Below are 57,671 nucleotides of genomic sequence, written 5' to 3'. Positions count from 1 at the left end.
CGTTAATTTTCAAGTGATGTAAGGAGCTAAGGGGGCGCGAGCGTCCCCCTTACATTCCTTATACTTTTAAAGACTATAACTTTATATAACCTTGTTATAGGTTTTATAAGTATAAGAAAAACGAAGGCGCTCGCTTAGGAACTTGGCGATAAGCCAAGTTTTTCTGTTAAATCCAAAGTGAAGGAGTAAAGAAGATGACGACGTATATTATTCGACGACTAATAATGATGATTCCGATCCTGTTTGGAATTTCAGTTATCTCCTTTGCCATTATGTATGCGGCACCGGGAAAACCAACAGTAATGGATTTAGATCCAGATATTTCGGTAGAAGCACGTGAAGCACAAATGGAGAGATTAGGTTTAAATGACCCGCCTCATATTCAATATATTAATTGGATGAGCAATGTTGTAAAAGGTGATTTCGGTACATCATTTACGAAAAAACAACCAGTTCGAGACATGATTGCCGATCGTTTACCCAATACACTAATATTAATGATCTTTTCAACAATATTAGCAGTGATTATTGCGATACCGTTTGGGGTGCTATCAGCGACTAAACAGTATTCAAAATTAGATTACGGGGTTACAATTACGTCATTTTTAGGACTAGCTACCCCTAACTTTTGGTTAGGATTAATGTTAATTATGCTGTTTTCCGTCCAGTTAGGCTGGACACCAGTAGGTGGAGTTTCTACATTAGGTGGAGAATTTAATTTGTTAGACCGACTTCACCATTTAATATTGCCAGCCATTGTTTTAGCAACGGCGGATATGGCAGGTCTGACTCGTTATACACGATCTAGTATGTTAGAAGTTATTAATCAAGATTACATCCGAACAGCAAGAGCAAAAGGCTTCCGAGAGAAAACGGTTATTTATAAGCATGGATTACGCAACGCACTAATTCCGATTATTACGATCTTCGGGTTAATGTTACCTACATTTATCGGTGGTTCAGTAATTGTTGAACAATTATTTAGTTGGCCAGGTATTGGGCATTTATTCATTAGTGCTACTTTTGAGAGGGATTACCCTGTCATTATGGCGATTACGATGTTCGGTGCTGTACTAACCGTTATTGGTAACTTAATCGCAGACATTCTTTATGCTGTATTAGATCCAAGGATCGAGTATTAGGAGGTAGTGAAATGGGAAAACCTGAATTAAATCTACCGAACGAGAAAGGTGAAAAGCGGATTGAACAAACGTTAGGGAAAAGACGTTCGCTTTTATCGATTATCGTTGCGAAGTTTTTACAAAATAAATTAGCCGTCTTTGGCTTAATCATGTTAACTATAATAGTAGGTACTGCACTCTTAGCACCTTGGATCGCACCACATGATCCAGATTTTCAAAACTTACGAAACCGCTTAGCGGCACCTAGTGGAGAGTTTTTACTCGGTACGGATCACTTAGGACGTGACATTTTAAGTCGTCTTTTATATGGTGGACGAGTATCATTATTCGTAGGGTTTGTAGCGATGGTTGGTGCGGTAACGATTGGAACAACTGTTGGTGCAGTTGCAGGATATTTCGGTGGATTAGTCGATGCATTTTTAATGCGTTTAGTAGATATCATCATTTCGTTCCCGAATATCTTCTTATTAATTACTCTTGTTGCGGTACTAGAACCGAGTCTTGATAAATTAATTATGGTATTTGCCTTCTTGAGTTGGACTGGTACAGCACGTTTAGTACGTGGAGAGTTTTTAACATTGAAGAAGCGGGAGTTTGTATTAGCGGCTCGCACGATCGGCATGTCGAATACAAAGATTATTTTTGGTCAAATATTACCGAGTGCGATGGGACCAGTTATTGTAGCTGCGACACTTGCTGTCGGTGGATTTATTTTAGCTGAGTCAGCGTTGAGTTTCTTAGGTTTAGGTGTTCAACCACCAACATCAACGTGGGGGAACATGTTGACGTACTCGCAAAGTGTAACGATTTTTAGAACCGCTTGGTGGTATCCAACCTTCCCAGGGGTAATGATTTTACTTACAGTATTATCATTTAACTTTGTTGGTGACGGTTTACGTGATGCTCTAGACCCACGTGTTATTGAAAAATAAAAATTATATTAACAAAAATAGCTTACCGTTTTTATACGGCAAGCTATTTTTTTTATTGTTCAAAATGACCAAAACATTGGTGGCCCTATTGAATAGTGATATAAGTGATAAAAACAGACATTTTTGTTATATAGTAAATTGAGCGCGCGCTCAGTAAGTGTGTGTGCAGCTTAATGAGTGCAAAGAGAAAAGTGTATTCTGAGAAGAACAATCTTTTATTGTTGGAATGATTGATAGTACAGGATTCGACACAATGTGGCAAACATTACATAGTAGAAATATCACTACAGAAGTAGTGTTTAAAGATAAATTGTGATAATATTATATTAGAATAATAAATATATTTGATCGAAAAATTAAAATTAAGAAAAAATTAAAATTTTTCAGTTAAATTATTTGTTATATTAAAATAATAACACTAAAGCGCTTTCAAGTGTCAAAGTGTTTTAAAGAGCGTCAAGATAATGATTTTTCAGCAAATTCAACCAAGTGAAAAAATGACAAATTATTATTATTGACATTTTTGTTACATTAATATAACATTTTAGACGTTCCTATTAAATTTAAAATTCTATCAACTTGTAGCACAGTAGTTATGACAAATGATTTTATAATATAATTGACGTCTTAACTTTAAAGTAAGACTAATAGTTAAATAGGCTATAAGCTTAAATTTTATAAAGGTGGTGACAGCTTAAGATGTCTACATTATTACAAGTTAAAAACTTAAAGACCCACTTTTTCTCTAAAAATAAAGTCTTACCAGTAGTTGACGGAGTAGACTTTGAAGTGAAAAAAGGTGAAACTTTAGCCATTGTTGGTGAGTCGGGATCAGGTAAAAGTATAACGTCACTTTCAATTATGGGCCTTGTGCCAAAACCAGGCGGTAAAACGGTTGATGGGGAAATTATTTTTGATGGGACCGATTTACTGCAATTAAGTGAAAATGAAATGTTTAAAGTCCGTGGGAATGAAATCGCTATGATTTTCCAGGAACCGATGACATCTTTAAACCCTGTACTAACAATTGGTGAGCAAATCACGGAAGTCCTTATTTACCATAAAAAAATGTCGAAAAAAGAAGCAAGACAAAAAGCGGTTGAATTATTGAAAATCGTTGGTTTTGCACGAGCTGAAGAAATCTTAGATGACTATCCGCATCGACTTTCTGGTGGTATGAGACAAAGGGTAATGATTGCGATGGCAATGAGCTGTGACCCAAAACTATTGATTGCTGATGAGCCAACAACAGCTTTAGATGTAACGGTTCAAGCACAAATTTTAGAGTTAATGAAAGAGCTTTCCGAAAAGTTCGACTCTTCGATCATATTGATCACTCATGATTTAGGTGTAGTTGCTGAATTAGCTGATCGTGTAATCGTTATGTATGGAGGCCAAGTAGTTGAGGAAACAGGTATTGTTGAGTTATTTGACAATCCACTACACCCTTATTCTAAAGGTTTACTAGGTTCGGTTCCGAAACTTGATGAGGAAAAAGAACGTTTGTCATCTATTGGAGGTAATGTTCCTTCTCCTGACAACTTTCCAAAAGGGTGTCGTTTCGTCACACGGTGCGAACATGCGATGGAAAAATGCTTAACAGAGCAACCGGAATTAAAAGAAATTTACCCAGGGCGAAAGTCACGTTGCTTTTTGCATGATGAAGGGGGTAATGAATAATGACAGTTGAAACGTTAGCAAAAAATCAACCTAGCGTAAAAAATGATAAATCTGATATTTTATTAGAAGTTAATGGGTTAAAAAAATATTTCCCGGTGAAAGCTGGGATCCTTCAAAAAACAGTTGGGCACGTTAAGGCGGTTGATGACGTTAGTTTCTTTATTAAAAAAGGTGAAACTTTCGGCCTTGTTGGGGAGTCTGGTTGTGGAAAATCTACAACAGGTAGAACGATTATTCGTCTATACGAACCAACAGAAGGAGAAATTATTTTTGATGGACAAGATTTATCTGGTTTAAAAGAAAAGCAGCTCAAGCCTTATCGTAAAGATATTCAAATGGTATTCCAAGATCCTTTTTCATCGTTAAACCCAAGAAAAACGGTAGGAACAATATTGGAAGAGCCGTTCCGAGTACACAATTTATATTCGAAGGCCGAAAGAAAAGAGCGTGTTGAGCATCTTCTAGACCGTGTTGGCTTAATGCCACAATTACGCGATCGTTATCCTCATGAGTTCTCAGGTGGACAACGTCAAAGAATTGGTATTGCCCGTGCTTTAACACTAAATCCGAAGCTTATTATTGGTGACGAACCAGTTTCAGCGCTAGACGTATCGATTCAATCACAAGTATTAAATATTATGAATGATTTACAGAAAGAGTTTGGATTAACGTATTTATTTATTGCTCATGACTTAGCTGTAGTAAAACACATATCTGACCGTATCGGTGTTATGTATTTAGGTCGAATGATGGAAGTAACTGATAAGAGGACGTTATATAGTAACCCGTTACACCCTTATACTCAAGCGTTACTTTCTGCGATTCCGAAATCGCATCCAAGTGAAGTGAAGCGTGAGAGAATTATTTTAAAAGGGGACGTACCGAGTCCTTCAAATCCGCCAAAAGGCTGTGTTTTCCATACGCGTTGTCCACAAGCGATGGATCACTGTAAGGAAGTAGTTCCAGAATTAAAAGAGTTAGAACCTGGGCACTTTGTTGCCTGTCACTTATATAATTAATCACTTAGTGACATTCTAAGCAAGACAAACTATTTTATCTTTAGGAGGAAACACCATTGAAAAAGACAATTTTTGCTTCAATTAGTATGATTTTCATGCTGTCTCTATTTTTAGTTGCTTGTGGTGGCGGTACAGACGCTCCAGATCAAACAGGTGGCGATCAAGATACAGCTGAACAACAACCGGTAGGTGACCCACAATACGGTGGTAATATGATTTTAGGTACTTCAGGTGAGCCTGTAATTTTAAATCCGCTTTACCATACAGATTCAGCGAGTGCAGATATTACTGATTTAGTATTTGCTGGACTTATGCAAACAAACGAAAACTTAGAGATGGAACCTTTAGTTGCAAAAACTCAACCAGAAATTTCTGAAGATGGTTTAGAGTGGACGTATGAATTAAACGAAGGTATTTTATTCCACGATGGCGCTGAGTTAACAGCTGAGGATGTTGTTTTCACTTACAACGTTTTCATTCATGAAGACACAACAAGCCCACGTGCAGGAGACTTTAGATCATTAGTAAATGTAGAAGCTTTAGATGAATATACAGTGAAATTCACTTTAGCTGAGCCAGATGCTGCATTTGCTACACGAGTAACTTACGGAATTCTTCCTAAGCATTTATTAGAAGATATCCCTGTTGCTGACTTAGAAGATTACAGAGAGTTCAATATGCAAAATCCAATTGGTACAGGTCCTTTTAAATTTGTTAGCTGGACTAGTGGACAAAACTTAGTATTAGAAGCTAATGAAGAATATTTTGAAGGTCGTCCATACCTTGACAATGTAACATTTAGATTTGCTTCTGATTCAAATGCATTAGTATTATTACTTGAAACTGGTGACATTCACCATATGATAGCACCAACATCTGAAATTGGTACAATTGAACTTTATGACCATGTAAATCTTCACTCAACATTAGCTTTACGTTATGACTATCTTGGTTGGAACTTAGACCGCCCATTATTTGAAGATAAACGAGTTCGTCAAGCGATTACACACGCGATTGACCGTCAAGAACTTGTAGAAACAATTATGGAAGGTAATGCTGAAGTTGCCCATGCACCAGTATCTCCATTAAGCTGGGCATACAATGATGATGTTCCTAAGTTTGAGTATGATGTAGAAAAAGCTAAACAATTATTAGCTGATGCGGGTTGGGAGCCAGGTTCAGACGGAATCCTTGAAAAAGATGGTGAAAGACTTTCATTTACTATCCTTTCAAACAGTGGTAACGTTACTCGCCGTGATATCGGTATTATTACACAACAATACCTTCGTGAAGTAGGAATTGAAGTTAAGCCTGAACAAATGGAGTGGGGTGCGTTCTTGGATCAAATTAACCCACCAAACTTTGATTTTGATGGCGTAGTTATGGCGTGGGGATTAGCAACAGACCCTAACCCAAGAGCAATTTGGCATTCTGACCAAATTGAAAATGGTTTAAACAGAAGTGCGTATCGAAACGACGAGGTAGACAGAATTGCTGATGAAAATACATTAGTTATGGATCAAGCTGAACGTGCAGCGATGCTTGGTGATGCATTTGCGATCATTGCTGAAGAGCAACCATACACATTCTTATACTACCCTTATCAATTCGTAGCTTTATCAAAAGAAGTTCAAGGTTTTACACATCACCCACGTATTGACATGTACAAAGTTCACGAATGGTGGTTAAACCAGTAATAGAAAATTTGCAAAAGGTTAGGGGGAATAATTAATTCCCTCTAACTCCTTGCAACTAATGAAAGTAAAGGAGGAAGAAGATGACGACTTATATTATTCGCCGACTAATTATGATGATTCCAATTCTTTTTGGAATATCAGTTATCTCCTTTGCAATTATGTATGCAGCCCCAGGTAAACCGACGGTTATGGATTTAGATCCAGACATTTCGGTTGAGGCGCGTGAAGCACAAATGGAGAGATTAGGTTTAAATGACCCTCCGCATATTCAATATATTAATTGGATGAGTAATGTGGTTAAAGGGGATTTTGGAACTTCATTTACAAAGAAACAACCTGTAAGAGATATGATTGCAGATCGTTTACCTAATACTTTAATTCTTATGATTTTCTCAACTATATTAGCAATAATTGTCGCGATACCATTTGGGGTACTTTCAGCTACCAAACAGTATTCAAAGTTAGACTACGGTGTGACGATGACCTCGTTTTTAGGACTAGCAACGCCTAACTTCTGGTTGGGATTAATGCTAATTATGTTGTTCTCAGTTCAATTAGGTTGGACACCAGTTGGTGGTGTTTCTACACTTGGTGCAGATTTTAGTTTACTAGATAGGCTTCATCATTTAATTTTACCGGCAATTGTTTTAGCAACAGCTGATATGGCGGGACTCACTCGTTATACGCGTTCAAGTATGTTAGAAGTTGTTAAACAAGATTATATTAGAACGGCTCGTGCTAAAGGTTTCCGTGAAAGTACAGTTATTTATAAACACGGTTTACGTAACGGATTAATTCCAATCATTACAATTTTCGGTTTGATGTTACCGACATTCATTGGTGGATCGGTAATTGTTGAACAATTATTTAGTTGGCCAGGGATTGGTAAATTATTTATCGATGCAACATTTGAAAGGGATTATCCAGTAATCATGGCGATTACAATGTTTGGAGCAGTATTAACGGTAATTGGTAACTTAATAGCAGATATTTTATATGCAGTACTAGATCCAAGGATCGAATATTAGGAGGTGGCGAACAGTGGGGAAATCAGAAGCACAACTTCAAAATAACCAAAATCCGAAGCTTAATGATGTTCAATCGTTAGGTGAGAAGCGTTCGCTCTTATCTATTATCGTTGCTAAGTTTCTACAAAATAAGTTAGCGGTATTTGGTTTAATTATGCTTGCGATTATTGTAGGAAGCGCACTTTTAGCACCCTGGATTGCGCCGCATGATCCTGATTTTCAAAACCTACGAAATCGCTTAGCAGCACCGAGTGCTGAGTTCCTACTTGGAACAGATCACTTAGGTCGTGATATTTTTAGTCGTCTATTATTTGGTGGACGAGTATCATTATTCGTAGGATTTGTAGCAATGGTTGGTGCAGTAACAATCGGTACAACGGTTGGAGCGCTTGCAGGTTATTTTGGTGGATTAGTAGATGCATTTTTAATGCGTTTAGTAGATATCATTATTTCATTCCCAAATATTTTCTTATTAATTACTCTTGTTGCAGTATTAGAGCCGAGTCTTGATAAATTAATTATGGTATTTGCCTTTTTAAGTTGGACAGGGACGGCGCGTCTAGTACGTGGTGAGTTTTTAACATTAAAGAAACGGGAATTTGTATTGGCAGCCAGAACGATTGGTATGTCTAATATGAAAATTATTTTCGGACAAATTTTACCGAGTGCGATGGGACCTGTTATCGTAGCAGCAACACTTGCTGTTGGTGGTTTTATTTTAGCAGAGTCAGCTTTAAGTTTCTTAGGGTTAGGTGTTCAGCCGCCTACATCTACTTGGGGTAACATGTTGACATATTCTCAAAGTGTTACGATCTTTAGAACCGCTTGGTGGTATCCAACCTTCCCTGGAGTAATGATTTTACTAACCGTATTATCATTTAACTTTGTTGGTGATGGATTACGTGATGCCTTAGATCCAAGGGTAATAGAAAAATAAAATAGTTAGTTTTATAGATAGAGAGAGGTACAAATTGTATCTCTCTTTTTTTTCTGTTTAGAAAATTATAAAGACAAACCATTTGTGGATAATATCCGAACACGGAAGGTGTCTAGCTCCAAGACGCTTCACTGAATATGCTGCAGTGGAGTTTTGCGACGAGTAATCGCAGGAGCAGGAGCCATCAGCTCGACCGCTTCAGACTTTCCCTTGCGGTCTAAAATCTGACCGCTACGGGAAGGTCTTCCACCGATTTTCGCCGATAGGCGGGCGCCTTGCGCTTTTCTTGTGAAATTACTGAACTAACTTTTACATAATTAACTTGTATTGAGTAAAATAAACAACACTTAACATAACTTTTTCACATTTATGTTGAATAACTATAAAAAAACGTCAGGATAGTCCCATAGTAAAGAAGGGAATATCCTATATTTTTATAAAAATCTACTGATTTTAAGTTCAATTTACTGTTTTTTTATCAAACTATTGACGATTATTGTGATGAAGTTCACTTTTTTGTCACAACTTTAGTGATGTTTTTCACAGCCTTGATTTATAAAGGAGGTTCATTTGATTGTGTAAAAAGTTATGTCGAAATATGTAAAAAACATAATCTAAGGTGAAAATTAATTTTTATCATGCTTATAAATTGATTTGGTAAGCTTTTTGGAGGTCATATGATGGTAATACTTTGGTGTAGATCATTATTAATATTATTGTGTTATTGCAATTTTATAGTGTGACAAAGTTCATAGTTTGTTCACTGTCTATAGTGACATTTCTCACAGTGGGGAATTCTAATAAAAAGTAATCTTAAATTAGAAATTACAAAACTTTATGTGAAACCATGAGTTTCGTTGTTGAACTAAGCTTTAGTCAAAAATATTTTGGGATTTCACAAGTTTTATGTAATCCGCATTACATATATCCTAGTTTTCCCATATGCTTAGTTTAATATATAGAAATCAACTCTCATTATGAGGGGAGGGGGGAGAAGATGAAAGGTTTACTTCAGAAGCTAGATAAGAAGTTGATGTTATTTACATTAATTGGGGTGTTTGTAGGAATAGCATTTTTTGCTACTACTGATGGAGCGATCAATGCGACTGATACACCGGAGTTTTGTGCTAGTTGTCATATGTACGAAAGTACCATTGAAAATTTTAATGCTTCCAATCATGCAACACTTAACTGTAATGATTGTCATGCACCGACAGATAGTAAAATCGCCAGATATACATTTAAGGCTAAAAATGCTATTAGTCACGGGTATATGGCTACATTTGGTGCCAGTAAATTACCAGATGTTATCCATGCGACAGAAAAATCTATGGAAGTAATTGAAAAAAATTGTATCAGTTGTCATGAACCTGGTTTACAAAATATTTCACACGATGCAAAAGATAGTTGTATGGACTGTCACCGTCAAGTTCCTCATAATAAAGGTGACTTTAGACCAGCTGAGTGGTTTGAGCCAGGAAACTTTGAGTTTAATAGGTAATTTTAAATGAGAAAGGGATGAAAAAAATGGGGAGATTAAATAAGAAGTCTATTCTTTTGGCTGTTTTTTCTCTATTGTTAATGTTAGTTTTAGCGGCTTGCAATAGTTCTCAAGCAGAAGAAAGTCAACCAATGGATACTGGACTTGATCCGAATGAATGGAATAACTATGCATTTAAAGATATATTCCCAGAGCATTGGGAAAGTTACATGAAAAATATGGTGAATGAAAAAGAGGTTATTCAAAAAAATGACCCTTCCATTGAGCCGATGTTACCGATCGTTTGGAACGGTTTTGGCTTCGCGGTTGAGTATAACTTAACTCGTGGACATACGTATGCGTTAGAAGATCAACTTGAAGTAAGACGTATTACCGAAAACCCAGATGCGATTGCTTCTTGTGTAACTTGTAAATCTACACTTGTACCACAAATGATTGAAGAGTTTGGTGATGATTTCTGGGCGATGAATGTACACACAGAAATTATGCCATACCTTGAAGAACATGCTGGACCTTCTCGCGATGACGAGCTTGGTAAGTGGGGGCATGCTTCGATCGGTTGTTCTGATTGTCACGATCCAGTAACAATGGATTTACGTATTACTCGTCCTTCATTAACAGATGGCTTAGAAAGATTAGGTTTTGATTATGAAAATGCAACACAACATGATATGCGCTCATTAGTTTGTGCACAATGCCACGTTGAGTATTACTTTGACCCACTTAACGACCAAAAAGTTACATTCCCGTGGGGGTATGGTTTAACGTTTGAAGATCAGTGGGAGTACTCTGAGTATCAAGCATCTAGAGATGGTGGTTTCCCAGGTGAGTACGTATCAACGATTTCTGATACACCAATCTTAAAGGCTCAGCATCCTGAATTTGAAATGTGGAGTTATGGACCGCACCAAACTGTATCTTGTGCAGATTGTCATATGCCTTACCAACGAGTTGATGGCAAGAAGAAAATTTCATCTCACCGTTGGGGTTCTCCAATGAACACTCTTGAAGAATCGTGTCGTTCGTGTCATGGTGATAAATCACCTACTTATTTAGAAGAGCGTGTTAATGACATTCAAGACCGTCACAAAGAGCAATTGTTAAGAGCTCAAGATATTAGTGCATCAGCACACTATTATGCTAACCGTATGATCGTTCGTCAAAGTGAAGGCTTAGATATTTCTGACGAAGATATTAAAAAAGTTCAAGATTTAATTCGTGAAGGACAATGGTTCTGGGATATGCCAGCCGCAGAAAATTCTTATGGCTTCCATAACCCTGATGGATCAATGGCATCATTCGCTAGATCAATTGATAGATCCCAAGAAGCTATTCTTGTAGCTACGAGAACATTAATGGCGGTTGGTGAAGATATTAATGAGTTAGAGCGCCAAATTGAAATTACGAAAGAAAATGTTATTAATGAAGAAGTTCACCATGAAAAGCATACGCATGCGATAAATGAGTGGTTCCCGAACGTTCGTGATAACTAACTAACACCTTTGCAAACGATTGAGATGAACGTTTGCTAGTTAAAAAACTAATTGTGACAAACACCGTACAAAATTTGTACGGTGTTTTTTGTGGATAATTATGTAATACTATGGGTTATTAAAAATACTGTTTATTCTGAAAAATAACTGTAAATACTAACATATTAACGGTTTTTTTATTATGTTGAATATTACTTACAATAAATTATGGTCGTTGTGAAAAAAATCACACATTATCACACAAATCATTCACAGTTATTTCACCCGAAGGTGTGACTTTTATCACAGTTCTAAAATGAGCAAAATATTAAAGTCAAATTAAGAAGAAATCTTTGTAGAGATAGATTAATTAAAAGGGGAGAAATAAATATGAAAAAATTGTTTAGGGGTTTCGTTTTACTCGTAGCGGTTCTCGTAATACAATTAACGTTTTTACCGGCTAACGAAGCCTATGCAAATGAAAATCCACTTACCTTTTCCAAGTTAAATGTCCAAATTATGCCAGAGTTTATTAATCCAGAAGAATGGGATTATACAATTCCTTCACTATTAGTAGGATATCACGGTAGTATCGTAAATGAAACTGAAGAGCCTTATGACGGAGAAATTATTTTTAAACTTCCAACCAATCTACCTCAGTTCCAAATAGGGTATCTTGCCCAGGAAGTTGATGAACAACAACATCTACCAATAGATTTTACTATTAATGAAGAAGAGCAGTACATTTCTTTAACCCCACAAGAGCCAATTGCTCCAAATGCAACTTTTGATTTTATCATTGAACACTTTAGTGCCTCTATTGAAGGAGGGGTAGAAAGAGATTTCACATTTAAATATGTGACGGATGCTGGTGTAACTGATTTTAATGTTGCTATTTACGCACCGTTCCGAGCAGAAAACTTCCAAGTTGAACAAGAGGCTACTCTCGTATCTGACTCTTTTGGTGGAGAAGTTTATGTTTACGAAATGGGCGAAGTTAACCAAGGTGAAACGATAGCTTTTGATGTCTCTTACACAAAGGATAGTAATGTTACAACCCTTGAAGCTTTCAATGATATGCAAGGTGGAATGCCTGATGACGATATTCATGCTGGACTTAATGAAGGAGGTCAAGCGCAGGGAGGTAATAATTCGTTCATCAGTACCGAAGATGCAGTCTTAATTAGTTTAACAATCATTATAGTTGGGGCATTCATTTTTGTGATCGTTCGTAAAAAGAAAAATGGAGACGTCGTTTCCAAAGAAGCAAGTGCTAAGCCGAAAAAAATTATAAATAAAGAAGAAGAAATAAAGAAACTAAGAAAAATGCTAGCTGAAGGAAAAATTGATGAAAAAACGTACAAAGAAAAACGATCTAAATTAGGTTAAAGAAGGAGGAGTTTAGGTGACAAAAAACACAAAAGTTATACTAGCTGGTAGTTCGATTATTGTAGCTATATTAATACTACTAATTGCTGCTACCCCTGGAGCTAGCGGTACAGAAATCCCATTAGCGCAGGCCGTAGCTAACCCAGGACAATATGAAGATCGGTATATTAATACAGAAGGTTTTTTAGTTGAAGAGTCCATTGATTGGCGTGCAGATGAAATTGAATTACGTTTTGATATCGAAGATGAAGATGGAAACGTCCTATCTGTCCTTCATGAACGAGTAAGACCAGATAATTTCAGTGACGGAGTAATTGTGCTATTAGGAGGCTATATTCAGCCGGACGGAATTTTTTATGCTGAAACGGTTCAGACAAGATGTCCATCAGTATATGAAGGTGAAAAACCTGATGAGGATTATGACCCTTCAGTACACCAAGATGTAGGTAATGATGACTAATAGAAACTAATTTAAGTAAAGTAGGATCTATATAACATCTATCATGCATAATATTTGAAAAAACAATGCCATTCAAACAAGAAAGTGTTATAAAGTAACATTTAAAATGGAGTTGTCTCAAAGGGAAGTGTCTGACACCGTTAGTTACAAATATAGACTGATAATTAATTCATACGTCTATACTTAGTAAGGTCTGCTCGGTGTCAGACAACTATGGTACAGCTTCAATTCAAACGTAAAGAAGGTGGAACTAAAGTGTACATCATAGGTAATTTAACAATCTATTTAGCATTTGCTTTAGCATTGTATGCATTTATCATATTTATATTAGGTATTTTCAAACAAGATCAAAGATTAGTAGATAGTGGGAAATCAGCAACGTTAGCAGTATTTATTTTAGCTTCAATTTCAATGTTAATACTGTTAATTCTCTTAGGGACAAGTCAATTTCAATTTGAATATGTCTATTCTTACACAAGTACAGACTTACCTTTAGTTTATAAGTTAGCCGCACTATTTGCCGGTAATTCTGGTTCATTACTAATGTGGACGTTTTTCTTAGCAATGTACACAGTGATGGTTGCTTATTCAAAGAAAATGAAAAACAACCCGATGGTTCCATACATTTCTGCTATATTATTAGGTAATATAATTTTCTTTTATATTATTCTTGGTTTCGTAACAAATCCATTTGGTATGCTAGATTTTGTTCCACAAGAAGGTCGTGGATTAAACCCGATGCTTCAAGACCCGGGGATGCTCCTTCACCCTGTAACACTTTATTTAGGTTATGTAGGGTTTGCAGTTCCATTCGCCTTTGCGATTACTGCATTAATTTTAAAAACTACCGATGCCTTTTGGTTACGAATGACTCGTCGTTGGACAATTATTGCATGGTGTTTCTTAACGCTAGGTAATGTCATCGGTGGTTGGTGGGCTTACCTTGAGTTAGGTTGGGGTGGCTATTGGGCATGGGACCCAGTTGAAAATGCTTCATTTATGCCATGGCTTACAGCAACTGCATATTTACACTCCGTCATGATTCAAGAGCGAAAAGGAATGCTTAAAGTTTGGAACATTAGTTTGATCATTCTTACGTACGCTTTAACGATATTCGGTACATTCCTTGTAAGAAGTGGAGTTTTAACTTCAGTTCACGCATTCGGTGATACAAATATAGGATCATATTTCTTGATATTCTTAGCTTTAGTGGTTATCTTCTCACTTTATGTTTTAATGAGTCGTTACCAATTATTAAAGCAAGATAATGGTCAATTTGATTCACTATTATCAAAAGAAAGTAGTTTCTTAGTTAATAACTTAATTTTAGTCGGTGGAACATTTGCAGTATTTTGGGGAACAATCTTCCCGCTTGTATCTGAAGCTGTAAGAGGGTATAGAGTTACAGTAGGTATTCCATTCTTTAATGCCGTGATGTCACCAATATTATTAGCTTTAATTTTTGTTATGGCGGTTTGTCCATTAATTGCATGGCAACGTTCTACAGTGAAAAATTTAAAAGATAACTTCTTAATACCAGCCATCTTAAGTATCGTTGTTGCTGCGGTTTTAGCTGGATTTGGTATGAGAGCAGCATACCCAATCATTGCTTATGCAGTTATCTCGTTTATGTTATTAACTCACTTATTAGAGTTTTATAGAGGTGTAAAAGCTCGCCGAAAAGTTACAAAAGAAAATTATTTAGTCGCCCTTTACTACTTAATGGTAAAAAATCGTCGCCGTTACGGTGGATATATTATTCACTTCGGTATCGGCATTATGGCGATTGGAATTGTTGGATCAGCATTTGATGATGAGACGATGCAAACCGTTCCTAAGGGTAGCACGATTGAAATTCAGGATTACGTACTAACGTATGAATATTTAGCACAACGTAGAGAAGGTGTTAATGATGTTGTTTTTGCTAACATTCATATACAAAAAGGCGGAAAAGACATTGGTTATATTCAACCAGAGCGTTTATTCTTTTCTACTTGGGATGAACCTCATACACAAGTAGCGGTGCATTCAACTTTACGGGAAGATCTATATGTCGTTTTAAGTGGTTGGGAATCTGACGAAAGAGCAACATTTGTCGTTAAGGTAAATCCGCTTGTTGAATGGGTTTGGATCGGAAGCTTCGTATTAACCATCGGTTCGATCTTTGCGGTTTGGCCTGGAAAATACGGAAATATTACACCGAGATATAGAGGACCGAAGAGGAAGGTGTCTTAAATGAAAAAGTTAATTTTAGTAATGACACTTTTGTTCGCGTTTATTGCCGCCCCAGTACATGTTGTACATGGGGACGGCCATCCGATTGATGATTTTGATTACAAATCTCAAGAATTTAGAGAAATAGCTAGTCAGTTTATGTGTTTATGCGGGTGTGGTCAAGATCACTTTGAGTGTAATATGCAAGGTTGTGGCTTAAATGATGCATTTAAAGTTGAAATTAGAGAAATGATGGAAGACGGACTCGGTAAAGATGAAATTAAAGATTACTATTTAAATATGTATGGTGAAGAGATTTTAACAGCTCCAGAAAGAAGAGGGTTTAGTCTAGTTGCTTGGGTATTACCATTCGTTGCCCTCGGTGGTGCAACAACAGGAGTATTCTTTGTCGTTCGCAAGTGGATTGCACAAGGAAAAGGTCAAGAAGAAACGAAAGAGGTTTCAGCTGACAAAGATGAGACGGAAGATGAAATTGTTAAATCAATAATTGATGAGGAACGTAAAAAGTATTACTAGGATGTGAAAATGATGGGGTATATAGTTAGTTTTTTAATTTTAGCTTTTTGTTTATATTTAGTCATAACTCCTTTATTAAGACCAAAACAAGCTACAAGATCGATGGAATCAATGGAAGATGAATTTGATCATATTTCAATTGAAAGTGTATATGCAACGCTAAATGAATTAGAAATGGATTACAATATGCAGAAGCTCTCTGATGAAGACTATCAAAGGTTAAAAAAGGATTATGAAGAATTAGCAGCTGAAATAATTGCTAAAGAAAAGAAAAAAGAGAAAAAAGCAGATAAAAATGAAGAAAGTCTTGTGAAAGATATCGAATCTGAAATTGAAGAGGAGCTTGCGCAACTTCGAAAAGAAAGAGAGGAGAAATAATAATGACAAAGCTGATAATAGCATCTGTTGTTGGTGGTTCTTCTCCTTTTCATAACCCTGGTCATTTACGAATGTGGTATAGCTCACCGTTAAGTAACTTCGATGCGCATCTTGTTACAGCGATTTTAGTTATTATTATCGTAGCTGGTATCGGTTGGTTCACTTACTTCCAATTAAAAAATAAAGCTTTAGCAGATGAAGTAGGGGCAACTGCCGACGAAAAAGAATTTCATGATTTGGTCGTTAAACAAAAAGTAATCTTAAATAAATTAGTAGAGTTAGAAGAACAGCATAAAGCTGGAGAACTTTCAGATGAAGATTATGAGAAAAAAACTAGCGCTTATCGAGATCATCTCGTAAAAGTGAAGGTACAATTACAGCGGTTTATGGATTAACCCCCCTGAGCCGCTTAAAGGGGATCAAGCCATGATCGAAACAAAAGGACTCGTTAAAACAATCGGAGACAAGATGATTCTTCGTGGTATTAATCTTTCAATTAAAAAAGGTGAAACCGTCGCCATACTTGGACCTAATGGAGCTGGGAAAAGTACCGTATTAAAAATATTAGGTGGTTTAATAAAGGCGTCATCAGGAGAAGTCAAAGTGAACGGATTAGATTTAAAGAAAGACTCCTATGACGTAAAAAGAAAAATAGGTTTCCTAGCCCACAATAGCTTTTTATACGATCATTTAACACCGTTAGAAAACTTAAAGTTTTTCGGGAAACTATACGGAGTTGAAAATGTAGAAGAGCGTGCGAAACAATTAATTGACGAAGTTGGGTTGAGCTTTTTTACACATGACCCAGTTCGCTCTTTCTCAAGAGGAATGATGCAAAGAATCGCCATAGCGCGAGCGATTATTCATCAACCTGAAATATTGTTGTTTGATGAACCTCATACGGGTTTAGATCAGCAGGCGATTAAACTATTAAATGACGTTATATTAAGAATGAGAGACGAAGGGTCAACGATTTTAATGGTGACTCACGACTTTCAGCAAGCCATCGAGACATGCGATCGCTTTATTATCATTAAAAATGGGAAAATAGTTGATGACCTGCAAAATGTTGAGAGAAATATAGATACAATTACTGAAAAATATATGGAGCAGGTGTCAGGCCTATGAACAACTTATTCAAAGCAGCTTTCATTATAGCTGGAAAGGATCTATATTCAGAATGGAAAACAAAGCAAGTCGTCACAACGATGTTAATTTTTGCTGGTCTTGTGATCGTAACGTTTTCTTTCGCCTTTGATCCGTCCAATAATGCGGTTCGGGCAATTATTCCTGGTCTCATATGGGTTATTACCATTTTTTCTGCTATTTTAGGTTTAAACCGTTCGTTTTTGTCAGAGACGAAAAATGATAACCTTTACGGTATGATCGTCTCACCTACGGATCCTTCGAGTATTTATTTAGGTAAAGTAATCGCTAACTTCATTTTTGTACTGATCGTTCAATTAGTTTCTATTCCGGCTTTATTTATTTTATTTGATTTCCGCTTTATGGGTAATTTCCCGTTATTTTTAGCGGTTGTCGTATTAGGAACGTTCGGTTTCATTAGTGTCGGAACATTTTTAGCTGGACTTTCGAGTAACTCAAGAAGTAGTGAAATGCTCTTACCGATACTACTCTTTCCGATCGTTAGTCCAATTATTATAGCGGCCGTACAAGCAACTAGAATTCTCCTAATTGATATTGAACAAATTGCTAGTGCGATTTCATGGATACAATTAATGGGAGTTTATAATTTAGTCTTTTTTGTTTTATGTTTAGTATTATTTGAATATGTGTTGGAGGTGTAAAAGATGAATAAACCTAATGATTTAATAGATATACCTGAAGAAAGCCGTTTATATAAGACATTATTTTTCATTTCTATTCCTATGGTGATAATCGCATTGTATTTGTCGTTTATATATGCACCAGTTGAGAGAACAATGGGAGTTGTTCAGAAAATCTTTTATTTCCATGTAGCTTCTGCTTGGGTGGCATTTTTCGCATTTTTTATCGTAGCTGTTTTCAGCATTATGTATCTTATTAAAAGAACAAGAATATACGACGTGATTGCTGGGGTATCTGCTGAAATTGGTGTTGTTTATACGGCAATTGTTTTAATTACAGGTCCTATTTGGGCACGCTCAGCTTGGAATACTTGGTGGACTTGGGAGCCGCGTTTAACAACGACGTTAATTTTATTCTTTATGTATATTGGCTATATTATGATTCGCAAAATGGATGGAGCGTGGGAAAAGAAAGCCCGTTTGGCCTCTGTATTCGGTATTATTAGTTTTATCAATGTACCAATTGTTTTCATGTCCATTCGTTGGTGGAATACAAAACTTCACCCGGTTGTTTTTGGTGAAGGGTCAGATCAAACTGGTGGTGGACTTGAACCAGAAATGCTCGTTGCACTTATATTTTCTGTATTCACGATGACTGTTTTATATTCAGTCTTCCTATTAAAAGGAGTTTATATTGAAAAGTTACAAATTCAAACAGCACGCTTAAAGGAAAAAATCCAAGAAAAAATGATTAGCTAAAGGGGGATTTTCAAATGACTTATTTATTTGCAGCTTACTCTATTATTTGGTTGCTACTCGCTGGGTACATGTTTACGTTAGGGAAACGTCAAAGTGATATTGCTAAACAGTTGAAGTTTTTACAAGAGTTAGAGAAAAAATAATTTTTTTCTACCGCTTATAGGGGGTGTTATTTGAATGAAAAAGCCAGTTAAATTAATCGTAATGACATTTGCGATATCGATGTTAATTGTTATGGTTTTAGGTTTACGCTCTGTCGGAAGTAGTGTATCTATTGGGGAGCCAGGCTATGATTTTGAAATGCAAGATTTAGAAGGAGATCTTCATCGACTCTCAGATTATGAAGGTGAAATGGTCTTTATGAACTTTTTTGCTACATGGTGTTACGTATGTGTTGAAGAAGCTCCAGAATTAGAAGCATTTAATGAAGAGTTTAAAGACCAAATGAACTTGTTTGTTGTCGTAAGAGGTGAACCGGTAAGAACCGTTCAAAGGTATGTTGATGAAACGAAATCAAATAAAACTTACCTCTTTGACTTTAACACCGAAATCGGTAGGAAATTTGGTGTTACTGGGCAACCTGAAACACTTGTCATTAATGAAGAAGGCATCATTATCGATCACTTTGTTGGAGCTGTTAGTCGTGATTTTCTTGCTGGAAAATTAGAAGAATATAAAGGAAATACGATTGGAAAATATACTGTAGATTAAATAATACTTGTGGGTTAGTGGCATATTTGTTACTGGCCTTTTTGTTTTTGGGTAGTTGGTTTGTTGGTTAGTGGAGGGTTGGTTAGGTTGTGCCCGCCCTGGCTTTTACATGTTAGGTGGTGACGGAACGCCTTCATGGAGATTTTCTATAGTGAAAAGAGAAATTCCTTAACTAGCCTAATTGTCAAATAGGTATATTTTGTTTTTCTAGAAGCTTTTTTGTATGATAGTTACAGTAAAATAGTCAATGGAGGCATTCATTCGTGTTAGAAACCGACATTTTTTTCATGGAAAAAGCAATTGAATTAGCAAAAAAAGCGGAGGGAATAAATGAAGTACCTATAGGGGCGTTAGTAGTTAAAGATGGTGAAGTGATCGCTGAAGCTTATAATTTAAGGGAAGTCGAACAACGGGCCATTGCACATGCAGAACTACTGGCGATTGATCAAGCTTGCGAAAAACTAAATACGTGGCGCTTAACCGGTTGTACATTATATGTGACGCTTGAGCCTTGTCCAATGTGTGCCGGCGCGATTATTCAATCGCGAGTTGATCGTGTTGTTTATGGAGCGCGTGACCCAAAAGCTGGTTGTGTCGGCTCTATTTATGACCTTCTTAATGAGCAAAGATTTAACCACCAATGTGAAGTTGAACGTGGAGTCTTAGCTGAAGAGTGTGGGGAGTTGTTGACGAACTTTTTTCGGAAGTTACGTAAAAGGAATAAGTAATTAACAATTTAAAATGTACAATTTACAATTTTGAAAGTTATTCATGGGGGAGTTTTGAGTTTTGAGTTTTGAGTTTTGAGTTTTGAGTTACTTTGTGAAATAGTGTGCAAATTGAGGTTTACTTTAGGTGGTATATATTAATGGTTGCCGAGCTTTTGAGAGAGCCTCTAAAATTCAATCGAAGTTTTAAGCGAGCGAGAGAACTTGGTGGTCAAGATTTTTTCTAGAAAGGTAGCGTCATATCAGCTTTGTATTAAGGAATTTTTAATTATAAATTTTAAATTATAAATTGAAATCCATGATTTACCCCCATTTCCTTAAACATGTTTTTGTGTGGACTTGATTTTTATCTTAAAAACCTCTATACTTAATTTTGCGTCACACAAACGGCGCCTTAAAAATTGTTTATAAATTTGTCGTGCTAGGTGGGGAGGTAGCGGTGCCCTGTACTCGCAATCCGCTATAGCGAGACGGAATCCCTTCCCTAGGTCTTGTTACCGTAGGGTCTGCCCTAAGTAAGTGGTGTTGACATTTGGGTTCTACGCAACGGAAACCCATGAACCCTGTCAGGTCCGGAAGGAAGCAGCAGTAAGTGGACTCTTCCGTGTGCCGTAGAGTTGCCTGAATTGAGCTAACTGCTTAGGTAACGCCTGGGGTAACTTGATCGAAGGAAGGTGCACGGCACTAATTTTTATAAGAAGCAATTCTCATTAGAGGATTGCTTCTTTTGTAGTTTAAACCTTGCGCATTTCTGTTTATTAGCTTTGAAAAATTAGTTTTGAAAAGGTATAATGTAAACTAGTGAATGCTCACTTAAAATGCACGAGGAGGTGTAAGGATGGGGTATCAAGCATTGTATCGAGTTTGGCGACCGAAGCAGTTAACAGATGTTGTCGGACAAGAACATATTACAAAAACAATTAAAAATGCTCTCGTCCAAGAGAAGTTATCTCATGCTTATCTTTTCACAGGACCTCGTGGAACAGGGAAGACGAGTGCTGCAAAAATTATTGCAAAGGCTGTAAATTGTCAAAATGCACCGGTTGATGAACCTTGTAATGAATGTGAGGCATGTATAGGTATAAGTGATGGTTCAATAGTAGATGTAATAGAAATTGACGCTGCATCTAATAACGGCGTAGATGAAATAAGAGACATACGTGATAAAGTGAAGTTTGCTCCAAGTAGCGGTGTACGATATAAGGTTTATATTATAGATGAAGTACATATGTTATCGACAGGCGCCTTCAATGCTTTGTTAAAAACGTTAGAGGAACCGCCGAAGCACGTCATTTTTATCCTAGCGACAACTGAACCTCATAAAATTCCATTAACGATTATTTCGAGGTGTCAACGTTTTGATTTTAAAAGAATTTCAAGTCAGGCGATGACAGCTAGAATGGAGTTTATTTTAAGTCATTATGATACGAAGGTGAATGACGATGCATTAGCAATGATTGCCCGCGTTTCAGAAGGTGGAATGCGTGATGCGTTAAGTTTACTTGATCAAGCGATTTCGTATTGTGATGAGGAAGTTTCCTTAGAAGATATTTTAACAATTACAGGCGCTGTATCTCAAGGTTTGTTAGTCGAGGTGGCTCAGGCACTCGTGAACAATGATGTTGTTAAGGCACTAAGTGCAGTGGATAAGTTAGTTTTAGCAGGGAAAGATCCAACTAGATTTATTGAAGATTTTATTTTCTTTTATCGAGATATGCTATTGTATAAAACAGCCCCACAACTTGCTGAAACCCTTGAAAGAGTAACTGTTGATGAAGTCTTTGTATCCTTATGTAAAGACACACCGACCAACTGGATTTATAATACGATTGAAACGTTAAATGAAATTTTACAGGATATGAAGTGGTCGAGCCACCCTAAAATTTTTATTGAGGTTGCGATCGTTAAAATTTGTAACAATAACGAGGTTGAAACGACGAGTATTGTTAATAATGAAGATTATCAAACGCTTTTAAAGAAAGTTCAAGTTTTGGAGCAGAGGCTAGAAAGTGTTAGTTCGAATCCGACGTCTCAGCCATCTTCTAATCAAGAACGTCCTAAAAAAAATCAAGGACAGTTTAATGTTAAGGCAGGTGGTGGTGGTATAAGTAGTGGTCAAGTAAAAGAAATGCTTAAACAAGCATCAAAACAAGATTTACAGCGTATAATGGCCAACTGGGGAAAAGTAATGGAGCAAGTAAAAAAACAAAGTGTCCCTGCTCACGCTTGGCTTTCAGATAGTAAACCGGTTGCTAGCTCAAAAAATATGATTTTACTATCATTTCAAAATCAGATGCACCGAGATATGATTGATACGAAATTCCGTCCAATAGTGGAACAAACGATTTTAAACATATTATCGGATCAATATAAAGTTTTGACATTACTATCTAATCAATGGGAAACTATAAAAGACGATTTTGTAAGAGGACAACGTAGTGAAGAGAGTTCTGACAATGGTGATCCTCTCGTCGAAGAAGCAGTGAAATTAGTAGGTTCAGATTTAATTGAAATTATTGATTAATTATATGAAAGTGAGGAAACTAAGATGAAAAACATGGGAAACATGATGAAACAAATGCAAAAGTTACAAAAGCAAATGGCGCAAGCTCAAGAGGAACTTAAAGAAAAAACAGTTGAAGCAACTGCTGGCGGTGGTATGGTAAAAGTGATTGCTACTGGTGAAAAGAAAATTTTAGAAGTAGTCATTTCTGAAGAAGTTGTTGATCCTGATGACGTAGAAATGCTTCAAGATTTAATTTTAGCTGCTACAAACGAAGCGCTTAAAAAAGCCGATGATATGATCAATCAAGACATGGGTAAATTCACTAAAGGAATGAACATGCCAGGAATGTTCTAAAATGAAATTATGCAATTCGCTTAAGTTAATACATTAAGTACGAAATGTTTCCTTATGGTTATGTAATATAGCTGTGAGGAAACATTTCATTGTTCAATTGAGATACGTTTTTAGTCTATTTAACAAGGAGGAGAGGTTTTGCAGTATCCTGAACCGATATCCAAACTAATTGAAGGTTTTATGAGATTGCCAGGAATCGGCCCGAAAACTGCGAGTCGACTGGCTTTTTTCGTATTAGATATGAAAGAAGATGATGTGCTCGATTTTGCAAAAGCACTAGTTAATGCAAAAAGAAATCTAACTTATTGCTCTGTTTGTCATAATATTACTGATGCTGACCCATGCTATATTTGCGAAGATCAAAAAAGAGATAAGTCTGTCGTCTGTGTTGTACAAGATGCTAGAGATGTGATCGCGATGGAAAAAATGAAAGAATATGATGGTCTTTATCATGTATTACAAGGGGCGATTTCGCCAATGGATGGCGTTGGACCTGAAGATATAAAAATTCCAGAACTTTTAAAAAGGTTACAGGATGACACGATCCAAGAAATTATTTTAGCGACCAACCCTAACATTGAAGGTGAAGCAACAGCGATGTATATCTCTAGACTTGTCAAACCAACGGGAATTAAGGTGACAAGGATTGCTCACGGCTTACCAGTAGGTGGAGATCTAGAATACGCTGATGAGGTCACCCTTTCAAAAGCCATTGAAGGACGTAGGGAACTATAGCATATAAGGAGTAAAGGAAAATGCTGTTTCGAAAGAAGGGGAAAATTAGGAAGGCTGAAGACGATCGTCTAATAGCGCACATTGATGAATTAAAAGCAAAGTTAATGAATCAAAAACAATTAGTTCAAAATAGTGTCGACCCACCAGAGGATGTAATCTATAACATGAAGTTAACAGAAGCAAAATATTTGTTTTTGCTAAAAGAAGCGAGAAATAGAAAAACGAGCATGGGAAAATCTTATTAAAGTATTTTCTTATGTTCTTTTTTTTATATCTATTCAATAGATATAGTAAAGAGAGCTTGTCAATTACTAAGGAGGGATAGTATGGATCCGATCATTATCGTTACTCTATTAGGAGGAGTCATCTTTTTATTGTTAGTATTGGGTGCGCCTATAAAGCCGTTGCGCTTTGTTGGACAAGGGATGATCAAATTAATTATAGGAGCGTTATTTTTATTTTTTCTCAATGCGTTTGGCTCGGTAGTAGATTATCAAATTCCAATTAACTTCGTTACTGCATCGGTATCAGGATTTTTAGGCATACCTGGGTTAATCGTTCTGATTGCTATTGACTTATTGATATTATAAGCGCAAGTATTTCAAAAGTAGTAGATAATGGATTTTAAATTACTTAATGAAATGAGGTTTTCTAGATTAATCTTTGTAGTACTTTAAAGGTGACTTCATGAAATAGTGTCGCTTTTGGCGTAAAAATGATTAGTATAGCTGAGGTGAAGTGATGAAAGCGCTGAGTAATTTAAGTTAATAAAAAAATGTTTAAAAGGTTGCACAAAGGGTATAGGCATGGTATAGTAATAAACGTTGCTTCTGAGACAACATTCGACAAAAAGTTTTCAAAAAAACATATTGACGAACAGTTGAGGGAGTGTTATTATATTAGAAGTCGCAAGAAACACAAACAAACACAATGAATTAAAGTAGCTAACAACTTGTCGTATTTTAAAAAAGTTGTTGACGGCGGCGGCGCATCGTGTTATAATTAAATTCTTGTTGGAAAAACAGAAGGGGTTTACAAGCGGAAAGGTCAAAGAGATCTGAAGCTTATAAATTACCTGATCGTCCTTTGAAAACTGAACACACAGCCAAGCGAATTAAGAAAGGTGGAAGGCAGCACTTAATAGTGAGGTCTGAAACTTTAAAAAGAGATATGAAAATCTCGTCAATGTTTTATTTTGAGCTTTATCAAACACTTTTATGGAGAGTTTGATCCTGGCTCAGGACGAACGCTGGCGGCGTGCCTAATACATGCAAGTCGAGCGGAGTTTTAAAAGCTTGCTAGTAACTCAAAGAAGCAAAACACAAACTCAAAATCGAAATGAATTCACACTTAAGAAACTTAAATGTATGTTATCTAGTTTTGAAAGAACAATCTTTCAATGAATTATGAATATAAAGTTTGATGCTAGTGAGCCTTCAAGAGAAGCTTACAAGTAACTCAACACTCAAAACTCATAATTCAAAACTAAAAAGTTTAGTGGCGATAGCGAAGAGGTCACACTCGTTCCCATGCCGAACACGATCGTTAAGCTCTTCTGCGCCGATGGTAGTTAGGGGTTTCCCCTTGTGAGAGTAGGACGTTGCTAGATTAAAAAACACTCCAATAGGGGTGTTTTTTAATATTTAAATATTATTTATTACATACATTACATTTTATATTTCGAAGCTTTTTACTCTAATATAAAAAAAGTAAGATACGAAAAATTTATTACAATATTAAATAATGAGTTATTATTTTATTTGTTAAATAAAAGAGGTTTCTATAAAAATGTTAATGACTACTCGCTAATTCAAATGAAATACTTAGAAGAGAAGATTGGATGGGTGCCTATATTATTTATAGGGTTTTGTAAAAGGGGAAATATAACAAACGAAAGCGGCTGTCCCAAAACAAGAGCCAGACATATATGGGACAGCCATTTTATATTGTTATGAATTCTCATTGCTTTGTTTAATCTCTTTTTCGCTAAACATCTCATTGACCTCTTCTAACTGTTTATGTTGGTCAACTGAGTCACCAGCATAAACCGGGGTAGAGCGGAAAATGTCTTTTGAATCAACATTACTTCTAATTGTTATTTCTTCTCTTTTTAAAAAGCTGTCGTCTTTTTTCTTAGCCAAAATATTCACTCCTATAAATTTATTCAAGTATAGTATTGCCTATCCTTTTCCTAATACTTAAACAATGGTAAAATCTTTATACTATGTCATGGGACGAAAGTTAAATATGGTAGATCATTGGAGGAGGGCTTAAAGATGACATTTAAATTTAATACGAAGACGGTTCATTTTCAAAAGAAGTCAGAGGAAAAAAATGTTAGTAAATCTCAACCTATATACCAAACTTCCGCTTTTTCATTTAAAGATTTAGATGATATGGAAGATTTCTTCAGAGGAAATAAAGATTATTTATATACAAGGTACAGTAACCCAAACACTGAAGATTTAGGACAAGGTGTCGCACAGTTAGAAGGGGCACCCAAAGGTGTTGCAACTTCTTCAGGCATGTCAGCAATACTGGCCGGTGTGTTGGCAGTTGTCAGTCATGGTGATCATATTATCGCTTCTGAGGATATTTATGGGGGTACTTATCAACTTTTTGCTAATGAAGTAAAAGAGTTTGGTATTCGTGTTTCTTTTGTTTCTATGGATAATATGGATCAAATTGAGCAAGCTATCGAAGAGGATACAAAGCTACTATATTCAGAAACAGTCACCAATCCATTACTTAGAGTGGAAGATATTAAAGCATTAGTTACATTAGCAAAGAAACACAACTTAAAGACAATGTTTGATAATACCTTTGCGACACCATTTTTAACTAAACCATATGAGTTAGGTGCCGACTTAGTCGTTCATAGTGCAACAAAATATATTGGTGGTCATAGTGATGTCACAGCTGGAGTATTAGTGGGCGATGAAGCGTTAATGTCTAAAGCAAAATCAAAAGTGATTAATTTAGGATGTAATTTAAGCCCATTTGAAGGTTGGTTAGCTTGTAGAGGTTTAAAAACTTTAGCTGTTAGAATGGATTGCCAAGCAAAAAATGCTCAAGCGCTTGCCGATTTTTTACGACATCATGAAGCAATTGAAAAGGTATATTACCCAAGATCAGTTTCTGAAAAAGGTAATGGAGCAATCGTAACGATTGATATCGGCGAGAAGTGTGATTTAAATACGTTCTTTCAATCATTAAACTGGATTAAAATTGTCCCTACTTTAGCTGGGGTTGAGACATCTGTCACCTATCCTTTAGGAACTTCACACCGATCAGTACCAGATGGTGTTAGAAGAAAATTAGGAATTACAAAAGGACTTGTAAGAATCTCTTTAGGAATTGAGGATTCCGAAGATATAATTGAAGCTTTTTCAGAAGCAATAAAAAAATCTCAACGGTAAATTTGCATTCGGGTTTTGCTTGTGCTATTATTAACAATATCACAAGCAAAACAAATGATTTTAGCAAAAATTTATTATTATCGCGGGATGGAGCAACGAGCATAACATCGTTGAAAAAGCGACGAGTTGTCTCGACGCAAAAACTACAAAGCGATACTAGTAGAGGAAGAGACAGTGCCTTACTAGGAGCAAGAACAACACTTTATAATTTATTATTATCGCGGGATGGAGCAACGAGCAGAACATCGTTGAATAAGCAACGAGTTGTCTCGACGCATCTAACTACAAAGCAAAGCTAGCAGAGGAAGAGACAGTCCCTCGCTAGGAGCAAGCACAAAATTATATTATTTCTTATTATCGCGGGATGGAGCAGTCTGGTAGCTCGTCGGGCTCATAACCCGAAGGTCGGAGGTTCAAATCCTTCTCCCGCAACCAATCCTTAAACATCCTGAGTGTGCTTTTTGTAGGAAGTGCTAAAAGTTGTTTATAAATTATATACGATTACCGTAGTACAGGAGTAAATTCTTGTGCTTTTTTTATTTTCACTTTAATGAATTTCATAATTCATTATTTTCGCCACGAAGATCAATATAGTTGCGTCAAAACCATTCGCAAACTATATATTGCGTGATGTGGCTCGTTTTTGGTAATTATGAAATTCACTCTAATACTAGGTTTTTTGTCCAAAATAAGATAAACTACTATATGAATTGGGGCTGTCCTACACAAAGTAGGCACAGTCACCGCACATACTAAAATATAAAAATGGTGTGATTTATTTTGTTAAAAGATGAATTTGATTTTATAAAAAGGATAAAACCAAAAAACATCCATCAAACTTCTTTAAAAAAAGGCATAGGTGATGATTCTGCCGTTTTTGAGGGGAGTAGTACGTTTGATGAGTTGATATGTATGGATACAATGGTAGAAGGAGTACATTTTACTAAACAAACGATGACGCCTTTTATGATCGGTTATAAAGCTCTCGCTGTGAATATTAGTGATATTGCTGCAATGGGTGGAATGCCTACATATTATCTTGTTTCTATTGCGATTCCGAGTGATTGGACAGAAAAGGAATTAAATGAAATCTATGCTGGAATGTCATTGTTAGGGAATGATTATTCTGTCGATCTAATTGGTGGAGATACGGTTTCCTCTAAACAAGGCTTAATCGTTACAGTGACCGTTTGTGGTAGAATTGAAAAAGGAAGAAGTTTGTACAGAGATCAAGCTCAGCCTGGAGATTATGTTTTTGTTGTAGGTGAAGTAGGTGCTTCTGCCGCTGGATTAGAACTATTGTTAAAGCATGGTTATAACTACCCATATACAGATAGTGAAAAGAAGTTACTTCAAGCCCACCAACTCCCAGAGCCGCAAGTAGAAGCAGGACGGATTTTAGCGAATGCTAATGAGAGAATTTCGTTAAATGACATTAGTGATGGACTTGCAAGCGAAGCAAATGAAATTGCAGAAGCGAGTAACGTAGAACTCACAATTGACTATGAAAAAATTCCGCGAAGTGACTACATAAAAAACTATTCAGACGATCAGAAAAAGAAGTGGAGCCTTTTTGGTGGTGAAGATTATCAATTAGTAGGAACGATGCCAAAAGAGGCATTTACTAAAATTAATCAAACGTTTAATCAAAAAGGGGTAAAACTTACAATTATAGGTGAAGTAACTACAGGCCACGCAAATGTGTATATAACGATGAACGGTAAAAAAGAACGGTTACATAAACAAGGTTTTAATCATTTTAAATAAAAGGTGAATGAAATGGATAACTATACAATACATGCAGCATCTCCAGAAGAAACGATGAAGTTTGCAGAGTGTTTAGGTGAAGCTATAGAAGCCGGCACTGTGATCACATTAGAAGGTGATTTAGGTGCAGGGAAAACCCATTTTACGAAAGGGTTAGCCAAAGGCCTAGAGGTAAAAAAGACGGTGAATAGCCCGACATTTACGATTATTAAAGAATATAAAGGACGACTACCACTTTACCATATGGACGTTTATCGTGTTAGTGGTAGTGAAGAGGATTTAGGTTTTGATGAATATTTTTATGGAGAAGGTGTCACGGTCGTTGAGTGGGCAAGCCTCATTGAAGAGCAGCTTCCAAATGAGCGACTTGCGATTGAGATTTTTCATGAAGGAGATCATCACCGGAAAGTTTTACTTACACCACACGGAGAAAGATACAATCTATTATGTAAGGAGCTATTAAATAAATGAAAGCTTTAGCTATTGATACTTCTACTTTTGTGATGGGTGTTTCTGTAGTAGATGGGGATCAAGTATTAGGAGAAGTAATTACAAACTTGAAAAAAAATCACTCGATTCGTTTAATGCCAGCTATCGATGAGTTAATGAAGGATACCGGAGTTCGCCCTAATCAACTAGAGCGAATTATTGTTGCACATGGTCCTGGTTCTTATACAGGAGTAAGGATAGGAGTAACGACAGCGAAAACATTAGCTTACTCGTTAGGAATTCCTCTTGTTGGTGTGTCTAGTATCGAAGTGTTAGCGCAAAATGGTCGTTTTTTTAACGGGGTAATATCTCCTATTTTTGATGCGAGAAGAGGGCAAGTATATACTGGTCTTTACGGAGATATGAATGGTGAATTTACGAATATCGCTCGTGATCAAATTTGTCTTGTTACAGATTGGGCGAGTCATTTAAATAGTCAATACGAAAATGTTCTTTTTTTAGGAAATGATATTTCCATCCATAAAGAAATTATTATCGAAAAGTTAGGGGATAAGGTTCAGTTCGGTCAAATAAGTGATCATAACCCACGTCCTAGTGAGTTGGCAAGGGTAGGAATTGCTAAGGAGCCGACAAAAGACGTTCATTCATTTACCCCGAATTATATTCGTTTAGCAGAGGCTGAGGCGAATTGGTTAGCTAATCAAGAAAAATAAGTTGTGGATAAGGTAGTTGGTTATGGAAGAGAATTTTACGATTAGGTATATGGTAGAAGAAGACATAGATAATGTATTAAAAGTAGAGAACAATTGCTTTGCAACACCTTGGAGCCGTACTGCCTTTGTAAATGAATTAATCAATAATAAGTTTGCCCATTATCTCGTATTACAGTGCGGTGAAGAAATCATCGGTTATTGTGGATTGTGGATCATCGTTGATGAGGCCCATATTACGAATATCGCGATTGAAAATAATTATCGTGGCAAAAATCTTGGGGAAAGATTATTAGTTCATGCAATGGATGTTTCCCGATCATTAGGTGCAATTAAAATGACGTTAGAAGTGAGAGTATCTAACCATATAGCACAAAGCCTTTATAAAAAGCTAGGATTTAATTCAGGTGGAATTCGAAAAAATTATTATACTGATAATCAAGAGAATGCTCTTGTTATGTGGGTGGGATTATAAATGGATAAAAAATTAATATTGGCAATTGAAACGAGTTGTGATGAGACAGCGGCAGCCGTTATAAAAAATGGTAATGAAATATTATCGAATATAGTCGCATCTCAAATCGAAAGTCATAAACGATTTGGTGGAGTTGTTCCTGAAATTGCATCAAGACACCATGTGGAGCAAATAACAGTCATTATCGAAGAAGCGATGAAAGAAGCTAACGTAACATATAACGATTTATCAGCAATTGCTGTTACCGAAGGACCTGGACTTGTAGGTGCACTTTTAATTGGTGTTAATGCTGCGAAAGCTTTGGCATTTGCTCACAGCTTACCTTTAATAGGTGTTCATCATATTGCCGGGCATATTTATGCTAATCAACTTATTACTGACTTGTCGTTTCCATTAATGACATTAGTCGTTTCTGGAGGACATACAGAGCTTGTTTATATGAAAGAGCACGGAAGCTTTGAAGTGATCGGTGAAACGAGAGATGACGCTGTCGGAGAGGCGTATGATAAAGTAGCTAGGACATTAAATTTACCATACCCGGGAGGCCCTCATATAGATCGTCTAGCAGCAAGTGGTGAAGCTTCAATTGATTTACCGAGAGCATGGCTTGAACCAGATTCATATGACTTTAGTTTTAGTGGTTTAAAGTCAGCGGTTATTAACACTTTACATAACGCAAAACAAAAAGGAATTGAAATTTCTAAAGAAGATCTTGCGGCAAGCTTCCAAGAAAGTGTCATCGAAGTGCTTGTGGAAAAGTCAAAAAGAGCTGCCACGGAATATGACGTAAAGCAATTTTTAGTAGCTGGTGGAGTAGCCGCCAACAAAGGACTTCGCGAAAAATTGAAAGAACAATTTACAGAGTTAGGAATTGAACTCGTCATTCCCCCTCTATACTTATGCACAGATAACGCAGCGATGATCGGAGCAGCTGCTTTTGTACATTTAGAAAAACAACAATTCACAAGCTATACATTAAACGGAAATCCAGGACTTGATTTAGAAAACGACTAAATGAACGAGACTGTTCCTAAGGAATGGTCTTTTTGTAATATTTTTAGACAAAGTTCTTCGTTATTTCCGAGAAATACCTAAAATTATTCAACATTCAACAGTAAAATTCAAAACATAAGTTCAAAGTCAATAGAGAACGTAGGTACTTATTAACAACTCAACTGTGGACAATGTGGATAACGTCTGAAAAAGCAGTCCAATTAGGAAAAAACATGTGAATAAAAAACATGGGGATAACTTCTGTGTAATTGTGCATAACTTTTAAAAAGCTTATCATATCAGTGTTTAAACTGTGGGTGAAATTGTTGATAATGTGGATATGTCAGAAAATTAACGGTGGATGAAGTTGTCATGGTGATGATTAAAAGGATAACATTCATATGTATTTTAGTTATGTTAATAGTTTGTGGAAAAGCTGTACAAGCTGGTGAGGAAGCTAGCGACTTAACCTTAATTGTTGTTCCGGATTTTTCTTTTCAAGAAGTCAAATGGCTGAGAGAGAATGGACAGTTCTTACACTTGTGGGAAACGAGTGGAATGTCTGGGATGAACATTCGTCCAGATGGACCTTACTCTTATTTGAATAGCGCAGTAAGCTTAAGTACTGGTGTTAGAGCTTTAGGAATAGTAGATTGGAATGCATATATGAGTGGAGAGGTTGTTGATAACGTTTTCGCAGAGGAACTTTATCAACAATGGACAGGGAATACTGTTGAAGAAGGAGTTATTTTTCACCCTCTACTTCATAAACTTGTGGATAAAAATAATAAAGTTGAAATCGGGATCATTGGCGAATCCTTAAAGCAATACGGTGTAAGTCGCTACGTGATTGGAAATAGTGACGTTAATGAGAAAAAAGTACGTTACGGTCCTCTTTTTACGATGGATAATAAGGGATTAACCGGAGGGGCACTAACTGAGGCAACGAAAAAAAGTATTGGTGCACCATCAGGGGTAGAGATGGATGTGGATAACATTTATGATTGGCTATCTACCATTCAAGAAAAGGATGAACGGAGTTTTACGGTGATTGAATGGGGAGATGTCTTTCGCTTGTACGATCAAAAAGAAAATATGAGTGAGGCATATTTTGTTGAAAGGTATGAGCTAAGTTTAATAAACCTAGAGATGTTTGTTCATAAGTTATTAACAGGGGATTATGTAGAAGATTTAATGTTGTTATCCCCAATGGTCCACAGTGATGCTTATCAAAATAAAGAGCGACTTGCTCCATTTTTTTATTGGGGTAAAGAAGAAGGTGTTATCCAAAGCTATCTTTTACGATCGGATACAACGAGACAAGATTTTGTCATTAGTAATTTAGATATTGCACCGACGATTTTAAACTTTTATCGCATTCCACAAAAAGGACAATTCATAGGGAAGCCTATTCAAAAAGAAGTTATTAATGAAGCAGTTCTAGAAGAAGGCTTAAAAAATCTTGATTTAATGTTTCTAGTGTTTAAATCGAGAAATGTCGTCTTATCTAGCTATATAACTTTATTAGTGTTGTTATTAATTATCGTTAGCTTAATTATCTTAGTTAAGGATAAAAATGAGACATTCAAGAAGATTGCAAAAGTTCTTCTCATTAGTGGGGTTAGCTCGCCGTTGTGGTTTTTAATCACACCTTATTTATTAAACTATATCCAACCTAACGTTTATTTGTTATTCATTATTTTTTGTAGTTTTTTAACAGGCTATTTATTCGTTAAGCTTGTCCGTAATCCGATATTCGTTTTAAGTGGTGCTATTTTTATAAGTATTTCAGTCGATTTATTTTTTGGTAATTATTTTATGCAGCGCTCGTACTTAGGATATGATCCAATTATAGGGGCGAGATATTACGGAATTGGTAATGAGTTTGCTGGTATATACTTAATCTCAGGCTTATTGCTCGTACAGCAACGATATTTTAGAAATTGGTTTGTGTTAATGATGCTCGCTTTAGGAACAATCATCATTTTAAGTTCTACTTACCTTGGAGCTAATGCAGGCGCAACAATATCGGCAGGTGTAATGTTCGGATTTTTTTATTACCGTTATTATTTCACTGATTTTCAATGGCGAAAGTTATTAATCATCATTAGCTTTGTGGTGCCGGTCGTTTTAGCGATCTTGTTCTTTACACAGTTAAATGGGAAAGAGTCTCATATTGGTTATGCCTTTTCGAAGCTATTTAGTGGCGATTTTACGTATATTTTAGATACGATCAAGCGTAAGTTGGAGATGAATTGGAAAATCTTTAGATATAGTAATTGGACACAGTTATTTGTAACGACGTATCTTTTAATTGCTTTATATTTATGGCGCCGAAAAAAAATTGTCGGGAATGAAGTGAAGCGAGTACTAATTCAGACGGGTGTCGTCGCTTCGATAACTTTACTAATTATAAACGATTCAGGAGTAGTATCTGCTGCTACATCAATGTTCATCATCGTCTGTACGAGTTATTATTGGGCGTTAGAAGAAGGGTAGTGTTGAGTTGTAGTTTTGAGTGAAGAGTGTTGAGTTGTTTGTGGGTTACGCTCCGAAGCATGAACTTTATATTAAAACAATAATTGTATCTTGGTTTTCGCCTCGAAGCGTAACATTCACTAACTCAAAACTCAACATTCAAAACTCAAAACTGACAACGAACTCAACACTCTAAACTTCTAATTCCGTCCATTCTTCCATTAATTCATCGAGTTCTTTTTTTAGTTTTTCTATTTCATCGTTTAATTCACTAACGCGGTTGTGGTCTTGGTAAATTTCAGGATCACAAAGCGCTTCTTCTTTTTCGGATACCGACGTTTCTAACTGTTCAATATTTTGTTCAATTTCTTCAAGGCGGCGTAAGCGTTGTCGTTCTTTTCGCTTTGCTTCTTTGTCTTGTAAAAATGATTGTTTATTCGGTTGTTCTTCTAATTGTTCCGATTTTTTTTCTTTTGTTTCTTTAAGTTGTTCTCGTTCTATGTTTTCTTGTTTTTTCATGATGTAATAATCATAATCACCGATATAGTCGATGAATCCTTCTTTGGTCATTTCGACGACACGAGTAGCCATTCGGTTAACGAAGTAACGGTCATGGGAAACGAAAAGAATCGTACCAGGATAATCGATTAATGCATTTTCTAATATTTCTTTACTATCTAAATCAAGGTGATTTGTAGGTTCGTCTAGGATTAGAAAATTGGATTTTAGCATCATTAGCTTTGCTAATGCAACTCGAGCTTTTTCACCGCCACTAAGGTCAGCAACATTTTTTAAAACATCCTCACCACTAAATAGGAAGTTCCCTAAAATCGTTCGAATTTCTTTTTCAGGAGTTAGGGGATACTCGTCCCAAAGTTCATATAATACTTGTTTATTTGAAGTTAATTTTGCTTGTTCTTGGTCGTAGTAGCCAATTGATACATTACTACCGTATTTAATTGAACCTGCTAATGGCTCTATTTCTTTCGTAATTGTTTTTAAAAGTGTCGACTTACCAATTCCGTTCGGCCCGAGTAGAGCAATACTTTCAGAACGGTTAATCGCTAACGTTAAATTTTCAAATAAGGTTTCTTGTGGAGAATAGCCACCAGAAAGCTGCTCAATTCTTAAGACATCATTTCCTGTTTGTTTTTTTATTTCAAAAGAAAAATTTGCCGATTTTTCATCACCTTGGGGTTTATCGAGTTTTTCCATGCGCTCTAGTTGTTTTCGTCTACTTTGCGCTCTTTTTGTTGTTGAAGCTCTGACAATGTTTTTTTGAACGAATGTTTGCAGCTTTTCAATTTCTTCTTGCTGCTTTTCGTATTGTTTCATTTCCAGTTCATAACGTTTTGCCTTTTCTTCTAAATAATAGCTATAGTTTCCGACAAATTTAGTTGCTTTTGTCCGTGAAATTTCATAAACAATATTGGTGACTTTATCTAAAAAGTAACGGTCATGAGAAACGATTAAAATCGCTCCTTCATAATGAAGTAAATATTGCTCTAACCATGCTAGTGTTTCTAAATCTAAATGGTTCGTAGGCTCGTCCAATATAAGGAGATCTGGGCGTGTTAATAACAACTTCCCTAATGCAAGCCGTGTCTTTTGTCCACCACTTAATGTTGATATTTTTGTAGAATAGTCTTTATCGGAAAATTTTAAGCCAGACAAAATCCCACGAATATCGGCTTCGTACTGGTAACCACCTTTTTGTTTAAAAGTTTCTGATAGTAGATCGTACTCATTTAAAAGTTTTTCGTAATTACTCTCATTATTAATAAAAGTAGGATCGGACATTTTAGTTTCAAGACTCCGTAGTTCTTTTTCCATTTTTATAAGATATTCAAAAACAGAAAGCATCTCTTCCCAAATCGATCGTTCCGATTCTAAACCAGTGTCTTGCGCTAAATACCCCATCGTCACATCTTTGGGAATAATAATATCTCCGGAATTGTAAGAAAGTTTTCCAGCAATAATTTTTAGTAGCGTTGACTTACCAGCACCATTCCGACCAACAATCGCTACGCGGTCTTTTGATTGGACTTCTAGTTTTATATTCGATAATATTGGTTCAGCACCAAATGTTTTCGTTAATTGAACGCATTGTAAAAGTATCATTTTTCATCATCCTAACCTAAAGTGGCATTACATATTTTAATAAAGTATAATCATACAATTAGTGTACCGAATCGCAACGGGACAAGCAATGAAACTGCCAATACAAAATACATCTATTGTTACTAGCGAAACGGACATTATATAGGAAAAAAGAGATATTACATTTATGTAACAACTTTTGAAACGGTTACAAAATTGACAAAATAGTGTACAATATATTTGTATGAAATGAAAGGGGACATTTGATTATGTCATCGTTTACGCATTTTAATGAACAAGGTCGCGCAAAAATGGTAGATATTTCGGAGAAGAATGAGACAGTTAGAACCGCTTTAGCACGAACGAGTGTGGAAGTAAATAAGGAGATTTTTGAGAAAATTCAGGAAGGTTCTATCGGGAAAGGCGATGTTTTAGGTGTAGCTCAAGTAGCAGGGGTAATGGCTGCGAAAAAAACCGCTGATTGGATTCCGATGTGTCATCCATTAGCGTTAACAGGTGTTGACGTTACATTTGAATGGTCCGAAAAAGCAACAAGTCATATACTGAATATTTTTGTGAAAGTAAAAACAAAAGGAAGTACTGGAGTAGAGATGGAAGCATTAACGGCAGCTTCCGCAGTAGCTTTAACTGTTTATGATATGTGTAAAGCGGTTGATAAAGGGATGATAATAGGCCCTACATATTTAGTGGAAAAAACAGGTGGAAAAAGTGGAGATTTTAAAAGAGAGAAACCGTTAGATTAAAAAGTTATGTACCGTATAAAGGGGAAAAAGGCCGGAAGTTTAGGATGTTTTTTATGTTGAAAAGGTTTGGCGAAGAGCCAAGTTTTTCTAAAGTGCTTGTGTGAAATGGTATACAATGTAACAAGAAATGATGAGGATAGAAAATGGGTATTTTCACACCCATAATTTAGTTTTGCCCTTTATCCAGAAAGGTACAGGTTGGAGGCAGATAATGAATATCGATCAAACAAAAATACCTCAAGCAACAGCGAAACGCTTACCTTTGTATTATCGTTTTTTAGAAAACTTACAAGCTTCAGGTAAACACAGAGTATCATCTTCCGAGTTAAGTGAAGCGGTGAAGGTAGATTCAGCAACAATTCGACGAGACTTTTCATACTTTGGTGCATTAGGAAAAAAGGTTATGGGTACAATGTAAATTACTTATTAACTTTTTTTAGAAAAACGTTAGATCAAGATGAAGTAACTAAAGTATCGTTAATCGGAGTCGGTAATTTAGGTACCGCATTTTTACATTATAACTTTTCGAAAAATAATAGTACAAAAATTGAAATGGCTTTTGATGTAGATGAAAGTAAGGTTGGCTCAGAGCTAGGCAGTGTCCCAATTTATCATTTAGATGATTTAGAGGAAAAGTTAGATCCAAGTATCTCGGTAGCCATTTTAACAGTTCCTTCGGCAGTTGCACAAAAAGTTGCCGATCGTCTAGTCGCTAAAGGTGTTAAAGGAATTTTAAACTTTACGCCTGCAAGATTATCAGTACCGAAAAATGTAAGGGTTCATCACATTGATTTGTCAGTAGAATTGCAATCATTAATTTACTTTTTAAAGCATTATCCAATGTAACCACGAGTATTCCTCGTGGTTTTTTCTATTCAATTTGCTAACAGATTGTGGTATAGTAAAGGGGATGTATTTCGATAAACGAAAGGAATTTGATCATGCGAAAATTGTTTCCTGAAAAATGGCTTGTCGTGATCGCGGTGTTATTAGGAACTTTTACAATAATATTAAATAATAGTATGTTGAATCCCGCCGTTCCTCACTTAATGAAGGTGTTTGATGCTGATGCTGTATCAACCGGCTGGGTTATCACGATTTTTATGGTAACGATGGGTGTGACAATGCCACTCACAGGTTATTTAGGTGATAAATATGGTAAGAAAAAATTATATTTAATCGGGTTACTTATTTTTATTACTGGCTCAACGTTAGGGTCGTTTTCTTGGGATTTAAATTCGTTAATCTTTTTCCGTGGACTCCAAGGGGTTGCAGGTGGATTAATGATGCCATTATCAATGGCGCTAATCTTTGAGGCGTTCCCAAGAAACGAGCGTGGACTTGCTACAGGTATTTGGGGAATTGCAGCAATGATGGCACCAACCATCGGTCCAACTGTCGGAGGTTTTATTATTGAGACTGGAAGCTGGCAATGGCTATTTTTATTTAATGTACCAACAGGGTTACTAGGGTTAGTCATTGGAGCAATGTACTTAAAAAATACGAATAAAGTAAATGGCATTTCCTTTGATAAATGGGGATTTGTAACGGTTACAGCAGGGGTTGGAGCTATTTTATTTGCTTTAGGTAGAATTTCAGCACTTGAGCATTTTACTGAACCTTTAAATATCGGGTTAATTGTATTTGGCTTTATTTCACTATTTATTTTCGTGAAAATTGAAAACAGAATTGAACAACCTTTACTTGATTTATCGATCTTTAAAAATAAAGCTTTTACGTACAGTGTCTGGGTTGCCATTTCAACGTCATTAGCGTTGTTTGGCGGGATTTTCCTCATTCCATTACTCATACAACATGTATACGGTTTAGGGGCCATTATTACCGGGTTAATCTTCTTACCCGCAGCTCTATGTACAGGGATTTTCATGACGATCGGTGGGAGATTGCTTGATCGTAAAGGACCTTTATTAGTTGTAACGAGTGGCTTAGTAGTGACTGCGATTGCTACTTTAGCATTAGGATTCACATCTATGGAGACGTCACTTGCTGCTATCTTTGTTTTAATGGCACTACGTGGCGTCGGCCAAGGTTTTTCAACAATGCCAGCACAAACGGCAGGCATGAATGCAATTCCCGACCAATTTATTTCAAGAGGTTCGGCAATGAACAATGTATTACGGCAAATGAGCTCTGCTTTAGGGATTGTATTTATTTCAATTTTTTATGAAGTCCGTCGTGTGCAAGTTTATGCGAATGTAGAAACGATGGAACAAGCTAGTCTGCAAGCAATTAACGAAGGGTTTATTATTCTTGGGATCATTGCGGTAGTAACAATTCCTTTTGGTTGGTTACTTGGAAAAGAATCAGAAAAACTTGAAAAGAAAGATTCCCTTTCAGCGTAAGATAAGAGATTTTTCGAAAAGTGGAGACACCATATGGAAAATTCCTTAATACAATACTATTTAAAAATTCGTAATCTATGTTATGATAGAAAAAACAATATTTCACAGTTGCGGGAGCCTAGAAGACTAGGTTGAGAAGTTGACTGATCTGTCACAGACCGTTTAAACCTGATCTGGATCATACCAGCGGAGGGAAGACTATTCTATGTACTTTTAAAACATGTCTTTTTAGGCCGCATCGTGTATGATGTGGTCTTTTTCGTTGTTTAAACAAAATTTAGGAACAAGGAAAGCTGTCTAGCTTACGCTTTTCTAAATAAGGAGGAGAAAAAATGGCAAAAGATTTATTAAATATCGGTGGGGTTGAACTAAATAGTCGCCTTTTAATTGGTACAGGGAAATTTAATGATGACGCGATAATTCCTGATGTAATTAATTCTTCACAGTCACAAGTAATTACAGTAGCGATGCGTCGCGTTGATTTTGAAACAAGTCAAGAAAACATTATGAAGTATATTCCTAAAGATATGATTCTTTTACCGAACACATCTGGAGCAAGAACTGCTGAGGAAGCGGTACGAATTGCAAGACTTGCTAGAGCGGCTGGTATGGGTAATTGGATTAAAATCGAAGTGATATCCGACCAAAAATACTTACTTCCAGATAACTATGAAACAATTAAAGCGACAGAAATTTTAGCGAAAGAAGGATTTATCGTTTTACCATATATGAGTCCAGATTTAATGGTAGCCAAAAAATTAGAAGAAGTAGGTGCCGCAGCAGTGATGCCACTAGGAGCGCCAATTGGTACAAATAGAGGATTAAAGACGAAAGAACTTATTGAGATCTTAATTGATGAGTGTGAAAAGCCAGTCATCGTTGATGCAGGAATCGGTAAACCATCACAAGCTTGTGAAGCGATGGAGTTAGGAGCTGATGCGGTGTTAGTCAATACAGCTATTGCTACAGCAGGTGATCCTATCGTTATGGGTGAAGCATTTAAAAATGCAGTAGAAGCAGGTCGCGCCGCATACTTATCTGGTGTTGGTGGAGTAACGAAACGAGCAGTAGCGTCATCGCCATTAACTGGGTTTTTATCAAATTAATTATAGTTTTGAGTGTTGAATGTTGAGTTTTGAGTTATTTATAGGGTATGCTTCGAAGTATTTGCCTGTCATGTGAAGAGCAGTTTTCCAATTATTTTTCACTCCGGAGCATAGCTTTCACCAACTCAAAACTCAAAACTGAAAAAGGAAGGAGTTTTTTCGTGAGTTTTTATTATGAATATGAAAAGCTAAAGGAGTTACCTTTAGATCAATATTTTCAGGATTTTACTGAAGCAGATGTTAAAAGAGCTTTAAGCAAAAGAAGACTCGATAGCGATGATTTACTAGCACTGTTATCTCCAGCGGCAGAAAACTTTTTAGAAGAAATGGCCCAAAGATCACATGAATTAACGGTCCAGCATTTTGGTAAAACGATTATGTTGTTCAATCCTATTTATATTGCCGATCATTGTGTTAACCTTTGCACGTATTGCAGCTTTAGTGTTACGAATCAATTTGAGCGCAAAAAACTTTCGATGGAAGAAATCGAGGTTGAGGCAAAAGCACTATCAGAAAAAGGGTTAAAACATATTTTAATACTTACCGGTGAATCGAAAGTACACACACCAGTTGCTTATATTGCAGATGCTGTTCGTGTATTAAAAAAATATTTTCCGTCGGTAGCAATTGAAATTAACCCCCTTGATACGGATGAATATAAGCAGCTTGTCGATGCAGGAATTGATGGACTTACGGTATACCAAGAAGTATACAATGAGGATATGTATAAATCGATTCATGTAAAAGGACCTAAGCGTGATTATCGTTATCGAATGGACACACCGGAACGTGGTTGTGAGGCAGGGATCCGACAAGTAAATATCGGTGCGCTTTTAGGGTTAGAAAATTGGCGTAAAGAAGCATACTTTACCGCAATGCATGCGAAATATTTACAATCTAAATATTTAGATGCAGAAATTAGTCTTTCATTGCCACGAATGCGCCCTCATATAGGAGAATTCCAACCTCCAGAGATCGTAGAAGACCGTCATCTCGTTCAGGCAATTACCGCATTTCGATTATTTTTACCAAGATCAGGTATTACGTTATCGACAAGAGAACCTCAAGAATTACGTGACAACTTGATTTATTTAGGGGTGACAAAAATGTCGGCTGGTGCGAGTACTGAGGTTGGTGGGTATTCACAATGTGATACAGGTCAAGCTCAATTCGACATATCCGATGAGCGTTCTTTAGAAGAAATTCAAAAGATGATTAAAGAGAAAGGTTACCAACCTGTTTTGAAGGATTGGGAGCTTTTAGTATAGTGGATTATAAAGAAAGGATCGTCTACCTGTTCGAGGCTTGACGATCCTTTTTTTGAAGAAATAACTCACTTGTTGGTGAGATTATTTAATAAAGCTAGTGTATTATTCGTTTATGCAACAAATGTTAATCATCTTTTTTTTCGGTTGTTTTTGGCTTTAGTGTTAAATACCTTATTCCGATCATGAAATCGTAAGCAGCGATGGCCATTAAAGCGATTGTGAACAGGTCAAATGTGCCAGAACGGCTACTTTGTTGAATGGCTAAATAAACAAAACTAAAACCCATAAAAAGATACATATAACCCCAAAAACGCGGTGATTTCATTTAAAATAGTCCTCCAATAAATCCTTGCATTTCCTCTAAATTTCTTTGTAGCTCTAAAAGTTGATCTCCAAAAATAACTTGAACGATCATAACAAAGCTATTTAAGGCAACGTGTGCGATGATCGGTACGATAATGCGCTTTGTTTTCACATATAGGAAAGCAAAGACGATCCCCATAAATGTATAGACGAGTAAATGCTCAAAATCCATATGAACAGCCGCAAAAATGACTGAACTAAAAATGGCGGCAATCCAGAAGTTGAAACGTTTATAAAGGCTTCCGAAAATAATCATTCGGAAAATAATTTCTTCTAAGATTGGACCAATGACTGCTACGACTAAAATTAGAGCCGGGGTTGCTTTTGCCATTTCAACGATCATTTCGGTATTTTCAGATCCAGGTTCGATTCCAAAAACACTCATTTCAATAAGAACGGCAAAGTATTGGGCGGCGAATGCCATAAAAATACCAGTAAATCCCCATAGAATAGCATCGCTTCTCGTACTGCGGTCACGGACTAAGTGACGATCTTTCATATCTTGTCTTAACAGAAGTAAAATTATGATTAAACCAGTAGAAAAACTAAATAAAGTCCAAATTCCCGGTATTTGCTTTTCATCCATTCCCATTAGCATTAAAATTGGAATACCGATAATAGCTGATAACTGCATTAAAATATAAGTTAGTAAGACTAACCAGTACCTTTTTGTCAAATTGAAAACTCCTTTTTAAAATTTATAATTGTAAGAATTTGTTTGAGAAACTCGATAAGATAGCTACTGACCCAATCACACCATGGATTACAGCTTTGAGATTACTCCATGTAGCTTTGCGACGAGTAACCGCATGAGCACCTCTTTCTAATACGGAAAAGGCGGATGATTTCCTTCTCATCGCTGTGACCTTCTAACGAATCTCAGAGGCTCGTTCACGAAATCATCCGCCTTTTTCATACAAAACCCGCCTGACGACATATCGTCACTATCTAATATGAAAAGTTGGGCGAAGGTCCTAACCAACTAGCCACAAACCAACAAACCAACAATCCAACTAAAATCACTTCTATAATTTTAACACAAAACTCTTTAATTTATGGATAAAAAGCATTATAAAAATCTTAAAACGACTCTGTAATAATGAATTTCATAATTCATTATTAACGCCATTAAGTAACTATATGTAGTTGCGTTAAACCGCTCGCAACTACATATAGTTTGATATGGCTCAATTTAGGTAATTATGAAATTCACTCGTATAAATATACTATAAAAGGTCAAAATTAATGAAGGATAATTTTTCAAGTTCACTATCACTAGTTTTTAACGTTATTTTGTAATTGTTTAAGAAAAATGAAGGTTATCTCTATAATTGAAGGTAAAGCCAAGTTTTTCTAAAAAATTAGTAAAAATACTTGCAAAATAGAATTGAAATGATTATCATAATAATTGTGTTAGCACTCGTAAGACCTGAGTGCTAATAACTAAAAAATAAGTTAAATGAGGGAGGTTGTTTTCCTTGTTAAAGCCATTAGGTGATCGTATTGTGATCGAACAAGTAGAAACTGAAGAAAAAACTGCTAGCGGAATCGTACTTCCGGATTCAGCGCAAGAAAAGCCACAAGAGGGGCGTGTAGTTGCTGTAGGTTCTGGCCGCATTTTAGAGAGTGGCGAACGTGTAGCATTAGAACTTAAAGAGGGAGATAAGGTTATCTACTCTAAGTACGCAGGCACTGAAGTTAAACTTGATGGTAAAGAATACTTAATCCTTCGTGAAAACGACGTATTAGCGATCGTTAACTAATATAGTTTCTAAATTTTATGTAAATAGTTTTAAAAGTCTATTTTACATGAAAAGCACATAAGAAGCTATGAAAGTATCTTTAAAATACGTAGGAACTCATTCCTACTACATAGAAAATTAGGAGGTAGAAAAAATGGCAAAGGAAATTAAATTTAGCGAAGACGCACGTCGCGCTATGCTTCGTGGTGTAGACGCTTTAGCTGATGCTGTAAAAGTAACATTAGGACCAAAAGGACGTAATGTTGTATTAGAGAAGAAATTTGGTTCACCTCTTATTACAAATGACGGTGTAACAATTGCAAAAGAAATCGAGCTTGAAGATGCATTTGAAAATATGGGTGCAAAATTAGTTGCAGAAGTTGCTAGTAAAACAAACGATATTGCTGGTGACGGTACAACAACTGCAACAGTATTAGCACAAGCAATGATCCGCGAAGGGTTAAAGAACGTAACAAGTGGTGCTAACCCAATGGTACTTCGTAAAGGTATTGAAAAAGCGACTGCAAAAGCTGTTCAAGAGCTACAAGCAATTTCAAAGCCGATTGAAAGTAAAGAATCAATCGCACAAGTTGCTGCTATTTCTTCTGCTGATGAAGAAGTAGGACAATTAATTGCTGAAGCAATGGAGCGCGTTGGAAACGACGGAGTAATTACAATTGAAGAATCTAAAGGATTTAACACAGAGTTAGAAGTTGTAGAAGGTATGCAATTTGACCGTGGTTACGCTTCTCCGTACATGGTAACAGACTCTGACAAAATGGAAGCAGTTCTTGAAAATCCATATATCCTTATTACTGATAAGAAAATTGCTAACATCCAAGAAATCTTACCTGTTCTTGAGCAAGTTGTTCAACAAGGTAAGCCAATCTTACTAATCGCTGAAGATGTTGAAGGTGAAGCACTTGCAACATTAGTTGTAAATAAACTTCGTGGAACATTTAACGCAGTTGCTGTTAAAGCTCCTGGTTTCGGTGACCGCCGTAAAGCAATGCTTGAAGATATCGCTATCTTAACTGGTGGTGAAGTAGTTACTGAAGATCTAGGTCTTGACCTTAAATCTACAGCAATTACTCAATTAGGACGCGCTTCTAAAGTTGTTGTAACAAAAGAAAACACAACAATTGTAGAAGGTGCTGGTCAGACAGATCAGATCGCAGCTCGCGTAAAACAAATCCGTGCTCAATTAGAAGAAACAACTTCTGAGTTCGATAAAGAAAAGCTTCAAGAGCGTCTTGCTAAATTAGCTGGTGGAGTAGCAGTAGTTAAAGTTGGTGCTGCAACTGAAACTGAGCTAAAAGAGAAGAAGCTTCGTATTGAAGATGCACTTAACTCAACTCGTGCAGCAGTAGAAGAAGGAATCGTATCTGGTGGTGGAACAGCACTAGTTAACGTTGTTAACGCTGTGAAAACTATTGAAGCTGAAGGCGATGAGCTAACAGGTGTTAACTTAGTTCTTCGTGCACTTGAAGAGCCAGTACGTCAAATCTCTCACAACGCAGGTCTTGAAGGTTCAGTAATCGTTGAACGTTTAAAGAACGAAGAAGTTGGAATTGGTTTCAACGCTGCGACTGGTGAGTGGGTAAACATGATCCAAGCTGGTATCGTAGACCCTACAAAAGTTACTCGTTCTGCACTTCAAAACGCAGCAAGTGTATCTGCAATGTTCTTAACGACAGAAGCAGTTATCGCTGATAAGCCTGAAGAAGGTGGAGCTCCTGCAATGCCTGATATGGGCGGCATGGGCGGAATGGGTGGCATGGGCGGCATGATGTAAACTGCCCCTTGAACCCTTGGTATGAATGGGTTTGTTAGTAAGGTGAGAGTGGTTTGCTAACATTTTGCTAACATTGAGGATAATTAACGGAGGCTTCTCATAAGTTCACTGAACTTTTGAGAGGCTTCTTTTTTCATTTCTTGCGTCACATGGAGGTACACATTTTTTGTGATTTGGTCATCAGTATGACCAAGCCGATCCATGATTTGTTCCAGTGACACACGAGCCTCGGCAAGAAGGGACGTGTGCGTATGTCTTAAACTGTGTGGTGTTAGTTCTTGGTTTAAATCTGCCAAAGCAAGTAACCGTGCCATTCGGTTTTGCACAGTCTTAATGACGATAGGATAGCCATGTAGCCTTTCCATTTTGGCAAAGATAAAGTCGTGGTTGTAGTAATCACTACCTAAATGTTCCATGACTTTCATTTGCACTTCTTTGTGTTCTTTTAGCGCGTTAATGATCACTTCATCAACAACAATTTTTCGTCGTGACTTTTTTGTTTTTGGTGTTACTAACTGATAGTTCCTCGTATTATTATTTGGATTATAATACGTTTTCGTAATGCTGATGGTATGATTAAGAAAATCAATATCCTTCCACTTAAGAGCGACCAATTCTCCAACACGAATTCCTGTGTAGGCAAGAACAAGGAACACCAAGTAATCGAGTTCTAACCCATAATTCTTGGCTGTTCTTAAAAACAATGCAAGCTCTTCCTTTTCAAGGTATTTGGGAATTTCCTCTTCCTCAAGCTGTTCAATCGTTTTCTTGTCCCTTTTTACATAAGCAAACTCCGTCGGATCTTTCTTAATTACCTCTAGCTCTAGTGCCTTTCGGAAAATCATTCTTCCTGTTTGGTTAATCCCCTCTCTGGTTCTATCGGAATACCCTTGTTCCTTTAAATCGTTAAGAGCATCTTGGTACATTTTTCTTGTGATGTCTTTTAATTTTAATTGGGCAAAGTAGGGTAACAATTTTCCGATTTCATGAAGACGGACGCGAATGGTTCCTGGCTTTACCTCTTTCGACTCACTGTAGATGGGAAGCCACTCTTTTGCAAAGTCACTAAAGGTTTGATCCGTTTCTTCCACATATGTTCCTTGGCTTAACTCATAAATAAGCGTAGTCGCAGCGGCTTCAGCTTCCTCTTGGTTTCGAAAACCACTTTTTGTCTTCTGTTTTCTTTTGCCAGTAAGGGGGTCTGTCCCGATATCCACTACAAAAGCCCACTTAGCACCACAAGTACATTTTCTCTTCTTTTTGCATGTGCACCCTCTTTTGAAGATATGTCCTTTCATTTCATTGAATAACCTCGCTTTCATAAAAATGATCTGTTACAAAATTTCATTATGCCCTTTGAAGAAGAAAAAATTCATACATAGATTTTTACAGCAGAAAGGCGATATGATATTTAGATCCTTGGCCATGTCCTGAATTAATCGTCATAACCAAAAGTAGTTTATTAAAAAAGCACTTGCCCTTTTCACGTTTTATTTTTTCCGAGAATTAATATAGAGGGTTATGTGGTTACACTAAATTTTTTAATTTGATTATTCTAAATAGTTATAACAAAAGAGAAAAATAATCTGTTAAAATTAATATAGAGAATTAGCAAAAATTGGAGAAAAATGTTTTAAATAGACAGAAAGGATGAGAAGAATGGGGTTAAATTTTAGAGAAGATAAAGATTTAGTCTTTTTAAAGTATAGTAATAATGAAGATTTAGAGATCCTCGTAAATTATTTAACCAAAAATCAAAAAGGTAAAAAGAGATTTAATTCTGAATTAGCTATGGAGCGTAAATATGTAGATAATACTCCAAATCATCAGGCTTACTGGGATCTGATTGCTGCTGAACTTCAAACGTATGGATCAAATGGGGTTGCTAGAGTAATACGTGGGAATAAAGGTGTTTATTATAAAGAAATATTAATTGATGTTTGTAAAAAATTGAAAGTAAATTTTAACAATAAAAGTGATGTAGTAATTATTGAAAGAAACTTACTCATGAAAATTCTGACGGATTCTCTGGAAAAAATGGATAATGAAGAATTAAAAAAGGTAATTGAAGAACTTGATTTAAAAATGGATACCTTTAATAAACAAGCTGTACTAGTGGCAATACAGGCTGCAATTAAAGCTGGAGGATTTAAATCCTATCAATTGGCGATGATTGTAGCCAATGCAGTATCCAAACAATTATTAGGAAGAGGAATAGCACTAGGCGGAAATGCTGCACTTGCAAGAGTATTAGGAATATTTGCCGGCCCCGTAGGATGGACTATCATGGGCTTATGGACTGCAGTTGATTTGGCAGGTCCTGCATACAGAGTAACTATACCATCAGTTATTCAGGTTGCTTATATGAGAGCTGTATTTGATGAAGAGAGTTGATTATTAAGAACCCCATAACTAAGGAGTGAGAAAATGGAAGTGAAATTTGATGAAATAACTAAAAAAATTCAGGAGGAATATGAGGAATTAAAGGCTAACGTTGAAAAACCGAATATACTAATTACTGGAGGTACAGGCGTTGGGAAAAGTTCCTTAATTAATACTGTTTTCGGTAAAGATTGGGCTGCCACAGGTGTTGGTAGGTCGGTAACTAAAAATACTCAAGCATATGAAGATGAAGATCTTTCGTTAGTCTTATTTGACACAAAAGGATATGAAATCGGGAGTGAAGAACAAAAGAACTATTTGAAAGAGATAGTTGAATATGCCATTTTAAACAGGTCTATTCCAGAAAAAAGTATCCATCTGGTATGGTATTGTATTCAGGCGACTAGTGCAAGATTTCTGGATTTTGATGAGAGGATAATAAAAACACTAAAAGACAACAATATCCCTGTTGCTGTTGTATTTACTAAATGTGATTTAGTTTCAAGAGATGACCTTGATATGTTAAGAAGTACAGTACATAATTCACTGCCAGAAGTACAGACATACGAAACTACAATAGATTCATCATTAAATTATCTTGAGTTAAATAGCTTGATTGATTGGTCCCTTATAAATTTACCTTCTGCTTTAGAACTCGCTTTTATTTCTGCACAAAAAATTAATTTAAATATTAAAAAGAAAAAGGCAAAGAACATTATTATTCAGCATACCTCCGGAGCGGGTTTTGTAGGTTTAACCCCGGTGCCTTTTTCAGATGCACCGGTTCTATTAGCAAATCAGGCGACTTTGTTTGCAAGAATAATATATGTATACGAAATGAACTTCCTGTATAAGCGATTAAAAGAGTTTGCTATAGGGATTGGCCTGCCAGGATTAGTTACTAAAGGTGGTGTTTGGGTTGCTGGACAACTGCTTAAATTTTTCCCTGGTATTGGAACTTATGCTGGCGGTTTAATTACAGGCGGGGTAGCTGCGTCGATTACTGCAGGAATTGGTTTTGGACTCTCTGAAACATGTTATAGAATTAATCAAAAAGTGCTTGATGGAGAAATAGAAGATGTTGAGCAATTTATAAATAATATCGACGATGAGTTTATTGATATTATTAAGGGTGCGGTAATAAAAGAAACACAAAAATTTATGGATAAAGAAAAGGAAGAAAACAATTGAGCTATAAATATAATGTTGTCGTAGTTGGTAAGACCGGTGTAGGGAAAAGTACTTTGATTAATTATTTATATGGTGAAAAAGTCAGAGAAGCGAAAACGGGGAAACCAGTTACTGAGAGAGGGTTCCATCCGATAGATATACAGATCAATCAGTTACCTATAACTTTATTTGATTCCTGGGGACTAGAAGTAGGTAAGGATAAAGAATGGTTGGATGAGTTAGAAGATGAATTATCCAAGCGGAGCCTTGATACTTCACCTAAAAGCTGGTTCCATTCCGTGTTCTATTGTATTTCAACCGGGGGACACAGAGTGGAAGACTTTGATAAAAAAATAATTGGCAAATTTCTTGAAGAGAAATACAAAGTAACGGTGATTTTCACCAAGGCAGACAACATAACCGTTGAAGAAGGCGAAAATCTAAAGAAAGAATTGAGTGATTTTAAAGATATTGATACAGTATTTGTTTGTGCGGAAGAAAAGAAAATGATGAATGGTACAATTACTAAACCGTTTGGGAAAGAAGAAATTAAAGAAGTAACATTAAGAAACTTCTGGGAGTCTCTAATTATCAGGTTGCCAGCAAGATATGAAAACATTATTAAAAATGAAATAAATCATTTTATTAAATCGCTGCACTCTGAGCATGTAGATAAACTTTCAATCGCAGGTTTAAATAAAGAGAATGTTTATGATGCAATTTTAGAAGATTGCAGACTTTTTATCAAAAAGCGCTTAAATAAAAAAACAAGAGATTTTGTGATTGAGCTAAAAGAAACATATAAAAATTATAGTATTTTCGCTAAAGAACTAAATTTAGAGACTGAAAACTTCAAGTTTGAATTTGGGGATGAACTGACAATAACATATGAAGAAGACCAGGAGCTCCACATTATTTTAAGGGACATACTTATAGGAAAAAGAAAATCGGTGGTAGAGTCAGACTTAACTTCTTTTATTAACAAGTTCAGATCAAAGTTAATGCTGGAACAGGAGAAGAGGAAAAAAGAAATAGAATCAACGTTAATAGAGGTTAGTGAAGGTGTTTTAAACTAATCAAATTTTTAAAACTAAATACTAGAAAAAGCCAAAATATGATTATTTTATTTATTTTTCATATTTTGGCTTCTGCTGCGACTGATTACTAAGCGCTTTCCATGAAGTTATCAAATTTATCAGATGCTTCTTTCTTCACAGGATCTGTTACATGAAGGTATATCTTCCTGGTTATTGCATCATCAAAGTGGCCTAAGCGATCTTTAATGTCCTCGAGTTCTACTCCAGCTGCTGCAAGTAGTGAAGTGTGTGTATGACGTAAACTGTGAGGGGAAAGTTTGGTATTTAAATTGGCTAATTTAAGTAATCTTGTCATCCTATTTTCCACTAACTTTGTTAAGATAGGGAGGCCTTGATGGCTTTTAACATTTGTAAAAATAAATCCCTTATTATTGTATGAATCCCCTAATCTAGCAATGATTGTTTCTTGTTCTTCTTTATATTTCTTTAACATTTCAACAACAAGGTTTGATACCACAATTTTTCGTTTGGATTTCTCTGTTTTAGGTAGTACTAATTCATATTTAGCGATATTGTTATATTCGTTATAGTACGTTTTGTTAATGCGGACAGTTCGCTTTGTGAAATCAATATCTTTCCATTTAAGTACAACTAACTCACCTACCCGCATCCCTGTATACGCTAACAGAGTGAATATGAGAACATCCATAAACAATCCATATTTCTTAGCTGCATCCAAAAAGACTTTGAGTTCGTCTTTTTCAAAGTAATTTGGAAGATCCTCATCCTGATTCTTCTCATCATCTGTTTCATTGATTACTTTCGGATCCTTTTTTATATAGACCTTCTTTGTCGGATCTTCTCTTATCAGTTTCTTATGGACGGCCATATCAAAAATCATTTTACCCGTTGCAAGAATGCCCTCCAGTGTACTTTTGGCCAAATTATTAGCCTTTAAATCATCTAATGCTTCTTGGAACATTTCCTCTGAAACATTTTTTAGCTTTATGTGAGCAAGGTAGGGGAGCAATTTTTTTATTCCATATTTTCGAAGCCGAATGGTTCCTGGTTTAGGACAAGTTCGGTCAATGTACATAGGCAACCATTGCTCAGCAAAGTCCTTAAATAAAATCTTTGACTCCTTGATAAAAGTACCTTGTTTCACATCAGTTATTAACGCTGCTACAGCATCTTCTGCATCTTTCTTTGTTTTAAAACCGCCCTTAGATATTTGTCGTCTTTCTCCAGTTTTCGGGTCGGGTCCAATGTCTACCCAGTATGTCCATGTTTTTCCACAAGAACATTTTTTAGGGTCATCACACTCACAATTCCTTCTTTTATAATAACCTTTCATACCTATTGATTACCTCGCTTTCAAGTTTATTTATGAACAAAGGTAGGAAGAGGCTCAAAAAACTTTTTTTAGAGCCTTTTCCAATTACATTTGTTTGCATCAACCATTATGCTGATTTTTTATCTTTCAATCGCTTTATCCATAGTTTCAAATCAGTCTTTTCAACCCTTTTGGAATTACCAATTTCATAGTTAGGAATTCCACCTTGATCAACAGGAACTTTAAATAACTCGTAAACTGTTTTTCTAGCTATTCCAAGGAATTCGCTAATTTGTTGTGCTGTCAAAGTATCCGGTAGGGATTCCCAAGTTGTGTATCTTTTTGTTTCCTTCATAAAATTACCTCCTGTTAGGTTAAAAGAAAAACCCCACAGATGTAATAGGAGACACACGCATTCCAAGACAACAAGGTGGTGTAATAGAAAATTAACCATCTTATTTCTTGACTGGATGGGTGCTTCCTCATTCCAATCTGTGGGGTTTGTTTAACCCGGTTGATTTTATTCTTTCTTGTTTCCATGTTAACTTATTAATTATTGAATGGCGAACATAGGTACATAAAAATTTTTACTTATCTAGAGTTGTTACCTTTTACCGCATCATTCCATTGTTTAAAGTCCCTTTTGTCTACTCTTATTGTTGCTCCGATTTGAAATGTAGGAATACCACCATGATCAACATGAATTTTAAATAACTCATAAACCCTTCTTCTGGACATCTCCAGGATTTCGCACACTTGCTGTGCTGTCAAAAAAACCGGTAGAGATTCCCAAGGGATGTACTTTTCTGTTTTTTTCAACTTTCATTACCTCCTGTTAAATCAAAAATAAAAACCCCACAGATATGGAAAGAAAGGCAGACTGCATCCTAAGATAATAAGATCACACTGAAGTAATCTTATACTTGGATTGGCAGGTCCTTCCTGATCCAATCTGTGGGGTTGACCCAATTGATTTTATTTAATTTGATTATGTTAAACATCATAAAATGATATATATTGAATTGTCAAGCGCTAAATTGCGGTTTGATTATTTTTGTTGAAAACAATGAATCGAATTGATAACATGTTTACTGCGTTATTACTAATAAAAATATATTGAAACTTTTCTTTTAAAGATTGGAGATTATCCTATTTCTTAACCAAAAATGTTTCTCTTAAAAAATTTTTGACTTATGTTTGATAAGCTACTTTTTTTGTGATAGATTTAAATCATAAGCAGTTCAAGAAAGTTATTGAAAGCTTAGTAATATAATTTAATAGTCTATTTTTAAATAGATTTAGAGCAGAAGCACTGCCTCTATATCTGCAGAAGTACACCATAGGTGTGTCTTCTACAGATATAAGGGCAGTGCTTTTTTTGTTTCTTTATGCTACTAGAAAATAGATTTGCGTTTTAAGTTTTGAAAAAAATATGTAAGGGGGATTTTTTATGCAAACCCAAGATCCAATGCAGCTATCTTTATTTGATTTTACTTTTGAAGAAGCACATCAAGGAAGCAACTCAGATGATCATTCTTCGGAAGGTAATTTGACTGTTTCTGAAAATGATTTTTCTGGTGCTTCTCCAAATGACATTTCTGAACAGGATGGTGTGGATATGGAAGAAAAACAATCCGTTGAGAAAGAAGAAGATACCGTTTCGGAATTTGATGGGATAAGCAGTGTAGAAGGCTTTTTGAAGAAGTATATTTCTGGAACTGGAGAAGAGAACTTAAGTACATGGTCCGGAAGTTATCTGACAAAAAATTCGGTGGAACTAGGTTTAAAATCAAGCATGCTTGCGCATAATGGAGATAAATTTACGCAGAAAGAGTTGATCTCCATTATGGAAAGCTTATTTCAAACCTCTCATCAAAAGGCCGTGATTCCCTTAGGGGAGAAGGGATTAAAGCAGTGGTTCATTGACAATCTGATCAGTGAGCTAGAGGTCAAACCGATTCAACAGTTTTTAGTAAAGCGGTCGAAAAAGCTCAATTATAAATCGGTATTCCAACTCATTTTACGGTTTACTGAATTTGAGTCAATGGTCAGTAAGGCGACTCGTAAAAAACCATCCGAACTTGGACGAGAAGACTTTTTGAATCCGGAACTCTATGCAGAGGTCATGACGAGTCAATTTTATTACCAAAACTTTGCTTTATTTTACAAACAAATGAATCCCTTTACCGAATCCTCTTTAACGTATACACCGAAAGAACGGATAGAGGTGGTGCTGCCGCCAGCCGTGCAATCGTTTCTGATGTATAAAAAGCGGCAGGGAACAACACCTGAGCGGTTAGATAAGTACCGATATGATCTGCATCGTTACTTACGATGGTCCTGCAATGTTCTAAATGACTTTAGTGCTTATCCTATCGAAAAAGTTCCCTTTACTTTGTTCACGCAAGAACACTTAAAGACGTATAAAAACTATCTCATCAAGGGGGTCCAAAGCGGCCGGTTTGCAGAAAATGGTTCTATGAAACATTTCAAAAATATCAAAACGGTCTTTAGTACCCTCTATCATATGAGGTTTTTGAAAAGCGATATTACAAGAGGCATACGAAATATCGAGGGGGATGACTATCAATCTCGGTATATGCCAACGGATGCGGAGATCGAAAAGTTCTTTGCTGCTATTGATCAATATTCGGACGCGCCACAACTAGATAAACTTGCCTTCGGGTTTATGCTCTATCTTGGGTTTCGATCATGTGAACTGGCGAAATTACGTTGGGAAAACATTAATTGGAGCCTTCAGGATGTAAAGTTTACAGCAAAGGGAGGAAAGGTGCACTCCTTACCACTACCTCCACGGGTAATGGATCTCTTACAGGAGGTACAAAAGCAAGAGAACGGGTTAGTGTTTGGAAAAAAGGAACAACCACTAAGATCCCTCTTATCTTTAAAGTACCGAATCTATACCTTGATTGCAGACTGGAAAGAAGCGAGTGGCCCCCATCAATTGCGGCACGTTTATATTACGCGCCTAACCAAGCAAGATGTTGTACCCAAGGCACTTAAACGATTAGCTCGGCACGATTCACTGGCCACAACGTCCCTTTATATCCACCGGACAGAGGACGAAGTGAAAGAAAAAGCACAACAGATTTCCTTTCCGTGGGAGGTGCATTAACGTGGCCCTAGAAAAAGAGGACCATCCTCAATTCACTATCCATAATGAATTACAAACTCTTTTGAATAAATACGGGCAAGTTCAAGTGGAGAAAGAGTTAACCTCCATTGGAGTTATATTAACAGAACAAAAGAAACTAAATAGTCATGATATCACGTTATTAGAGGCTGCTCAAAATTATTTGAATGAAGAATTTTCAATTTATCAGAGTGTATCACCTTCGACACAAAAATCTTACAAAAGTGAACTAAGAAGTTTTTGTAAGTATTTTGGGGTTAACATTGATAAAAATCTATCAACAGATATCCAACTTAAAGAGGTGTTAACCCCTGAAAAGTTAGCGGCTTATTTACAACAGCCAGGAAAGGCAGAGGCGACTCGAAGGAAGAAAGCTGCATTTTTAAGGTCTTTTATTGATTCGGTAGCTCGTAATGTATTAAGTCAGAAAAAAATAAACCAGTTAAATGATGGAGCATTAGAACTTCAAGATCCAGACCCACAGCCCCCACGAGCCTTTACCGCAGAACAAATTGATTATTTACTTAATTTGTCCCGCTTAACACGGTGTGCCCTTCGAAACTATACGATGCTTTGGGTGCTGGTGGGGACAGGGATGAGAGTGGACGAGCTACATTTTGAAATTGGTGATGTGAATCTCAAGCAAGGCTGGATAAAAGTCAAAGCGAAAGGACGGAAAAAACGAGCAAAAGTGAAACGGTATATGACAAAAGGAGCCATTAAGGCAATGAAATACTATCTCGATTTTACTTACTCTCACTTAAAGAATGTGTTAAGTGAAACAGAACACAATCGTCTTTACGTTTTTTCAGACGACAATGGAAATACCCCTCTTTCCAATCGGGCGATTCAAAAAATGGTCAGGGGGTTGATTGACAGGGCTATAGAAGATGGCGTGATTCAAGATAAAGTATGGGATAGTGATCGTGGAGAAGAGGTGAAAGTGAATTATTCGACTCACTCCGCAAGGCATTCCTTTGCGATCTATGCCCTTGAAAGCGGAATGGATATTTATATAGTCCAAAAACTTTTAGGGCATAAATCCATTGCATCTACAGAGGTTTATTTAAATTTATTTGATGAACAGTACCAAAAAGCAATCGATAAACATCCATTTGCAAAGCTTGAAACAGACCAATTAAAGCACTTAGGAGGGGATGTCTAGTGGAAGGAATTCTCTTTTCGTCGATGTACTTTCAGAAGTGGATGGAACTCAATACCTTAAAGCCCAATTCGGTTCAAATGTATATTAGCCATTTAAAAGGCTTTGACGACTATTTAGGGTTAGCGGGGTGGAAGGGGGAGCTTGATTTTGACAAGTTTTATTACAGCAAGATTCATGATCGGTATGCCCCGATTGACCTTGATTTTATGGATGGATTTATTGAGTATCTTCACGATCATAAAACAAAATCACAAGCGAAGCTTGGTTTTACCGTCGTAAAAAGCTTTATGGATTTATTGGTGGATTATGACTTGATGGAATATAATCCACTGAGACATTTTAAAAATCCATTCTACTACGAATCGTTTCGAAATAGAGCGTTAAGTGAAGAGGATTGCTTAAAGCTTTTAAAGTCAGCCTACGATCTGGATCCTTTTTTTCAACAATACTATTTAATCCTTTTGCTTCAAACCACTTGTGGATTAAGAGCAACGGAATTATGTAGGTTGACGGTTTCACAAATCGATTTGGAACACAATATCATTGTCATTGATAAAGGGCGTAAAACGAAAATCGGTACGGTTCGATTGACACCTGCCCTCCGTAAGAAGCTTAGGGAATATCTTAATCATCCCTACTTTAAAGCCTGGTCAAAGGAAAAAGATAAGGAGTTGTTTTTTATGAAAAACAAGCCTTATACTCCGGCAGACCTTAATAAGTTGTTGGATCACCTTAGAAAGAAGGCAAACATACCACGGAAAGTAACCAACCATGATTTAAGAGCAACAATGGCCTATCTATTGTATAAGGAGGGCAGAGATTACAAGTCGATACAAAGACAACTTCGACATAAAAAATTAAAAACAACGTTGGGTTACTTACCTCTTCATGTTGAATTAAATGGATATCTTGATTAGTTCAAATGACAATTTGAATAAGTAAGGGTAGTTATTTGTAAAGGACATCTTTAACTACCCTTACAACGGGTTAGCAGTTGAGAAAGAAGATCTTATTAAAACAATGAAAGGAATGAGGAAAATGAACAATCATTCAAGTGCTGGATTTAAACTGTGGAGCCAATTGGTTCTTGTCATGCATGCTACAGGTGCAAGAAGAGGGGAACTTTTATCACTTAGATGGCACGACAACGATTCAGATAGGAAAATTAATTAACGTTGAATAGTGTTGTAGATTTTACGGGAGTATTGCTTCAACTGGACAAGTAAATCTCAGTCTTGAGGCTTCGTGAGCGATATTCTTAACTAATGAATAAATGTAGAATTTTTTTATCGCTAGTAATTGCTACGTAGTAATACCTTCAACTATAATGAAGATAATTTAATATAGTTGCCTTATGTAAATCATTGCAGCTGGAAGAACCAGGGCGATGGATTAGTGATTACTCACGAATCCGTCTGCCCTTTTTTATTTGTCATATTGACGTTGAATAAGGTTTGGAAGGGGTGATTCATGTAAAACAATAAAAGTTTCTTATAAGTCAAAATCAATAAATAATGTTTAAACTTCATAAGATTCATAGTTATGTGAAATTAAAAAAATAAAACAAGTGAGTATGTGTTTTGGCAGTTGTTGTATAGACCCCCATACATACTTAAAAATTGGAGGTAAAAGGATGATCAAGAAAGTAGTAATTGAAAATGAAATGAAAAC

The 57,671-nt window shown here is 36.2% G+C and carries 57 protein-coding genes, 1 tRNA gene, 1 rRNA gene, 1 other RNA gene, 1 pseudogene and 1 riboswitch (2 of these 62 only partly in view); of the genes and pseudogenes, 52 read left to right on the top strand and 9 right to left on the bottom strand.

The annotated features are described in order from the left end of the window. From BKP35_RS04580 to rrf, 29 genes are all read left to right on the top strand, one after another. Positions 1 to 6 carry the 3' portion of a peptide-binding protein gene (locus BKP35_RS04580; RefSeq protein WP_071312177.1) on the top strand. 1,665 nt of this gene lie to the left of the window's left edge, so 6 of the gene's 1,671 nt are visible here — the last part of the coding sequence; its start codon lies beyond the left edge, outside the window; its stop codon occupies positions 4 to 6. A 188-nt stretch (positions 7 to 194) separates the two neighbouring features. Then, a complete protein-coding gene (locus tag BKP35_RS04575; RefSeq protein WP_071312176.1) occupies positions 195 to 1,142 on the top strand; it encodes an ABC transporter permease in 948 nt (315 codons plus the stop codon). An 11-nt stretch (positions 1,143 to 1,153) separates the two neighbouring features. Next, positions 1,154 to 2,074 carry an oligopeptide ABC transporter permease gene (gene opp4C / locus BKP35_RS04570; protein ID WP_071312175.1) on the top strand — a complete coding sequence of 307 codons (921 nt, stop codon included), beginning with the start codon at positions 1,154 to 1,156 and terminating at the stop codon, positions 2,072 to 2,074. A 699-nt stretch (positions 2,075 to 2,773) separates the two neighbouring features. Further along, positions 2,774 to 3,754: an ABC transporter ATP-binding protein gene (locus BKP35_RS04565; RefSeq protein ID WP_071312174.1), complete on the top strand. Its 981-nt coding sequence runs from the start codon at positions 2,774 to 2,776 to the stop codon at positions 3,752 to 3,754. After that, positions 3,754 to 4,773: an ABC transporter ATP-binding protein gene (locus BKP35_RS04560; RefSeq protein ID WP_071312173.1), complete on the top strand. Its 1,020-nt coding sequence runs from the start codon at positions 3,754 to 3,756 to the stop codon at positions 4,771 to 4,773. Before BKP35_RS04565 ends, BKP35_RS04560 begins: the two co-directional genes overlap by 1 nt. 56 nt (positions 4,774 to 4,829) lie before the next feature. After that, positions 4,830 to 6,470 carry a peptide-binding protein gene (locus BKP35_RS04555; protein WP_245741849.1) on the top strand — a complete coding sequence of 547 codons (1,641 nt, stop codon included), beginning with the start codon at positions 4,830 to 4,832 and terminating at the stop codon, positions 6,468 to 6,470. 80 nt (positions 6,471 to 6,550) lie between these two features. Next, positions 6,551 to 7,498 carry an ABC transporter permease gene (locus BKP35_RS04550; RefSeq protein ID WP_071312172.1) on the top strand — a complete coding sequence of 316 codons (948 nt, stop codon included), beginning with the start codon at positions 6,551 to 6,553 and terminating at the stop codon, positions 7,496 to 7,498. Positions 7,499 to 7,511: 13 nt separating this feature from the next. After that, a complete protein-coding gene (opp4C, locus tag BKP35_RS04545) occupies positions 7,512 to 8,435 on the top strand; it encodes an oligopeptide ABC transporter permease (protein WP_071312171.1) in 924 nt (307 codons plus the stop codon). A gap of 997 nt (positions 8,436 to 9,432) precedes the next feature. Further along, positions 9,433 to 9,936, top strand: coding sequence for a cytochrome c3 family protein (locus tag BKP35_RS04540; RefSeq protein WP_071312170.1), 504 nt, complete (start codon positions 9,433 to 9,435; stop codon positions 9,934 to 9,936). 26 nt (positions 9,937 to 9,962) lie between these two features. Then, positions 9,963 to 11,429 carry an ammonia-forming cytochrome c nitrite reductase subunit c552 gene (locus BKP35_RS04535; RefSeq protein WP_245741847.1) on the top strand — a complete coding sequence of 489 codons (1,467 nt, stop codon included), beginning with the start codon at positions 9,963 to 9,965 and terminating at the stop codon, positions 11,427 to 11,429. A 369-nt stretch (positions 11,430 to 11,798) separates the two neighbouring features. Next, positions 11,799 to 12,797, top strand: coding sequence for a hypothetical protein (locus BKP35_RS04530; RefSeq protein WP_071312169.1), 999 nt, complete (start codon positions 11,799 to 11,801; stop codon positions 12,795 to 12,797). A 16-nt stretch (positions 12,798 to 12,813) separates the two neighbouring features. After that, the gene (locus BKP35_RS04525) at positions 12,814 to 13,257 is read left to right on the top strand and encodes a cytochrome c maturation protein CcmE domain-containing protein (protein WP_071312168.1); all 444 of its coding nucleotides are present in this window, start codon (positions 12,814 to 12,816) and stop codon (positions 13,255 to 13,257) included. Positions 13,258 to 13,512: 255 nt separating this feature from the next. Beyond that, positions 13,513 to 15,492, top strand: coding sequence for a heme lyase CcmF/NrfE family subunit (locus BKP35_RS04520; RefSeq protein WP_071312167.1), 1,980 nt, complete (start codon positions 13,513 to 13,515; stop codon positions 15,490 to 15,492). Beyond that, on the top strand, positions 15,493 to 16,008 hold the full coding sequence (locus BKP35_RS04515; RefSeq protein ID WP_071312166.1) for a cytochrome c-type biogenesis protein: 516 nt from the start codon (positions 15,493 to 15,495) through the stop codon (positions 16,006 to 16,008). 9 nt (positions 16,009 to 16,017) lie between these two features. Beyond that, positions 16,018 to 16,386, top strand: a complete 369-nt coding sequence (locus BKP35_RS04510) for a hypothetical protein (RefSeq protein WP_139192801.1) — start codon at positions 16,018 to 16,020, stop codon at positions 16,384 to 16,386. 2 nt (positions 16,387 to 16,388) lie between these two features. Beyond that, positions 16,389 to 16,781, top strand: coding sequence for a hypothetical protein (locus tag BKP35_RS04505; RefSeq protein ID WP_071312164.1), 393 nt, complete (start codon positions 16,389 to 16,391; stop codon positions 16,779 to 16,781). 31 nt (positions 16,782 to 16,812) lie between these two features. Beyond that, complete coding sequence (gene ccmA, locus BKP35_RS04500) at positions 16,813 to 17,514, top strand: heme ABC exporter ATP-binding protein CcmA (protein ID WP_071312163.1); 702 nt, start codon at positions 16,813 to 16,815, stop codon at positions 17,512 to 17,514. Next, entirely contained in the window at positions 17,511 to 18,194 is a 684-nt protein-coding gene (locus BKP35_RS04495; protein ID WP_071312162.1) for a heme exporter protein CcmB, read from the top strand. Before ccmA ends, BKP35_RS04495 begins: the two co-directional genes overlap by 4 nt. A gap of 3 nt (positions 18,195 to 18,197) precedes the next feature. Then, positions 18,198 to 18,932 (top strand): cytochrome c biogenesis protein CcsA, encoded by a 735-nt coding sequence (locus BKP35_RS04490; protein ID WP_084031432.1) that lies wholly within the window; start codon positions 18,198 to 18,200, stop codon positions 18,930 to 18,932. Between the two features lie 14 nt (positions 18,933 to 18,946). After that, positions 18,947 to 19,075 carry a CcmD family protein gene (locus tag BKP35_RS18835; RefSeq protein ID WP_084031431.1) on the top strand — a complete coding sequence of 43 codons (129 nt, stop codon included), beginning with the start codon at positions 18,947 to 18,949 and terminating at the stop codon, positions 19,073 to 19,075. 34 nt (positions 19,076 to 19,109) lie between these two features. Further along, positions 19,110 to 19,643, top strand: a complete 534-nt coding sequence (locus BKP35_RS04485; RefSeq protein ID WP_071312161.1) for a TlpA family protein disulfide reductase — start codon at positions 19,110 to 19,112, stop codon at positions 19,641 to 19,643. A gap of 263 nt (positions 19,644 to 19,906) precedes the next feature. Next, a complete protein-coding gene (gene tadA / locus BKP35_RS04480) occupies positions 19,907 to 20,371 on the top strand; it encodes a tRNA adenosine(34) deaminase TadA (protein WP_281244178.1) in 465 nt (154 codons plus the stop codon). Positions 20,372 to 20,787: 416 nt separating this feature from the next. Beyond that, an RNA gene (ffs, locus tag BKP35_RS04475) (signal recognition particle sRNA large type) lies at positions 20,788 to 21,053 on the top strand. 156 nt (positions 21,054 to 21,209) lie between these two features. After that, positions 21,210 to 22,895, top strand: coding sequence for a DNA polymerase III subunit gamma/tau (gene dnaX, locus BKP35_RS04470; protein ID WP_071312160.1), 1,686 nt, complete (start codon positions 21,210 to 21,212; stop codon positions 22,893 to 22,895). Between the two features lie 24 nt (positions 22,896 to 22,919). Next, positions 22,920 to 23,231, top strand: a complete 312-nt coding sequence (locus tag BKP35_RS04465; protein ID WP_071312159.1) for a YbaB/EbfC family nucleoid-associated protein — start codon at positions 22,920 to 22,922, stop codon at positions 23,229 to 23,231. A 138-nt stretch (positions 23,232 to 23,369) separates the two neighbouring features. Next, complete coding sequence (recR, locus tag BKP35_RS04460; protein WP_071312158.1) at positions 23,370 to 23,966, top strand: recombination mediator RecR; 597 nt, start codon at positions 23,370 to 23,372, stop codon at positions 23,964 to 23,966. A gap of 20 nt (positions 23,967 to 23,986) precedes the next feature. Continuing rightward, a complete protein-coding gene (locus BKP35_RS04455; RefSeq protein WP_071312157.1) occupies positions 23,987 to 24,211 on the top strand; it encodes a YaaL family protein in 225 nt (74 codons plus the stop codon). An 81-nt stretch (positions 24,212 to 24,292) separates the two neighbouring features. Continuing rightward, the gene (locus BKP35_RS04450) at positions 24,293 to 24,556 is read left to right on the top strand and encodes a pro-sigmaK processing inhibitor BofA family protein (protein WP_071312156.1); all 264 of its coding nucleotides are present in this window, start codon (positions 24,293 to 24,295) and stop codon (positions 24,554 to 24,556) included. 903 nt (positions 24,557 to 25,459) lie between these two features. Further along, positions 25,460 to 25,575: ribosomal RNA gene (gene rrf / locus BKP35_RS04445) — 5S ribosomal RNA — on the top strand. Between the two features lie 340 nt (positions 25,576 to 25,915). Here rrf and BKP35_RS04440 read toward each other — a convergent pair. Then, positions 25,916 to 26,107: a hypothetical protein gene (locus BKP35_RS04440; protein ID WP_245741845.1), complete on the bottom strand. Its 192-nt coding sequence runs from the start codon at positions 26,105 to 26,107 to the stop codon at positions 25,916 to 25,918. A 135-nt stretch (positions 26,108 to 26,242) separates the two neighbouring features. Here BKP35_RS04440 and BKP35_RS04435 point away from each other — a divergent pair, with 135 nt between their 5' ends. From BKP35_RS04435 to BKP35_RS04400, 8 genes are all read left to right on the top strand, one after another. Next, positions 26,243 to 27,385, top strand: coding sequence for a trans-sulfuration enzyme family protein (locus BKP35_RS04435; protein ID WP_071312155.1), 1,143 nt, complete (start codon positions 26,243 to 26,245; stop codon positions 27,383 to 27,385). A gap of 358 nt (positions 27,386 to 27,743) precedes the next feature. Next, positions 27,744 to 27,820, top strand: a tRNA-Met gene (locus BKP35_RS04430). A gap of 345 nt (positions 27,821 to 28,165) precedes the next feature. After that, positions 28,166 to 29,152 carry a thiamine-phosphate kinase gene (gene thiL, locus BKP35_RS04425; RefSeq protein ID WP_337959631.1) on the top strand — a complete coding sequence of 329 codons (987 nt, stop codon included), beginning with the start codon at positions 28,166 to 28,168 and terminating at the stop codon, positions 29,150 to 29,152. Positions 29,153 to 29,164: 12 nt separating this feature from the next. After that, positions 29,165 to 29,623 (top strand): tRNA (adenosine(37)-N6)-threonylcarbamoyltransferase complex ATPase subunit type 1 TsaE, encoded by a 459-nt coding sequence (gene tsaE, locus BKP35_RS04420; protein ID WP_071312153.1) that lies wholly within the window; start codon positions 29,165 to 29,167, stop codon positions 29,621 to 29,623. Then, positions 29,620 to 30,315, top strand: a complete 696-nt coding sequence (gene tsaB / locus BKP35_RS04415; protein WP_071312152.1) for a tRNA (adenosine(37)-N6)-threonylcarbamoyltransferase complex dimerization subunit type 1 TsaB — start codon at positions 29,620 to 29,622, stop codon at positions 30,313 to 30,315. Before tsaE ends, tsaB begins: the two co-directional genes overlap by 4 nt. A gap of 22 nt (positions 30,316 to 30,337) precedes the next feature. Then, positions 30,338 to 30,787 carry a ribosomal protein S18-alanine N-acetyltransferase gene (gene rimI / locus BKP35_RS04410; RefSeq protein ID WP_071312151.1) on the top strand — a complete coding sequence of 150 codons (450 nt, stop codon included), beginning with the start codon at positions 30,338 to 30,340 and terminating at the stop codon, positions 30,785 to 30,787. After that, positions 30,788 to 31,801: a tRNA (adenosine(37)-N6)-threonylcarbamoyltransferase complex transferase subunit TsaD gene (gene tsaD, locus BKP35_RS04405; protein ID WP_071312150.1), complete on the top strand. Its 1,014-nt coding sequence runs from the start codon at positions 30,788 to 30,790 to the stop codon at positions 31,799 to 31,801. A gap of 357 nt (positions 31,802 to 32,158) precedes the next feature. Continuing rightward, positions 32,159 to 34,279: a hypothetical protein gene (locus BKP35_RS04400; protein WP_169819131.1), complete on the top strand. Its 2,121-nt coding sequence runs from the start codon at positions 32,159 to 32,161 to the stop codon at positions 34,277 to 34,279. A 171-nt stretch (positions 34,280 to 34,450) separates the two neighbouring features. On the opposite strand, the gene BKP35_RS04395 is transcribed toward BKP35_RS04400, so the two are convergent. Continuing rightward, complete coding sequence (locus BKP35_RS04395) at positions 34,451 to 36,379, bottom strand: ABC-F family ATP-binding cassette domain-containing protein (protein WP_071312148.1); 1,929 nt, start codon at positions 36,377 to 36,379, stop codon at positions 34,451 to 34,453. A gap of 248 nt (positions 36,380 to 36,627) precedes the next feature. On the opposite strand from BKP35_RS04395, the gene moaC reads away from it, so the two are divergent. The 5 genes and pseudogenes from moaC (at position 36,628) to thiH (ending at position 41,859) form a co-directional block, all read left to right on the top strand. Beyond that, positions 36,628 to 37,122 (top strand): cyclic pyranopterin monophosphate synthase MoaC, encoded by a 495-nt coding sequence (moaC, locus tag BKP35_RS04390; RefSeq protein ID WP_071312147.1) that lies wholly within the window; start codon positions 36,628 to 36,630, stop codon positions 37,120 to 37,122. A gap of 211 nt (positions 37,123 to 37,333) precedes the next feature. Continuing rightward, positions 37,334 to 37,968: pseudogene (locus tag BKP35_RS04385) on the top strand (redox-sensing transcriptional repressor Rex). 95 nt (positions 37,969 to 38,063) lie between these two features. Further along, positions 38,064 to 39,485, top strand: coding sequence for an MDR family MFS transporter (locus BKP35_RS04380; RefSeq protein WP_071312146.1), 1,422 nt, complete (start codon positions 38,064 to 38,066; stop codon positions 39,483 to 39,485). 100 nt (positions 39,486 to 39,585) lie between these two features. Next, positions 39,586 to 39,698: riboswitch (TPP riboswitch) on the top strand. 119 nt (positions 39,699 to 39,817) lie between these two features. Beyond that, positions 39,818 to 40,591 (top strand): thiazole synthase, encoded by a 774-nt coding sequence (locus BKP35_RS04375; RefSeq protein ID WP_071312145.1) that lies wholly within the window; start codon positions 39,818 to 39,820, stop codon positions 40,589 to 40,591. A 161-nt stretch (positions 40,592 to 40,752) separates the two neighbouring features. Next, on the top strand, positions 40,753 to 41,859 hold the full coding sequence (gene thiH, locus BKP35_RS04370; RefSeq protein ID WP_071312144.1) for a 2-iminoacetate synthase ThiH: 1,107 nt from the start codon (positions 40,753 to 40,755) through the stop codon (positions 41,857 to 41,859). 124 nt (positions 41,860 to 41,983) lie between these two features. Here the strand turns inward: thiH and BKP35_RS04365 are convergent, their stop codons facing one another. From BKP35_RS04365 to BKP35_RS19360, 3 genes are read right to left on the bottom strand one after another with little or no spacing between them, the layout of a single operon-like run. Further along, positions 41,984 to 42,184: a YdiK family protein gene (locus BKP35_RS04365; protein WP_071312143.1), complete on the bottom strand. Its 201-nt coding sequence runs from the start codon at positions 42,182 to 42,184 to the stop codon at positions 41,984 to 41,986. After that, positions 42,185 to 42,898 carry a CPBP family intramembrane glutamic endopeptidase gene (locus BKP35_RS04360; RefSeq protein ID WP_071312142.1) on the bottom strand — a complete coding sequence of 238 codons (714 nt, stop codon included), beginning with the start codon at positions 42,896 to 42,898 and terminating at the stop codon, positions 42,185 to 42,187. Positions 42,899 to 42,920: 22 nt separating this feature from the next. Beyond that, complete coding sequence (locus BKP35_RS19360; RefSeq protein ID WP_169819130.1) at positions 42,921 to 43,079, bottom strand: hypothetical protein; 159 nt, start codon at positions 43,077 to 43,079, stop codon at positions 42,921 to 42,923. 621 nt (positions 43,080 to 43,700) lie between these two features. Between BKP35_RS19360 and groES the strand changes: the two genes are divergently transcribed. Both groES and groL read left to right on the top strand, forming a co-directional pair. Continuing rightward, a complete protein-coding gene (gene groES / locus BKP35_RS04355) occupies positions 43,701 to 43,985 on the top strand; it encodes a co-chaperone GroES (RefSeq protein ID WP_071312141.1) in 285 nt (94 codons plus the stop codon). A 133-nt stretch (positions 43,986 to 44,118) separates the two neighbouring features. Further along, entirely contained in the window at positions 44,119 to 45,759 is a 1,641-nt protein-coding gene (gene groL / locus BKP35_RS04350) for a chaperonin GroEL (protein WP_071312140.1), read from the top strand. Between the two features lie 83 nt (positions 45,760 to 45,842). On the opposite strand, the gene BKP35_RS04345 is transcribed toward groL, so the two are convergent. Then, positions 45,843 to 47,057: a site-specific integrase gene (locus BKP35_RS04345; RefSeq protein WP_071312139.1), complete on the bottom strand. Its 1,215-nt coding sequence runs from the start codon at positions 47,055 to 47,057 to the stop codon at positions 45,843 to 45,845. Between the two features lie 361 nt (positions 47,058 to 47,418). On the opposite strand from BKP35_RS04345, the gene BKP35_RS04340 reads away from it, so the two are divergent. From BKP35_RS04340 to BKP35_RS04330, 3 genes are read left to right on the top strand one after another with little or no spacing between them, the layout of a single operon-like run. Then, positions 47,419 to 48,153: a YaaW family protein gene (locus tag BKP35_RS04340; RefSeq protein ID WP_071312138.1), complete on the top strand. Its 735-nt coding sequence runs from the start codon at positions 47,419 to 47,421 to the stop codon at positions 48,151 to 48,153. A gap of 33 nt (positions 48,154 to 48,186) precedes the next feature. Next, positions 48,187 to 49,332 carry a GTPase gene (locus tag BKP35_RS04335; RefSeq protein ID WP_084031430.1) on the top strand — a complete coding sequence of 382 codons (1,146 nt, stop codon included), beginning with the start codon at positions 48,187 to 48,189 and terminating at the stop codon, positions 49,330 to 49,332. Next, positions 49,329 to 50,387, top strand: coding sequence for a GTPase domain-containing protein (locus tag BKP35_RS04330; RefSeq protein ID WP_071312137.1), 1,059 nt, complete (start codon positions 49,329 to 49,331; stop codon positions 50,385 to 50,387). The genes BKP35_RS04335 and BKP35_RS04330 overlap by 4 nt, the downstream gene beginning before the upstream one ends. A gap of 88 nt (positions 50,388 to 50,475) precedes the next feature. On the opposite strand, the gene BKP35_RS04325 is transcribed toward BKP35_RS04330, so the two are convergent. From BKP35_RS04325 to BKP35_RS04315, 3 genes are all read right to left on the bottom strand, one after another. Further along, positions 50,476 to 51,702, bottom strand: coding sequence for a site-specific integrase (locus tag BKP35_RS04325; RefSeq protein WP_071312136.1), 1,227 nt, complete (start codon positions 51,700 to 51,702; stop codon positions 50,476 to 50,478). 106 nt (positions 51,703 to 51,808) lie between these two features. Then, a complete protein-coding gene (locus BKP35_RS04320) occupies positions 51,809 to 52,036 on the bottom strand; it encodes a helix-turn-helix domain-containing protein (protein WP_071312135.1) in 228 nt (75 codons plus the stop codon). Between the two features lie 236 nt (positions 52,037 to 52,272). Then, positions 52,273 to 52,500: a helix-turn-helix domain-containing protein gene (locus tag BKP35_RS04315; RefSeq protein ID WP_071312134.1), complete on the bottom strand. Its 228-nt coding sequence runs from the start codon at positions 52,498 to 52,500 to the stop codon at positions 52,273 to 52,275. Between the two features lie 631 nt (positions 52,501 to 53,131). Between BKP35_RS04315 and BKP35_RS04310 the strand changes: the two genes are divergently transcribed. The 5 genes from BKP35_RS04310 to BKP35_RS04295 all read left to right on the top strand — a co-directional run. Next, complete coding sequence (locus BKP35_RS04310; RefSeq protein ID WP_071312133.1) at positions 53,132 to 54,817, top strand: tyrosine-type recombinase/integrase; 1,686 nt, start codon at positions 53,132 to 53,134, stop codon at positions 54,815 to 54,817. 1 nt (position 54,818) lies between these two features. Beyond that, positions 54,819 to 56,000: a tyrosine-type recombinase/integrase gene (locus BKP35_RS04305; RefSeq protein WP_071312132.1), complete on the top strand. Its 1,182-nt coding sequence runs from the start codon at positions 54,819 to 54,821 to the stop codon at positions 55,998 to 56,000. Then, positions 56,000 to 56,917 carry a tyrosine-type recombinase/integrase gene (locus BKP35_RS04300; RefSeq protein ID WP_071312131.1) on the top strand — a complete coding sequence of 306 codons (918 nt, stop codon included), beginning with the start codon at positions 56,000 to 56,002 and terminating at the stop codon, positions 56,915 to 56,917. The genes BKP35_RS04305 and BKP35_RS04300 overlap by 1 nt, the downstream gene beginning before the upstream one ends. A 121-nt stretch (positions 56,918 to 57,038) precedes the next feature. Further along, on the top strand, positions 57,039 to 57,173 hold the full coding sequence (locus BKP35_RS20040) for a hypothetical protein (RefSeq protein ID WP_281244177.1): 135 nt from the start codon (positions 57,039 to 57,041) through the stop codon (positions 57,171 to 57,173). Positions 57,174 to 57,633: 460 nt separating this feature from the next. Further along, positions 57,634 to 57,671, top strand: the start of a protein-coding gene (locus tag BKP35_RS04295) for a tyrosine-type recombinase/integrase (protein ID WP_071312130.1). It continues 1,129 nt past the right edge of the window; 38 of the gene's 1,167 nt are visible here — the first part of the coding sequence; the start codon lies at positions 57,634 to 57,636; the stop codon falls past the right edge of the window.

Origin of the sequence: Anaerobacillus arseniciselenatis, assembly GCF_001865995.1 — a bacterium.
Taxonomy (GTDB): domain Bacteria; phylum Bacillota; class Bacilli; order Bacillales; family Anaerobacillaceae; genus Anaerobacillus; species Anaerobacillus arseniciselenatis.
Note: the sequence above shows the minus strand (reverse complement) of the source record. Positions and strands in the feature narration are given on the sequence as shown.

Coding starts and splice junctions, on each gene's coding strand:
- BKP35_RS04515 (WP_071312166.1), top strand. CDS start 15,493: ATGAAAAAGTTAATTTTAGTAATGACACTTTTGTTCGCGTTTATTGCC.
- ccmA (WP_071312163.1), top strand. CDS start 16,813: ATGATCGAAACAAAAGGACTCGTTAAAACAATCGGAGACAAGATGATT.
- BKP35_RS20040 (WP_281244177.1), top strand. CDS start 57,039: ATGAACAATCATTCAAGTGCTGGATTTAAACTGTGGAGCCAATTGGTT.
- BKP35_RS04335 (WP_084031430.1), top strand. CDS start 48,187: ATGGAAGTGAAATTTGATGAAATAACTAAAAAAATTCAGGAGGAATAT.
- BKP35_RS04510 (WP_139192801.1), top strand. CDS start 16,018: ATGATGGGGTATATAGTTAGTTTTTTAATTTTAGCTTTTTGTTTATAT.
- tsaD (WP_071312150.1), top strand. CDS start 30,788: ATGGATAAAAAATTAATATTGGCAATTGAAACGAGTTGTGATGAGACA.
- BKP35_RS04485 (WP_071312161.1), top strand. CDS start 19,110: ATGAAAAAGCCAGTTAAATTAATCGTAATGACATTTGCGATATCGATG.
- BKP35_RS04575 (WP_071312176.1), top strand. CDS start 195: ATGACGACGTATATTATTCGACGACTAATAATGATGATTCCGATCCTG.
- dnaX (WP_071312160.1), top strand. CDS start 21,210: ATGGGGTATCAAGCATTGTATCGAGTTTGGCGACCGAAGCAGTTAACA.
- moaC (WP_071312147.1), top strand. CDS start 36,628: ATGTCATCGTTTACGCATTTTAATGAACAAGGTCGCGCAAAAATGGTA.
- BKP35_RS04320 (WP_071312135.1), bottom strand. CDS start 52,036: ATGAAGGAAACAAAAAGATACACAACTTGGGAATCCCTACCGGATACT.
- BKP35_RS04395 (WP_071312148.1), bottom strand. CDS start 36,379: ATGATACTTTTACAATGCGTTCAATTAACGAAAACATTTGGTGCTGAA.
- BKP35_RS04310 (WP_071312133.1), top strand. CDS start 53,132: ATGCAAACCCAAGATCCAATGCAGCTATCTTTATTTGATTTTACTTTT.
- tsaB (WP_071312152.1), top strand. CDS start 29,620: ATGAAAGCTTTAGCTATTGATACTTCTACTTTTGTGATGGGTGTTTCT.
- BKP35_RS04340 (WP_071312138.1), top strand. CDS start 47,419: ATGGGGTTAAATTTTAGAGAAGATAAAGATTTAGTCTTTTTAAAGTAT.
- BKP35_RS04380 (WP_071312146.1), top strand. CDS start 38,064: ATGCGAAAATTGTTTCCTGAAAAATGGCTTGTCGTGATCGCGGTGTTA.
- BKP35_RS04400 (WP_169819131.1), top strand. CDS start 32,159: ATGATTAAAAGGATAACATTCATATGTATTTTAGTTATGTTAATAGTT.
- BKP35_RS04450 (WP_071312156.1), top strand. CDS start 24,293: ATGGATCCGATCATTATCGTTACTCTATTAGGAGGAGTCATCTTTTTA.
- BKP35_RS04540 (WP_071312170.1), top strand. CDS start 9,433: ATGAAAGGTTTACTTCAGAAGCTAGATAAGAAGTTGATGTTATTTACA.
- BKP35_RS19360 (WP_169819130.1), bottom strand. CDS start 43,079: ATGAGAAGGAAATCATCCGCCTTTTCCGTATTAGAAAGAGGTGCTCAT.
- BKP35_RS04550 (WP_071312172.1), top strand. CDS start 6,551: ATGACGACTTATATTATTCGCCGACTAATTATGATGATTCCAATTCTT.
- BKP35_RS18835 (WP_084031431.1), top strand. CDS start 18,947: ATGACTTATTTATTTGCAGCTTACTCTATTATTTGGTTGCTACTCGCT.
- BKP35_RS04465 (WP_071312159.1), top strand. CDS start 22,920: ATGAAAAACATGGGAAACATGATGAAACAAATGCAAAAGTTACAAAAG.
- BKP35_RS04530 (WP_071312169.1), top strand. CDS start 11,799: ATGAAAAAATTGTTTAGGGGTTTCGTTTTACTCGTAGCGGTTCTCGTA.
- BKP35_RS04490 (WP_084031432.1), top strand. CDS start 18,198: ATGAATAAACCTAATGATTTAATAGATATACCTGAAGAAAGCCGTTTA.
- BKP35_RS04505 (WP_071312164.1), top strand. CDS start 16,389: ATGACAAAGCTGATAATAGCATCTGTTGTTGGTGGTTCTTCTCCTTTT.
- opp4C (WP_071312175.1), top strand. CDS start 1,154: ATGGGAAAACCTGAATTAAATCTACCGAACGAGAAAGGTGAAAAGCGG.
- BKP35_RS04565 (WP_071312174.1), top strand. CDS start 2,774: ATGTCTACATTATTACAAGTTAAAAACTTAAAGACCCACTTTTTCTCT.
- BKP35_RS04435 (WP_071312155.1), top strand. CDS start 26,243: ATGACATTTAAATTTAATACGAAGACGGTTCATTTTCAAAAGAAGTCA.
- BKP35_RS04345 (WP_071312139.1), bottom strand. CDS start 47,057: ATGAAAGGACATATCTTCAAAAGAGGGTGCACATGCAAAAAGAAGAGA.
- groL (WP_071312140.1), top strand. CDS start 44,119: ATGGCAAAGGAAATTAAATTTAGCGAAGACGCACGTCGCGCTATGCTT.
- BKP35_RS04495 (WP_071312162.1), top strand. CDS start 17,511: ATGAACAACTTATTCAAAGCAGCTTTCATTATAGCTGGAAAGGATCTA.
- tsaE (WP_071312153.1), top strand. CDS start 29,165: ATGGATAACTATACAATACATGCAGCATCTCCAGAAGAAACGATGAAG.
- BKP35_RS04375 (WP_071312145.1), top strand. CDS start 39,818: ATGGCAAAAGATTTATTAAATATCGGTGGGGTTGAACTAAATAGTCGC.
- BKP35_RS04365 (WP_071312143.1), bottom strand. CDS start 42,184: ATGAAATCACCGCGTTTTTGGGGTTATATGTATCTTTTTATGGGTTTT.
- BKP35_RS04455 (WP_071312157.1), top strand. CDS start 23,987: ATGCTGTTTCGAAAGAAGGGGAAAATTAGGAAGGCTGAAGACGATCGT.
- BKP35_RS04535 (WP_245741847.1), top strand. CDS start 9,963: ATGGGGAGATTAAATAAGAAGTCTATTCTTTTGGCTGTTTTTTCTCTA.
- rimI (WP_071312151.1), top strand. CDS start 30,338: ATGGAAGAGAATTTTACGATTAGGTATATGGTAGAAGAAGACATAGAT.
- BKP35_RS04560 (WP_071312173.1), top strand. CDS start 3,754: ATGACAGTTGAAACGTTAGCAAAAAATCAACCTAGCGTAAAAAATGAT.
- BKP35_RS04325 (WP_071312136.1), bottom strand. CDS start 51,702: ATGAAAGGTTATTATAAAAGAAGGAATTGTGAGTGTGATGACCCTAAA.